This is a genomic window from Streptomyces sp. NPDC047042, from assembly GCF_040644035.1.
In the GTDB taxonomy this organism is placed as follows: Bacteria; Actinomycetota; Actinomycetes; order Streptomycetales; family Streptomycetaceae; genus Streptomyces.
Map to the genome: position 1 here is coordinate 57672 of NZ_JBEYVP010000027.1, position 57335 is coordinate 115006.

Below are 57335 nucleotides of genomic sequence, written 5' to 3' on the forward strand. Positions count from 1 at the left end.
AGAAGTAAGACACATGGGCAAGATCCTTATTCGTGGTGCGCGGGTGCTCGGTGGCGAGCCGCAGGATGTGCTCGTCGACGGGGAGACCATCGCCGCTGTCGGTGCCGGGCTGTCCGCCGAGGGGGCCGAGGTCGTCGAGGCCGACGGGAAGGTGCTGCTGCCGGGACTCGTCGACCTGCACACGCATCTGCGGGAGCCGGGGCGCGAGGACTCCGAGACCGTGCTGACTGGGACCCGGGCGGCGGCCAGCGGCGGCTACACGGCCGTGTTCGCCATGGCCAACACCTTCCCGGTCGCCGACACCGCCGGTGTGGTCGAGCAGGTCTACCGGCTGGGCCAGGAGCACGGCTACTGCGACGTCCAGCCCATCGGCGCCGTCACCGTCGGCCTGGAGGGCAAGAAGCTCGCCGAGCTGGGCGCCATGCACGAGTCGGCCGCCGGTGTCACCGTCTTCTCCGACGACGGCAAGTGCGTCGACGACGCCGTGATCATGCGGCGCGCCCTGGAGTACGTGAAGGCCTTCGGCGGGGTCGTCGCCCAGCACGCGCAGGAGCCGAGGCTGACCGAGGGCGCCCAGATGAACGAGGGCGTCGTGTCGGCCGAGCTGGGGCTCGGAGGGTGGCCCGCCGTCGCCGAGGAGTCGGTCATCGCGCGCGATGTGCTGCTCGCCGAGCACGTCGGCTCCCGCGTCCACATCTGCCATCTGTCGACCGCCGGGTCCGTCGAGATCGTCCGCTGGGCCAAGTCCCGGGGCATCGACGTCACCGCCGAGGTGACCCCGCACCACCTCCTCCTCACCGACGAGCTGGTCCGGACGTACAACCCGGTCTACAAGGTGAACCCGCCGCTGCGCACCCAGCGCGACGTGCTGGCCCTGCGCGAGGCGCTCGCCGACGGCACGATCGACATCGTCGCCACCGACCACGCCCCGCACCCGCACGAGGACAAGGACTGCGAGTGGGCCGCCGCCGCCATGGGGATGGTCGGCCTGGAGACCGCGTTGTCAGTGGTCCAGGAGACGATGGTGGACACCGGACTCCTGGACTGGGCGACCGTCGCCGACCGCATGTCCTTCGCCCCCGCGCGCATCGGACGGGCGACGGGCCACGGCCGCCCCGTCTCGGCAGGTGAGCCCGCCAACCTCACCCTCGTCGACACGGCATACCGTGGGTCGGTGGACCCCGCGGGCTTCGCCTCCCGCAGCCGCAACACCCCGTACGAGGGGCGTGAGCTGCCGGGCCGTGTCACGCACACGTGGCTCCGGGGCAAGGCCACGCTCGTCGACGGGAAGCTCGCGTGACATCACTGCCGCATTTGACGTACGTCGCCGCCGAACAGAAGTCGGCGGAGGTGACCGACTGGGCCGCCCGGGTGGGCTGGCTGGTCGGGCTCGCGCTCTTCGTCGCGCTCATCTACTGGCTGATGCGCGAGGGCTGGAAGTGGCGCGGCACGCTCCAGGGCGACCTGCCCGAGCTCCCCGTCGCGCCGGACGAGCCCGGCGAGGCGAGACTGACTGTGCTGTCGATGAGCGGCCGTTACCACGGCTCCACGACCGCGGGCCAGTGGCTCGACCGCATCGTGGCGCACGGCCTCGGCACCCGCAGCCGGGTCGAGCTGACACTGACGGACGCGGGACTGGACGTCGTACGCCCCGGCGCGACCGACTTCTACGTCCCCCTGGAGGCGCTGCGCGAGGCCCGGCTCGACAAGGGCATCGCCGGCAAGGTCCTCACCGAGGGCGGTCTGCTGGTCGTGACCTGGGAGCACGGCGGCAGGCTGCTCGACTCCGGGTTCCGCTCCGACCGCGCGGCCGAGCACGGCGAGTGGGTCCGGACCCTGAACCAGATGATCAACAAGACGACGGAAACGGAAGGCGCACGATGACGACCTCCACCCGGGGAGCCAGCAAAACTCCCGCCGTACTCGTCCTGGAGGACGGCCGGATCTTCCGCGGCCGTGCCTACGGGGCCGTGGGGGTGACCTTCGGAGAGGCCGTCTTCTCCACCGGCATGACCGGTTACCAGGAGACCCTCACCGACCCGTCGTACCACCGCCAGGTGGTCGTCATGACCGCCCCGCACGTCGGCAACACCGGCGTCAACGACGAGGACCCCGAGTCGCAGCGCATCTGGGTCGCGGGCTACGTCGTACGCGACCCCGCGCGCGTGCCCTCCAACTGGCGCTCCCGGCGCTCCCTCGACGAGGAACTGCGCGCGCAGGGCGTGGTCGGCATCTCCGGCGTCGACACGCGCGCGTTGACCCGTCATCTGCGCGAGCGCGGCGCCATGCGCGTCGGCATCTTCTCCGGCAACGCGCTGCCCGACGACGGCACCATGCTCGCCGAGGTACGCCAGGCCCCGGAGATGAAGGGCGCCGACCTCTCCGCCGAGGTCGCCACCAAGGAGACGTACGTCGTCCCCGCGATCGGTGAGAAGAAGTTCACCGTCGCCGCCGTCGACCTCGGCATCAAGGGCATGACCCCGCACCGGATGGCCGAGCGCGGCATCGAGGTGCATGTGCTGCCCGCCACGGCGACCGCGGAGGACGTGTACGCGGTCAACCCCGACGGGGTGTTCTTCTCCAACGGGCCCGGCGACCCGGCCACCGCCGACCACCCCGTCTCCGTCATGCGGGCGGTCCTGGAGCGCGGCACGCCGCTCTTCGGGATCTGCTTCGGCAACCAGATCCTGGGCCGGGCGCTCGGCTTCGGCACGTACAAGCTGAAGTACGGTCACCGGGGCATCAACCAGCCCGTCCAGGACCGTACGACCGGCAAGGTCGAGGTGACCGCCCACAACCACGGCTTCGCCGTGGACGCGCCGCTCGACAAGGTCTCCGACACCCCCTACGGGCGCGCCGAGGTCTCGCACGTCTGTCTGAACGACCAGGTCGTGGAAGGGCTCCAGCTGCTCGACCGGCCCGCGTTCAGCGTCCAGTACCACCCCGAGGCCGCGGCGGGTCCGCACGACGCCGCCTACCTGTTCGACCGCTTCACCGCACTGATGGAGGGCCAGCGTGCCTAAGCGCACCGATATCCAGTCCGTCCTGGTCATCGGCTCCGGCCCGATCGTCATCGGCCAGGCCGCCGAGTTCGACTACTCGGGCACCCAGGCGTGCCGCATCCTGCGCGCCGAGGGCCTCAGGGTCATCCTCGTCAACTCCAACCCGGCGACGATCATGACCGACCCGGAGATCGCCGACGCGACCTACGTCGAGCCGATCACCCCCGAGTTCGTCGAGAAGATCATCGCCAAGGAGCGGCCGGACGCGCTCCTGCCCACCCTGGGCGGCCAGACGGCCCTGAACACCGCGATCTCCATGCACGAGCAGGGTGTCCTGGAGAAGTACGGGGTCGAGCTGATCGGCGCCAACGTCGAGGCGATCAACAAGGGCGAGGACCGCGACCTCTTCAAGGGCGTCGTCGAGGCCGTCCGCGCGAAGATCGGGCACGGCGAGTCCGCCCGTTCGGTCATCTGCCACTCCATGGACGACGTGCTCGCCGGCGTCGAGACGCTCGGCGGCTACCCCGTCGTCGTCCGCCCCTCCTTCACCATGGGCGGCGCCGGTTCCGGCTTCGCGCACGACGAGGAGGAGCTGCGCCGCATCGCCGGCCAGGGCCTGACCCTGTCGCCGACCACCGAGGTGCTTCTGGAGGAGTCCATCCTCGGCTGGAAGGAGTACGAGCTGGAGCTGATGCGCGACAAGCACGACAACGTGGTGGTCGTCTGCTCCATCGAGAACTTCGACCCCATGGGCGTGCACACCGGCGACTCGATCACCGTCGCGCCCTCGATGACGCTGACCGACCGCGAGTACCAGCGCCTGCGTGACATCGGCATCGCGATCATCCGCGAGGTCGGGGTCGACACCGGCGGCTGCAACATCCAGTTCGCGATCAACCCGGACGACGGCCGGATCATCGTCATCGAGATGAACCCGCGCGTGTCGCGCTCCTCGGCGCTCGCGTCGAAGGCGACCGGCTTCCCGATCGCCAAGATCGCCGCCAAGCTGGCCGTCGGGTACACCCTCGACGAGATTCCGAACGACATCACCGAGAAGACCCCGGCCTCCTTCGAACCGACGCTCGACTACGTCGTCGTGAAGGCCCCCCGGTTCGCGTTCGAGAAGTTCCCGTCGGCCGACTCCACCCTCACCACGACCATGAAGTCCGTCGGCGAGGCCATGGCCATCGGCCGCAACTTCACCGAGGCCCTGCAGAAGGCGCTGCGGTCGCTGGAGAAGAAGGGCAGCCAGTTCACCTTCGTCGGCGAGCCCGGCGACAAGGCGGAGCTGCTGGCCGAGGCCGTACGGCCGACCGACGGACGCATCAACTCCGTCATGCAGGCCATCCGCGCGGGCGCCACCCCTGAGGAGGTCTTCGAGGCCACGAAGATCGACCCGTGGTTCGTCGACCAGCTGTTCCTGATCAAGGAGATCGCGGACGAGCTGGCCGAGGCCGAGCGCCTGGACCCGGAGCTCCTGGCCGAGGCCAAGCGGCACGGCTTCTCCGACCAGCAGATCGCCGAGATCAGGGGCCTGCGCGAGGACGTCGTGCGCGAGGTGCGGCACGCGCTGGGCGTGCGCCCGGTGTACAAGACGGTCGACACGTGCGCCGCCGAGTTCGCGGCGAAGACGCCGTACTTCTACTCCTCCTACGACGAGGAGAGCGAGGTCGCGCCCCGCGAGAAGCCGGCCGTCATCATCCTCGGCTCCGGCCCCAACCGCATCGGCCAGGGCATCGAGTTCGACTACTCCTGTGTCCACGCCTCCTTCGCCCTGAGCGACGCCGGCTACGAGACCGTGATGGTCAACTGCAACCCGGAGACCGTCTCCACGGACTACGACACCTCCGACCGCCTGTACTTCGAGCCGCTGACCCTCGAGGACGTCCTGGAGATCGTCCACGCGGAGTCGCTGGCCGGCCCGATCGCGGGCGTCATCGTGCAGCTCGGCGGCCAGACCCCGCTGGGCCTCGCGCAGGCCCTCAAGGACAACGGCGTACCGGTCGTGGGCACCTCGCCCGAGGCCATCCACGCCGCCGAGGACCGGGGCGCCTTCGGCCGCGTCCTCGCGGAGGCCGGCCTCCCGGCCCCCAAGCACGGCACGGCGACCACCTTCGCCGAGGCCAAGGCCATCGCCGACGAGATCGGCTACCCGGTCCTCGTACGGCCGTCGTACGTCCTCGGCGGACGCGGCATGGAGATCGTGTACGACGAGACCCGGCTGTCGTCCTACATCGCCGAGTCGACCGAGATCAGCCCCTCCCGGCCGGTCCTGGTCGACCGCTTCCTCGACGACGCGATCGAGATCGACGTCGACGCCCTGTACGACGGCGAGGAGCTGTACCTCGGTGGCGTCATGGAGCACATCGAGGAGGCCGGTATCCACTCCGGCGACTCGGCCTGCGCGCTGCCCCCGATCACCCTGGGCGGCTTCGACATCAAGCGGCTGCGGACCTCCACGGAGGCCATCGCGCGCGGGGTCGGAGTCCGGGGCCTGATCAACATCCAGTTCGCGCTGGCCGGCGACATCCTCTACGTCCTCGAGGCCAACCCGCGCGCGTCCCGCACGGTCCCCTTCACCTCGAAGGCGACCGCGGTGCCCCTGGCGAAGGCCGCGGCCCGGATCTCGCTCGGCGCCACCGTCGCCGAACTGCGGGCCGAGGGACTGCTCCCGGCGCACGGCGACGGCGGTGAACTGCCGCTGGACGCGCCGATCTCCGTCAAGGAGGCCGTCATGCCCTGGAACCGCTTCCGGGACACCTCGGGGCGGGGCGTGGACACCGTGCTCGGCCCGGAGATGCGCTCCACCGGCGAGGTCATGGGCATCGACTCCGTCTTCGGCACGGCGTACGCCAAGTCGCAGGCGGGGGCGTACGGGCCGCTGCCGACGAAGGGACGCGCGTTCATCTCGGTCGCCAACCGGGACAAGCGTTCGATGATCTTCCCGGCCCGGGAACTGGTCGCGCACGGCTTCGAACTGTTCGCCACCTCCGGCACGGCCGAGGTCCTCAGGCGCAACGGCCTCAACGCGAAGGTCGTCCGCAAGCAGAACGAGGGCACGGGCCCCAATGGTGAGAAGACCATCGTCCAGCTCATCCACGACGGCGAGGTCGACCTCATCGTCAACACCCCGTACGGCACCGGAGGCCGCCTCGACGGCTACGAGATCCGTACGGCGGCCGTGGCGCGCTCCGTGCCCTGTCTGACGACCGTCCAGGCGCTCGCCGCGGCGGTCCAGGGCATCGACGCCCTCAACCGCGGTGACGTGGGCGTCCGTTCCCTCCAGGAACACGCCGAACATCTGACCGCGGCCCGCGACTAGCAAGCCTTCAGGGGGACACCGGAAACGGTGTCCCCCTCTTTATGAGGCCTCGTCGTGAGGCCGTCTCGAGGACACCACCATGTACAAACTGTTCTTCCGTCTCGTCTTCACACGGATGGACCCCGAAGAGGCCCACCACCTCGCCTTCCGCTGGATCCGCCTCGCCGTCCGCGTCCCCGTCCTGCGGACCTTCGTCGCCGCCGCGCTCGCGCCCCGCTACGAGGAGCTGCGCACCGAGGCGTTCGGGCTGCGGATGCACGGACCCTTCGGGCTCGCGGCCGGCTTCGACAAGAACGCCGTCGCGATCGACGGGATGTCGATGCTCGGCTTCGACCACGTCGAGATCGGCACGGTCACCGGAGAGCCGCAGCCCGGCAACCCCAGGAAGCGGCTGTTCCGCCTTGTGCCGGACCGGGCGCTCATCAACCGCATGGGATTCAACAACGAGGGTTCGCTGGCCGTGGCGGCCCGCCTGGCGAGCCGGGAGGCGGTCTTCAGGACCGTCGTCGGCGTCAACATCGGCAAGACCAAGGTCGTCCCCGAGGACGAGGCCGTCGCCGACTACGTGAAATCGACCGAGCGGCTCGCCGAATACGCCGACTACCTCGTCGTCAACGTCAGCTCGCCCAACACGCCCGGCCTGCGCAACCTCCAGGCCACCGAGGCGCTGCGCCCGCTGCTGACCGCCGTCCGCGAGGCCGCCGACCGTACGGTGACCTCGCGCCGTGTCCCGCTGCTGGTCAAGATCGCGCCCGACCTCGCCGACGAGGACGTGGACGCCGTCGCCGACCTCGCCGTCGAGCTCGGCCTGGACGGGATCATCGCCACGAACACCACCATCGCGCGCGAGGGGCTCGGCCTGACCTCCGAACCCACTCTGGTGAAGGAGACCGGCGGCCTCTCCGGCGCACCTCTCAAGGCACGCTCCCTGGAGGTGCTGCGCCGCCTCTACGCGCGCGTGGGCGATCGGATCACCCTGGTGGGCGTCGGCGGCATCGAGAACGCCGAGGACGCCTGGCAGCGCATCCTGGCCGGCGCCACCCTCGTACAGGGCTACAGCGCCTTCGTCTACGAGGGCCCCTTCTGGGGACGCGGCATCCACAAGGGCCTCGCCGCCCGCCTCCGTACGAGCCCGTACGCCACCCTCGCCGACGCCGTCGGCGCCGACGTGAGGAAGACCGCATGACAGTCCTGGAACCCTTCGGTGCCCGGCTGCGCCGCGCCATGGACGAGCGCGGCCCCCTCTGCGTCGGCATCGACCCGCACGCCTCGCTGCTCCTCGACTGGGGGCTGAACGACGACGTCGCCGGCCTCGAGCGGTTCAGCCGCACCGTCGTCGAGGCGCTGGCCGGACGGGTCGCGGTGATGAAGCCGCAGAGCGCGTTCTTCGAGCGCTTCGGCTCGCGCGGGGTCGCCGTACTGGAGACAACGGTCCAGGAGGCGCGGGACGCCGGCACGCTGGTGGTGATGGACGCCAAGCGAGGCGACATCGGCTCCACCATGGCCGCGTACGCGGCCGCCTTCCTCGAGAAGGGCGCCCCGCTGTTCTCGGACGCGCTCACCGTCTCGCCCTACCTCGGCTACGGCTCGCTGCAGCCGGCGGTCGACCTCGCGCGGGAGAGCGGCGCGGGCCTGTTCGTGCTGGCGCTGACCTCGAACCCCGAGGGCGGTCAGGTGCAGCACGCGGTTCGCGAGGACGGGCTGAACGTCGGCGCGACCATGCTGGCGTACCTCGCCGCGGAGAACGCGGGGGAGCGGCCCATGGGGTCCTTCGGGGCAGTCGTCGGGGCCACGCTCGGTGACCTCTCGTCCTACGACCTCGACATCAACGGACCTCTCCTGGCACCCGGCGTCGGCGCCCAGGGGGCGACCCCGGCCGACCTTCCCGGGGTGTTCGGGGCGGCGCTGCGCAACGTGGTTCCGAACGTCAGCCGAGGTGTTCTGCGTCACGGTCCCGATCTCGTCGCGCTTCGGGACGCATCGGACCGCTTCGCGGACGAGATCCGGGCCGCCGTGGCCGCCACCTGAGGATTCACGTCGATCGGTGCAGTCCTCCGATGAGTGACTTCAGGACGCCTTGAGACTGAATACATTCTCAAATCCAGGGCAATATGACCGAAATATCCGACCTGGCAAAGGCTGACCAGGACTTTTCCGCTGTTCTCGCTGACTCTGGCGGACTTGGCCGCTAGTCTCCGACGAGAGTCAACGAGCGAGCACGTTGTTCGTAGCTCACCAGGTGAGGGGTTACTGGCTTCCTCACCGGTCCGTATCCGACAGTTCGACATCCGAGGTGACGTAGGCGTGGCTCTTCCGCCCCTTACCCCTGAACAGCGCGCAGCCGCGCTCGAAAAGGCCGCCGCGGCTCGCCGGGAGCGGGCCGAGGTCAAGAATCGACTCAAGCACTCCGGCGCCTCCCTTCACGAGGTCATCAAGCAGGGCCAGGAGAACGACGTCATCGGCAAGATGAAGGTCTCCGCCCTGCTCGAATCGCTTCCGGGCGTGGGCAAGGTCCGCGCCAAGCAGATCATGGAGCGACTCGGTATCTCCGAGAGCCGCCGGGTGCGTGGCCTCGGTTCCAACCAGATCGCCTCCCTGGAGCGCGAGTTCGGCAGCACCGGCTCCTGAGTCCTGGCACCCCGGGATTCCTGGAATAATCGCCGTATGGCTGCAACATTCCGGGGGACGACCCCCGAGCCCCCGGACGTACGTCCGCGGCTGACCGTGCTCTCCGGCCCTTCGGGCGTCGGCAAGAGCACGGTCGTCGTCCATATGCGCAAGGAACACCCCGAGGTCTGGCTCTCGGTGTCGGCGACGACCCGCAAGCCGCGCCCCGGTGAACAGCACGGCGTCCACTACTTCTTCGTCACCGACGAGGAGATGGACAAGCTGATCGCCAACGGCGAACTCCTCGAGTGGGCCGAGTTCGCCGGCAACCGCTACGGCACGCCGCGTGCGGCGGTGCTGGAGCGACTGGAGTCCGGCGAGCCGGTCCTCCTGGAGATCGACCTCCAGGGCGCCCGGCAGGTCCGCGAGTCCATGTCGGACGCCCTGCTGGTGTTCCTGGCTCCCCCGTCCTGGGACGAGCTGGTGCGCAGACTGACCGGGCGGGGCACCGAACCGCCCGAGGTGATCGAACGCCGCCTGGACGCGGCCAAGATCGAACTGGCCGCCGAGCCCGAGTTCGACGAGACCCTGGTCAACACCTCCGTCGAGGACGTGGCGCGCGAGCTGCTAGCCTTGATGGAAGTTGTGTGATCGTTTCGATCCCATCCCACCTTTCGGAAGGCAGAGCGTGTCCTCTTCCATCACCGCGCCCGAGGGCATCATCAACCCTCCGATCGACGAGCTCCTCGAGGCCACCGACTCGAAGTACAGCCTGGTGATCTACGCGGCCAAGCGTGCCCGCCAGATCAACGCGTACTACTCGCAGCTCGGCGAGGGCCTCCTCGAGTACGTCGGTCCGCTCGTCGACACCCACGTCCACGAGAAGCCGCTCTCGATCGCGCTGCGCGAGATCAACGCGGGTCTGCTGACGTCCGAGGCCGTTGAGGGCCCCGCGCAGTAGTATTTTCAACTTTTGGTGCACTTATCCACAGGCCCGGCAGCCCGACTGTCGGGCCTGTGGTGTGTCATGGACGAGTACCGAGTCAGGTGCCGAGTCGGGTACCGAGTCAGATGTCGAGTCGCGTAGCGAGTCAGGGGAGGCCCGGTGGGCAAGCCGAAGGTCGTACTGGGGGTCAGTGGCGGCATCGCCGCGTACAAGGCCTGCGAGCTGCTGCGGAGACTGACGGAGTCGGGCCATGACGTCCGCGTGGTCCCCACGGCCTCGGCGCTGCACTTCGTCGGCGCCGCGACCTGGTCGGCGCTCTCCGGCCAGCCCGTCTCCACGGAGGTCTGGGACGACGTCGAGGAGGTCCCGCACGTCCGCATCGGCCAGCAGGCGGACCTGGTCGTCGTCGCCCCAGCGACGGCCGACATGCTCGCCAAAGCCGCCCACGGCCTCGCCGACGACCTGCTCACCAACACCCTCCTCACCGCCCGGTGTCCCGTCGTCTTCGCCCCCGCCATGCACACGGAGATGTGGGAGCACCCGGCCACCCAGGAGAACGTGGCGACACTGCGCCGCCGCGGCGCCCTCGTCATCGAACCGGCCGTCGGACGCCTCACCGGCGTCGACACCGGCAAGGGGCGCCTGCCCGACCCGGCCGAGATCTTCGAGGTCTGCCGCCGGGTGCTCGCCAGGGGAGTACAGGCACCCGACCTGGTCGGCCGGCATGTCGTCGTCAGCGCGGGCGGCACCCGTGAACCCCTCGACCCGGTCCGCTTCCTCGGCAACCGCTCCTCCGGCAAGCAGGGGTACGCGCTCGCCCGGACGGCCGCCGCGCGAGGTGCCCGGGTCACCCTGATCGCCGCGAACACCGGCCTGCCGGACCCCGCGGGAGTGGACGTCGTGCCGGTGGGGACAGCCGTCCAGCTGCGGGAGGCCGTACTGAAGGCGGCTCCGGACGCCGACGCCGTGGTGATGGCAGCGGCGGTCGCGGACTTCCGCCCGGCGGCCTACGCGGCCGGAAAGATCAAGAAGAAGGACGGTGCGGACCCCGAACCCGTCGTCCTGGTCCGGAATCCGGACATTCTCGCGGAGATTTCGGCCGACCGCGCCCGAGCGGGCCAGGTGGTCGTCGGCTTCGCCGCCGAGACGGACGATGTCCTCGCCAACGGCCGTACGAAGCTGCGCCGCAAGGGGTGCGACCTGCTGGTCGTCAACGAGGTGGGGGAGCGCAGGACCTTCGGTTCCGAGGAGAACGAGGCCGTCGTGCTGGGCGCCGACGGCAGCGAGACCCCGGTGCCGCACGGGCCCAAGGAGGCGCTGGCCGAGATCGTGTGGGACCTGGTTGCCGACCGGTTCGACTGAATGGTTCATTCGCCCCGAGAGATTCCCCGAGAGATTTCTGACACCCCTCCCACCTCGTGCTTTCGGGGCGACCAGCCCCTGGCGTACACCCCTCGTCATTGGGCAGAATGCCCGTGCCGCAGGTCACGGCGCTTCCGAGAGGCGAGACGGAGGGGCCGATGAACGAGCGCGACCGATAAACTGTCCACGGACGACACCGGGCGCAGCTCCCGAGCCGTCCGCCAATGATCAGCCAGCAGCCGCTGCAACCACAGGGAGCGTTGTGTCCCGTCGCCTTTTCACCTCGGAGTCCGTGACCGAAGGTCACCCCGACAAGATCGCTGACCAGATCAGCGACACCATTCTCGACGCGCTTCTGCGCGAAGACCCCACGTCCCGAGTCGCCGTCGAGACGCTGATCACCACCGGCCTGGTCCATGTGGCCGGCGAGGTCACCACCAAGGCCTACGCGCCCATCCCGCAGCTGGTGCGCGACAAGATCCTGGAGATCGGCTACGACTCCTCCAAGAAGGGCTTCGACGGCGCCTCGTGCGGAGTGTCGGTGTCGATCGGTTCGCAGTCGCCGGACATCGCGCAGGGCGTGGACACGGCCTACGAGCAGCGGGTCGAGGGCGATGAGGACGAGCTCGACAAGCAGGGCGCCGGCGACCAGGGCCTGATGTTCGGCTACGCGACGGACGAGACCCCGGAGCTGATGCCGCTCCCGATCCACCTCGCGCACCGTCTCTCGCGCCGGCTGTCCGAGGTCCGCAAGAACGGGACGATCCCGTACCTGCGCCCTGACGGCAAGACCCAGGTCACCATCGAGTACGACGGTGACAAGCCGGTCCGGCTGGACACGGTCGTCGTCTCCTCGCAGCACGCGAGCGACATCGACCTGGACTCCCTCCTCGCTCCCGACATCCGCGAGTTCGTGGTGGAGGCCGAGCTGAAGGCGCTCCTGGACGACGGCATCAAGCTGGAGACCGAGGGCTACCGCCTGCTGGTCAACCCCACCGGCCGCTTCGAGATCGGCGGCCCGATGGGTGACGCGGGTCTGACCGGCCGCAAGATCATCATCGACACGTACGGCGGCATGGCCCGCCACGGTGGCGGCGCCTTCTCGGGCAAGGACCCGTCCAAGGTCGACCGTTCCGCGGCGTACGCGATGCGCTGGGTCGCCAAGAACGTCGTGGCCGCGGGTCTTGCCGCGCGCTGCGAGGTCCAGGTCGCGTACGCGATCGGCAAGGCCGAGCCGGTGGGCCTGTTCGTGGAGACCTTCGGCACGGCCAAGGTCGACGCCGAGAAGATCGAGGCCGCGATCACCACGGTCTTCGACCTCCGCCCGGCCGCGATCATCCGCGACCTCGACCTGCTCCGCCCGATCTACGCCCAGACGGCGGCGTACGGCCACTTCGGCCGTGAGCTGCCCGACTTCACGTGGGAGCGGACGGACCGCGTTGACGCGCTGCGCGCGGCGGTGGGTCTGTAAGGCCCGAGGCCTGCAGCGGACTGTCCGCCTGGCTTTCGGTCGAAGCCCGGTGTCCTCCAAGGGCGCCGGGCTTCGGCATGTCGGGAAATGGCTGGCGGTGCGGCGGCGCGGGTTCCTACTGTGGTGGTCTTCTCCCGGTGCGCGGGCCGCGGTTACTTCGGTGGAGTGCGTCCTTCGGGCGTGCGGTGAATCTGAGAACTCGTGCCGCTGCCGACTTGATCTCGGGAGTGCGGGCACCGCCCGATGTCAGTGGCGTTTGGTAAGAATGCAGGCGTGAGCAGCGAGAACGGGCAGGGGAGCGGCGGGGCCCGAGGGGCCGACGGGACGGCGCCGCCCGAGCAGCTTGCGCTGATCCGGGAGAGCGTGCGGCAGGCCAAGGCGCCGAGGGCCAAGCCCCGGACCTGGCGGGGGGCCGCACTCGCCGAACAACTGCCCGTCGCACGTGTACTTGTCGACAAGGGTGTTCTGCACCTCGACCGGTACTTCGACTATGCCGTGCCCGAGGAACTGGACGCCGACGCGCAGCCCGGGGTGCGGGTGCGGGTCAGGTTCGGGGCCGGGCGGCACCGGGTGCGGGACGGACGCCGTGAGGGCGGGGGGCTCATCGACGGGTTCCTTGTCGCGCGGCTCGCCGAATCCGACTACTCCGGGCCGCTGGCCGCCCTGGCCCAGGTCGTGTCGCCCGAGGTCGTACTGAGCGAGGAACTGCTCTCGCTGGCCCGGGCCGTTGCCGACCGGTACGCGGGAAGCCTCGCCGATGTGCTGCAACTGGCCGTACCGCCGCGCAACGCCCGGGCCGAGAAAGCGGCCTCGCCGGCAGCTCTGCCCGTGGCCGGGGCGCCGGACGCGGGGTCGTGGGGGCGGTACGAGCAGGGGGGCGCGTTTCTCGAGGCGCTCGCTTCCGGGAGTGCGCCGCGCGCGGTGTGGAACGCCCTGCCCGGTCCGGAGTGGAGCGACGAACTGGCACGGGCCGTCGGCGCGACGCTCGCCTCGGGGCGCGGAGCGCTTGTCGTCCTGCCGGACGGACGTGCCGTGGCGCGGGTCGACGCCGCGCTGACCGCCCTTCTCGGGGCGGGGCGGCACGCCGTGCTCACCGCCGACGCCGGGCCCGAGAAACGGTACCGGGAGTGGCTCGCCGTGCGACGGGGGTCCGTACGGGCCGTGATCGGGACCCGGGCCGCCATGTTCGCGCCCGTCCGGGACCTGGGGCTCGTCGCCCTCTGGGACGACGGGGACGACAGCCACAGCGAGCAGCACGCCCCGCAGCCGCATGCCCGGGAAGTGCTGTTGCTGCGTGCCGCGCAGGACAAGTGCGCGTTTCTGCTGGGGAGTTGGAGCTGCACGGTGGAGGCCGCGCAGCTCGTCGAGAGCGGGTGGGCCCGGCCGCTGGTCGCCGGCCGGGAGCAGGTGCGGGCCGCCGCGCCGCTCGTACGGACCGTGGGGGACGGGGATCTCGCCCGGGACGAGGCAGCCCGGGCCGCACGACTGCCGAGCCTCGCCTGGCAGGCGGTGCGCGACGGGCTGAAGCAGGGGCCGGTGCTGGTGCAGGTGCCCCGGCGGGGCTATGTACCGCGGCTGGCCTGCGCCCGATGCCGGGAACCCGCTCGGTGCCGGCACTGCGCCGGGCCCATGGAGGCGCGGGACGCCGGGGCGCCGTGGTGCGCCTGGTGCGGGCGGGAGGAGACCGGCTGGCACTGTCCGGAGTGCGGCGGGTTCCGGCTGCGGGCGCAGGTCGTGGGCGCGCGGCGGACCGCCGAGGAGCTGGGGCGGGCGTTTCCGGCCGTGCCGGTGCGGACGTCCGGCCGCGAGCACGTGCTGGACACGGTGCCCGGGACGCCCGCGCTCGTCGTGAGCACGCCCGGCGCCGAGCCCGTCGCCGAGGGCGGCTACGCGGCCGCCCTGCTGCTCGACGGCTGGGCCATGCTCGGGCGCCCCGACCTGCGGGCCGGGGAGGACGCGTTGCGCCGGTGGATGGCGGCCGCGGCGCTGGTCCGGGGACAGGGCGCGTCACGGGGGACGGTCGTCGTGGTCGCCGAGCCCACCCTGCGGCCGGTGCAGGCGCTGGTGCGGTGGGACCCCGTCGGGCATGCCGTCCGGGAGCTGGCGGAGCGTGCCGAGCTGGGGTTTCCGCCGGTGTCCAGAATGGCGTCCGTGGCCGGAGGCGCGGGGGCTGTCGCCGGGTTCCTCGCCGGGGCCGAACTGCCGGGCGACGCCGAGGTGCTGGGGCCGGTGCCGCTGCCGGTCACGGCGCCGGGCCGACCCCGGCGGACGGGGGCGCCGCCGCCCGGTGAGCAGTGGGAACGGGCGCTGATCAGGGTGCCGCCGGGAAGCGGCGCCGCACTCGCCGCCGCGCTGAAGTCGGCACAGGCCGCACGGATGGCCCGGGCGGGGCGTGGTGGTGAGGAGCCCGTGTGGGTGCGGATCGATCCGCCTGACATCGGGTGAGGGATGAGTGCAGGGCGGGGTTCCGCGCTGGGCGGGGCTCGGTGGGCGGCTGGGCCTGCAAGAAAAGAGGGTGGGCTTCGGGGCCGGTGGTCCGGTGGGGCCCTCGGTCGTCGGCTGGGGCAGTCGGTCGAGTGGGGTTGCTCTGGGCTTGAGGCCGGGCGGATGGGGGTGGCCCGGGGCCTGTGGCACGTCGAGGGTGGACTTGCTCGGTGGGGTTTGCCGTCGGGCCCGCCCGGGCCCGGCCCGGGACAGAGCAGGGCGGGGATGCCGGGCCGGGACTGATCAGAGATGCGGGAGGCGTACTGGGCCTCGGGCGTGACGGGACACAGGTGGACGTCATGCCCCGGCGGCAGCCGGGGGTCCGTATGACTCTGCCCTCCCGGTGGGGGCCGGGAGGGCAGAGGGTGGGGTGGGTGTTGGCTTGAGGGTGGGTCAGCCGTTGCGGGGGCCGGGGAAAGCCGTGGGCCTCACTTCTTCGCGGAGGGTCGGGCTGCCTGCCGTCGGCTGAGTCGGCATGGAGCGGGCCGCGGGGACCGTGGGCATGGCGGTGCCGACGCCGCTGACCGTGCCCACGCCGACCGTGCGGGTGGTCGCCGTCTCCGTGGCGCGCTCGGCGTCGGCCGCGGCCTGGGCGGCGGCGCGACGGGCCCCGTAACGGCGGTGCACGGCCTGCTTGGTGACCCCGAGGGCGGAGCCCACCGCGTCCCACGAGAAACCGAGTGAGCGGTCGAAGTCCACAGCGGCCGTGACCAGCGTTTCGACGCTGTCCCGCAGTTCCTGTGCGAGGCGGACGGTCGGTGCGGGCGCCCGGCCGTAGACGACGAAGCCCGTGGAGGGGCCGGAGCGGCGCGGGCGGTAGACGTTGCCCAACTGGGCGGTGAGGGTGCGCAGTGCGTCCACCTGCCGGCGGACCCGCTCGATGTCCCGCACCAGCAAGTGCAGGCTGGCCCGAGCCTGGGCGTCGTGGGTTGCGTGGTCGGCCATGAACAAGCCTCTCGAACCGGCGTTGAAAAGGATCGGGCCGCGCGATGTGCGGCCCATCTGGTCAACCCTTGTGGTCAACTCTTTCTTGACCAACGCGTTTTTGCGTGTGTGGTCACGGTGCGGGGGCGTAGGGGCATGTGCGTACGCCCCCTGGAGTGCGGTCATAGACTGGTGCGCTGCCCGCAGAATCCCGTCCGAGAGGCCCACGCCCACCCATGAGGCTTGTCTTCGCTGGTACCCCTGAGGTCGCCGTTCCCGCTCTGGATGCCCTGATCGGGTCGGGACGGCATGACGTGGTCGCCGTCGTCACACGGCCCGACGCGCCTGCCGGGCGGGGACGCAGGCTGGTCGCCAGTCCCGTGGCCCAGCGGGCCGAGGAGGCCGGGATCGAGGTGCTGAAGCCCAGGAGGCCCCGGGACGAGGAGTTCCTCGCGCGCCTCAGGGAGATCGGGCCCGACTGCTGTCCCGTGGTCGCGTACGGGGCCCTGCTGCCTCGCGTCGCCCTCGACATCCCCGTCCACGGCTGGGTCAACCTGCACTTCTCGCTGCTGCCCGCCTGGCGTGGCGCCGCGCCCGTGCAGCACTCCGTCATGGCCGGCGACGAGATCACCGGGGCGTCCACCTTCCTCATCGAGGAGGGCCTCGACTCGGGCCCCGTCTACGGCACGGTGACCGAGACGATCCGGCCCACCGACACCAGCGGCGACCTGCTGACCCGCCTCGCCTTCGCCGGCTCCGGGCTGCTGGCCGCGACCATGGACGGCATCGAGGACGGCACCCTGAAGGCCGTACCGCAGCCCGCCGAAGGCGTCACCCTCGCGCCGAAGATCACCGTCGAGGACGCCCACGTCGACTGGTCCGTGCCCGCGCTGAGGGCCGACCGGATCGTGCGCGGGTGCACTCCCGCGCCCGGCGCCTGGACGGTGTTCCGGGGCGAGCGGCTCAAGTTGATCCACGTCGCACCCGTGCCCGAGCGCACGGATCTCGCCCCCGGTGTGCTCTCCGTCGGCAAGAACAACGTGTACGTCGGCACCGGCTCGTACGCCGTCGAGCTGCTCTGGGTGCAGGCACAGGGCAAGAAGCCGATGCGTGCCGCCGACTGGGCGCGGGGCGTGCGGATCGCCGACGGTGAGGTGCTCGGCGCCTGAGCCGTCGCTCTCGCGGCCCGTATCCGCGGCGGCACCGCGAGGTCCGGGCCGGACCGGCACGACGTACGCTGGAAACCGCACCCCTTTTCCCATATCCGGAGCACCTTTTTCGTGAGCGAGCAGCCCCGTCGGCCCCAGAAGCCCGGCAAGCCCTACCGTCGGCCCCAGAAGGACCCCGTCCGCATCCTCGCCTTCGAGGCGCTGCGAGCCGTGGACGAGCGGGACGCGTACGCCAACCTGGTGCTGCCGCCGCTGCTTCGGGCGGCCCGCGCGAAGGGCGACTTCGACGGGCGGGACGCGGCTCTCGCGACCGAGCTGGTGTACGGGACGCTGCGCAGGCAGGGGACGTATGACGCGGTCATCGGTGAGTGCGTCGACCGGCCGCTGCGCGAGGTCGATCCGCCGGTGCTCGATGTCCTGAGCCTCGGTGTGCATCAGCTGCTCGGGACGCGGATCCCCACGCACGCCGCCGTGTCCGCCTCGGTCGAGCTGGCCCGGGTCGTGCTCGGGGACGGGCGGGCCAAGTTCGTGAACGCCGTGCTGCGCAAGGTCGCCCAGCACGATCTCGACGGCTGGATCGAGCGGGTCGCGCCGCCCTACGACGAGGACCCCGAAGACCATCTCGCCGTTGTGCACTCGCATCCCCGGTGGGTCGTCTCCGCGCTGTGGGACTCGTTGGGCGGTGGCCGCGCGGGGATCGAGGAACTGCTCGCCGCCGACAACGAGCGGCCCGAGGTCACCCTGGTCGCCCGGCCCGGACGGTCCACCACCGACGAACTGCTCCGCGAGGAGTCGGCCGTGCCGGGGCGCTGGTCGCCGTACGCCGTGCGGCTCGCCGAGGGCGGGGAACCCGGGGCCATCGACGCCGTACGGGACGGGCGGGCGGGTGTGCAGGACGAGGGCAGTCAGCTCGTCGCCCTCGCCCTGGCCAACGCTCCGATCGACGGGCCCGACAAGGCCTGGCTCGACGGGTGCGCAGGGCCCGGCGGCAAGGCCGCGCTGCTCGCCGCCCTGGCCGCCGAACGCGGGGCCGTGCTGCTCGCGTCCGAGAAGCAGCCGCACCGGGCCGGGCTGGTCGCCAGGGCGCTGGACGGCAACCCGGGGCCGTACCAGGTCGTCGTCGGGGACGGGACCCGGCCGCCGTGGCGGGCCGGCAGCTTCGACCGGGTGCTGATGGACGTGCCGTGCACCGGACTCGGCGCCCTGCGCCGACGGCCCGAGGCGCGCTGGCGGCGACGTCCCGAGGACCTGGACGGCTTCGCGCCGCTCCAGCGCGCGCTGCTGGCCACCGCGCTGGAGTCGGTCCGTGTCGGCGGGATCGTCGGCTACGCCACCTGCTCGCCGCACCTCGCGGAGACCAGGGCGGTCGTCGGCGACCTGCTCAAGCAGCACCCGGACACCGAACTCGTCGACGCCCGGCCGCTGCTGGAGGGCGTCACCGACCTCGGCGACGGTCCCGACGTACAGCTGTGGCCGCACTTGCACGGGACCGACGCCATGTATCTGGCCCTCATCCGACGGACCGGTTGACCTTCGAGGCGGCGGCGGCCGGCTCCGGAGCCGTGGTTCCGCCGTCCTCCCGGGCGAGGCGGTGCGGCCACCAGACCTTCGGGCCCACGTCCAGGAACAGGGCCGGGACCAGCACCGACCGGACCACCAGGGTGTCCAGGACCACGCCCAGGGCCACCGCGAACCCGATCTCCGCGAACGCCACCATGGGCAGCGTCCCCAGGGCCGCGAACGTGCCGGCCAGGACCAGGCCCGCCGAGGTGATGACCGCGCCGGTCGTCGACAAGCCCGTCACCACGCCCGTGCGGGTGCCCTGGCGGGCCGCCTCCTCGCGGATACGGGTGGTCAGGAAGATGTTGTAGTCGATGCCGAGCGCCACCAGGAACACGAAGACGAACAGCGGGAAGTCCGTCGACTCACCCGCGTAGTCGAACAGGTGGCGGAAGGCGAGGGCGCTGATGCCCAGGGCCGCCGCGAAGGACAGCACCACCGTGCCGATCAGCAGCAGCGGGGCGATCAGCGCGCGCAGCAGGGCGCAGAGGATCAGCAGGACCACTCCCAGGACCAGCGGGATGATCAGCAGATTGTCGTGCGTGGTCGCCCTGTCCATGTCCAGCAGGGCCGCCGTACCGCCACCCACCTGGGCGTCCGCGTCCGGCACCGCGTGCACGGCGTCCCTGACCCGCTCCACGGTCTGCTTGGCGGCCTCGCTGTCCGCGGGGGCGGTCATCGTGGCCTCGAACAGCGCCTTGCCCTCGAAGGAGGGTTTCGTGCCCGGTGGCACGGCGAGGGAGGTCGGCACCACACCGCGCGTCCCGGCCACCGCCCGTCGGACCTCCTGGGCCTCGGCCTGGTCGCTGATGACGACGAGCGGATCACCGCTGCCCGCCGGGAAGTACCGCGCGGACACCTCCTGGCCGACGATCGAGTCCGGTTTGTCGGTGAAGGCGTCGGCGTTGCTCAGCCCCTCGGCGCGCAGCTGCATCAGGCCGAACGAGCAGGCGATCAGGGCGGCCGCCGTGATGCCCCAGATCATGCGCGGACGGACCGAGATACGCCGTCCCATCCGGGCCCACAGACCGCGCTCCGTCGGGTCGGGCGAACCGTTGTGCGGGATCACCGGCCAGAAGATCCAGCGGCCGCAGATCACCAGCAGAGCGGGGAAGAGCGTCATCATGGCCAGCAGGGCCACCGCCACCCCGATCGCCGCCACCGGTCCCAGACCGCTTGTGGAGTTCATCTCGGCGGCCAGCAGGACCAGCATGCTGAGGACGACCGTCGCGCCGGACGCGATGACGGCGGGACCGGCGCGGTGCAGGGCCAGCGCCATCGCCTCGTGGCGGTCCTCGTGCCGGCGCAGCTCCTCCCGGTAGCGGGCGACCAGCAGCAGGGCGTAGTCCGTCCCCGCTCCGAACACCAGCACGGTGAGAATGCCGGCGCTCTGGCCGTTCACCGTCAGGCCCGCGTGTTCGGCGAGGAAGTAGATCAGCGCCTGAGCGGTGAAGAGGGCCACGACGACCCCCAGCAGGGGCACCACCAGCAGGGTGGGGCTGCGATAGGTGAGCAGCAGCATGACGACGACCACGCCCATCGCGGCGAGCAGAAGCGTCGAGTCGATGCCGTTGAAGGCCTCCGAGAAGTCCGCCGACGTACCCCCGGGACCCGTGATGTGCACGGTCAGCCCCGCCGCACCGGTAGTGGCGGCGGCCCGGATGGAGTCGACGGCGGGCGCGATCCGCTCCCAGCCCTTCTCGTCCATCGTGATGGGTACGAGGATCTGCGCGGCCCGCGGATCGGCGGCACGGTCGTACACCGGCCCCCGGGTCTCCGCACCCCGGATGCCGTGGTCCCGCAGCTTCCTGAGCTGCGCGGCGTCCTCACTGATCCGCCCCCGGTCCGCCGCGGTGAGCCCGCCCTCACGCGCGTACACGACGATCGCGGGAATCTGCTCGGGCCTGAAGTCCTCGGACAGATGGAGAACCTGGGTCGACTCCGCGGACCCAGGCAGCCACGAGGCCGCGTCATTGTCCTGGGCATCGGCGAGCTTCTGGGCAAAGGGCGCAGTCAGAAACAGCACCACCAGCCACAACACCAACACCAGCCACTTGGCCCGCCGCCCACAAACGAGATAGCCAATCCCACGGTTCCCGCTCATACCGACCTCGAGTGGTATTGGTAAGGGGCGCGGGGAACTGCGCGAACAACCACAACGCACCCGCGGACTACACACAACCCATCCCACAACGGACCCGCCCGCACAACCCCCGGAGGGCATGGCAGGCTTGGGGCATGGCCGCGCAGATCAACCCCAGTATCCTGTCCGCCGACTTCGCCCGACTCGCCGAGGAGGCGAAGGCGGTCGAAGGGGCCGACTGGCTTCACGTCGACGTGATGGACAACCATTTCGTACCGAACCTCACCCTCGGTGTGCCGGTCGTAGAGTCCCTCGCACGGGCGACGGAGACCCCGCTGGACTGTCACCTGATGATCGAGGACCCCGATCGATGGGCGCCGCAGTACGTGGAAGCGGGTGCCGGTTCCGTCACCTTCCATGTGGAGGCCGCCGCCGCTCCCGTGCGGCTCGCCCGCGAGATCCGGGCGAAGGGCGCCCGGGCCTCCATGGCCCTCAAGCCCGCGACCCCGATCGAGCCGTACGAGGACCTGCTGCCCGAACTCGACATGTTGCTGATCATGACGGTCGAGCCGGGTTTCGGCGGCCAGGCGTTTCTCGACATCATGCTCCCGAAGATTCGCCGCACCCGCGAGTTGATCAGCAAGCACGGCCTTGAGCTGTGGCTTCAGGTCGACGGGGGAGTGGCCGCCGCCACCATCGAGCGCTGCGCCGAGGCCGGCGCGGACGTTTTTGTCGCCGGCTCGGCGGTGTACGGCGCCGCGGACCCGGCCGAGGCGGTACGCGCACTGCGCACCCAGGCCGACGCGGCGACCGCCGGTGCGAGCTGGGCGTGCGACCACTGAGCCAAGGGAACGTGAACGACGTACTTCTGGGCAGATCAAGCACTCGGGATCTGACAGGATGAACGGCGAATCCAGAATGTGAACAGCAGCGAGTGAAGAGCAGTGAGGAGATCGCCGTGTCGGGTATGTCGGCGGGCCGGTCAGCCATGCGGATGGGACCCGCTGAGCTGGTGCAGGCGGCGGCCATGGCCCGCCGCTTCTACCTCGAGGGCAAGTCCAAGATCCAGATCGCCGAGGAGTTCGGCGTCAGCCGCTTCAAGGTGGCCCGGGTGCTGGAAACCGCTCTCGAACGGGATCTGGTGCGGATCGAGATCCGTGTCCCGGCCGAACTGGACGCCGAGCGCTCGGACGCGCTGCGGGCCCGGTACGGCCTCAGGCACGCGGTCGTGGTCGAGTCCCCGGCAGAGGCGGAGGAGTCGCCCGATCCCGAGAACCTCGGTGAGGTGGCCGCCGATCTGCTCGGCGAACTGGTGAACGAAGGGGATGTGCTGGGCCTCGCCTGGGGCCGCTCCACCATCCACATGGCGGCGGCCCTCGACCGGCTGCCGCCCTGCACGGTGGTCCAGCTGACGGGCGTGTACGACGCCGGAACCGCCGAGCGCGGCTCCGTCGAGGCGGTTCGTCGCGCCGCGCAGGTGTCCGGCGGCGACGCCCACCCCATCTACGCCCCGATGCTGCTGCCCGACGCGGCCACCGCCGCAGCGCTGCGCAGCCAGACCGGGATCGCGCGGGCCTTCGAGTACTTCGACAAGGTCACGGTCGCCTGTGTCTCCATCGGCTCCTGGGAGGCCGGCATCTCGACGGTGCACGACATGCTCAGCGACGAGGAACGCGGTCACTACGCGTCCCTCGGAGTCGCCGCCGAGATGTCCGCGCACCTCTTCGACGCGGAGGGGCGCCGGGTCGGCCGGGACCTCGGGGAGCGGTGCATCACCGTCAAGGCGGACCAGCTCCGCCGGGTCCCCGAGGTCGTCGCGATCGCGGGCGGGCAGCGCAAGGCGCCGGCGATCGACGCGGTGCTGCGATCCGGGCTGGTCACCAGCCTGGTGACGGACACCTCGGCAGCGGACTATCTGCTGACGGCGGGTACGACCCCGAAGCCGGCGCTCAACAGGGCGGACCCGGACGGGATCTGACGGCCTGACAGCCGATGGCCCGGTCGATGGCAGGGTCGATGGCCTGACGGAATGTGAGAGTGCGGGCGATGCCCGGGTCCGCCCAGGGCCCGGGCATCGCTCTGTTCGGCGGGGGCGGCTCTCCTCAGTCGTCCTCGCCGCCCTCCGGGTCCACGTGCGGCAGCACCCGGTCCAGCCATGCGGGTGTCCACCAGGCATGCGCGCCCAGCAGCGTCATGACCGCCGGCACCAGCAGCAGCCGTACGACCGTCGCGTCGATGAGGACGCTCACGGCGAGCCCCAGACCGAGCATCTTCACCACCACGTTGTCGCTGACGACGAACGCGGCGAAGACGCTCACCATGATCAGGGCCGCGCAGGTGATCACCCGGGCGGTGATCTCCAGCGCGTGGGCCACGGACGCCCGCGCGTCGCCCGTACGCAGCCAGGCCTCGTGGACGCGGGAGAGCAGGAAGATCTCGTAGTCCATGCTGAGCCCGAAGATGATCGCGAACATCATCATCGGCACATAGCTCTCGATGGGCACCTTGCCCTCCACCCCGAGCGCGGGCCCGCCCCAGCCCCACTGGAAGACGGCCACGACGACGCCGTACGAGGCCGCGATCGACAGGACGTTGAGCACGGCCGCCTTCAGCGCCACCAGCAGGCCCCGGAAGACCGCCAGGATGATCAGGAAGGCGAGTGCGACGACCACGCCGATGATCAGCGGGAGGCGGCTCGCGACGATGTCGCGGAAGTCGACCTGGGCGGCGGTCGTGCCGGTCACATAGCCGTGGGCCGCCGTCTTGGAGACGGCGTCGGGCAGGGTGTCGTCGACCAGGCGGTTCGTCAGGTCGGTGGTCGTCTCGCTCTGCGGCGCCTCCTTGGAGTAGACCGTGCCGACCAGGACGTCCCCGTCCTTCGTCGCGGTGAGCGGGGTGACGGTGGCGGCGCCCGGTACGTCCGTCAGCGCCTTCGACGCCTGCGAGGCGAGGGCCGAGCGCTGGTCGGAGGGCACCTTCGACTGGTCGATGACGACGGTCAGCGGGCCGTTGGAGCCGGGCCCGAACGACTGCGCCATGATGTCGTACGCCCGCCGGTCCGTGAACGACTTCGGATCGGCGCCGTCCCCGATGTGACCGAGCTGGATGGACAGCAGCGGGATCGCCAGCACCAGCACGGTCACCACCCCGCCGGCCAGGAACCACCAGGGGCGCCGCTCGACGCGCTGCGCGTAGCGGTGCCAGGTGCCGTGTTCCGCGGCGTCGGCGCCGGCGCCGGCCGTGGTCTCGGCGATCGGGCGGCGCACCCGGTAACGGTCGATACGGCGGCCGATGAGCCCCAGCAGCGCGGGTACCAGGGTCAGGGCGCCCACGACCGCGGAGACCACCGTCACGGCGGCGGCCACGCCCAGCTTGCCGATGAAGCCGACCCCGGAGACGAACAGCCCGGCCAGCGCGACGATCACCGTGCACCCGGAGACCAGGACCGCGCGCCCGCTGGTGGCGGTGGCGCGGCCGGCGGCTCGTACCGGATCGTCGCCGTTCATCAGGTTCTGCCGGTGCCGGGTGATGAGGAACAGCGCGTAGTCGATGCCCACGCCGAGGCCGATCATGGTGGCCAGCGTGGGGGACACCGTGCCGAAGGTGAACGCCGTCGCGAGCAGCCCGAGGCAGGCCAGCCCGCCGATCACGCTGATCAGCGCGGTCAGCAGGGGGATGCCGGCGGCGAGCACGCTGCCGAAGCCGACCAGCAGGACGACGATCGCCACGGCGAACCCGATCAGCTCGCTGACCCGGTCGTCGGCGTCGGGCCGGGCCAGCTCGCCCAGCGGCCCGCCGTACTCGACCTGCACGCCGGCCGACCGCAGCGGCTTCACCGAGTCGTCGACGCCGTGGAGGTAGTCGTCGCCGAGGGTGGAGGGCTGGACGTCGAAGCGGACGGTGATGTAGCCGGTCTTCGCGTCGCCGGACAACGGTCCGACCGACTGTGTGCCCGTGGGCTGTGATCCCGGCGGCGGCAGCGGATTCTGCACGGACAGGACGTGCGGGAGTTTCTGCAGGTCGGAGACCGTCTGGGACAGCTGGGTGGACAGGTCGGTCAGTGGTTTGGCCGAGTCCCGCAGCACGATCTGGCTGCCGTACCCGCCGGCCGCCGGATCGTGCTTCTTCAGGACGTCCAGGCCCTGCTGCGACTGGACTCCGGGCAGGGAGAAGTTGTCCGAGTACTCGCCGCCGAAGGAATGGTTGAGCGCCTGGAGCGCGGCGAGCGCGATCAGCCAGGCCACGATGACGATCACGAAGTGCCGGGCGCACCACTCGCCCAGTCGGCGCAGTCTCCCACGCCGGTCCTTGCGTCCCCCCGCTGCTGGTGCTGGCATTGCTGTCTGTGATGACATGCGCGGCTCCCGCCGGAGACTGGCCGATCATCCTCATTGAACGACTCGCCGATCAACATGTCCTGTTGGGAGGCCGCCACCCGGTCCTCGTTGTCATGGGGCGGGCGGTGGGATCTACTACGACGATGATCACTTCGACTTCTCGCGACTCCTCACGGCGGTACTGAGATGACCGACCACCCGCTCGCACCGGTGTTCGCGGGCCGCACGCCCGCCGGTGTTCTGTCCTGGCCCGCCGACCTGCCGGCGGAGCGCGCGCTCGAAGCCGCCCGCGATGCCGGCTGGGAGGCCGCCGACCTCGACCTCACCGATGTCTCCGACAGGGCGGGGCTGATGACGGCCTGTGCCACCGTGATGCGGTTCCCGGACTACTTCGGGGCGAACTGGGACGCCCTGGCGGACTGTCTCGGCGACCTGGGCGGGTGGCCCGCGAGCCGTGGCCGGCTCCTCCTCGTCCGCAACTGGCAGGAGTACGCGGCGGCCCGGCCCGAGGAGTGGAACACGCTCCAGGAGATCTTCGCCGACGCGGCCGCGAGCTGGCGGGAGACGGACACCGGGCTCGCGGTGGTGATGGTGCTCGCCGCAGCTCCGTAGCGGTGTGCGCCGGGCGCGGCCGGTCGGAGGATGGCACGAGCCGGCCGGCGGGCCGTCTGGACGATCCGACCAGGCGGTTTCAGGTCACCGGCATGGGACAATGAGGTACGTGCTCTTCCCCCTGGCTGTCCTGTCCGGGGGCCACCTCTGATCGACCGGGATGTGCAGCACGTGCGTTTCCTCAACGACATCCAGCCCCCGTACGACCTGACGTACGACGACGTCTTCATGGTCCCCAGCCGTTCCTCCGTCGGCTCCCGGCAGGGCGTGGACCTCAGCTCCCCGGACGGCACGGGTACGACGATCCCGCTGGTCGTCGCCAATATGACCGCCATCGCGGGCCGCCGGATGGCCGAGACGGTCGCGCGGCGCGGCGGGCTCGTCGTGATCCCGCAGGACATCCCGATCGAGGTCGTCACCGACGTCATCTCCTGGGTGAAGAGCCGTCATCTCGTCCTCGACACACCGATCGTGCTCGCGCCCCACCAGACCGTCGCCGACGCCCTGGCCCTGCTGCCCAAGCGGGCGCACAACGCGGGTGTCGTCGTCGACGCCGAGCACCGGCCGGTCGGTGTGGTCACCGACGCCGACCTGTCCGGGGTGGACCGCTTCACTCAGCTCTCCGAGGTCATGTCGAAGGACCTCCTGCTCTTCGACGCCGACATCGACCCGCGCGAGGCCTTCAACCGTCTCGACGGCGCCAACCGCCGGTACGCGCCCGCCGTCGACGCCGACGGCAGGCTCGCCGGCATCCTCACCCGCAAGGGCGCGCTGCGTGCAACCCTCTACACGCCGGCCACGGATGCGAACGGCCGGCTGCGGATCGCCGCCGCCGTCGGCATCAACGGCGATGTGGCCGGAAAGGCGCAGCAACTGCTCGACGCGGGCGTCGACACGCTCGTCATCGACACCGCGCACGGCCACCAGGAGTCGATGCTCAGCGCCATCAAGCTGGTCCGTGACCTCGACCCGCACGTTCCGATCGCCGCCGGCAACATCGTCGCCGCCGAGGGCGTCAGGGACCTGATCGAGGCGGGCGCCGACATCATCAAGGTCGGCGTCGGACCGGGCGCCATGTGCACCACCCGCATGATGACGGGCGTGGGCCGGCCGCAGTTCTCGGCGGTCCTGGAGTGCGCGGCCGAGGCGAAGAAGTACGGCAAGCACGTGTGGGCGGACGGCGGGGTACGCCACCCCCGCGACGTCGCGATGGCGCTGGCCGCCGGTGCGTCCAACGTCATGGTCGGCTCCTGGTTCGCGGGGACGTACGAGTCCCCGGGCGACCTTCAGCAGGACGCCTCCGGGCACCTCTACAAGGAGTCGTTCGGCATGGCGTCGGCGCGTGCGGTGCGCAACCGTACGTCGGAGGAATCGGCGTACGACCGGGCCCGCAAGGCGCTGTTCGAGGAGGGCATCTCGACCTCCCGGATGTTCCTCGACCCGGCCCGGCCGGGCGTCGAGGACCTGATCGACTCGATCATCGCGGGCGTCCGTTCCTCCTGCACCTACGCCGGGGCCAACTCCATCGAGGAGTTCGCCCAGAAGGCCGTCGTCGGTGTCCAGAGCGCGGCCGGGTACGCGGAGGGCAAGCCGCTCCACGCCAGCTGGAGCTGACGCGGCGTGCTGAACGATCTCGACGAACGGATTGTGCACGCCCTCGCCGAGGACGCGCGTCGTTCCTACGCGGACATCGGGCAGTTGGTCGGACTGTCCGCGCCCGCCGTGAAGCGACGCGTGGACCGGCTGCGGGAGAGCGGGGCGATCACCGGGTTCACCGTGCGGGTGGATCCGGCGGCGCTGGGGTGGGAGACGGAGGGGTTCGTCGAGATCTACTGCCGGCGCAACACCTCGCCGGAGACGATACGGCGAGGGCTGGAGCGGTATCAGGAGGTGGTGGCGGCGTCCACCGTCACCGGGGAGGCGGATGCGGTGGTGCAGGTTTTCGCCTCTGATATGCGGCACTTCGAGCGGGTGCTTGAGCGGATCGCCGGGGAGCCGTTCGTTGAGCGGACCAAGTCGGTGCTGGTGCTGTCTCCGTTGTTGCGGCGGTTTTCTTCCGGGTCGCCTACGTAGGGGGCGCTGCGGATACGTTTGCGAGTGCGGGTTCGTTGTGGCTGGTCGCGCAGTTCCCCGCGCCCCTTTATCGCCCCGCTGGTTTTCTTGACAGGGCGTTGTTGGCGATCGAGTTGTGGATGCTGAAGCTCACCGCGTCGCCTCTGTAGCGGTCGTCGGACCACTCGACCGGGCGGCCCTCCCTCGTGGTTGTCACGCGGCGGACGCGTAGCAGGGGGCTGGTGCGGCGGATTTCCAGGAGTTCGGCGTCCTGGGCGCCGGCCGCCACCGCGTCGATGACGTGTTCGCCGTATGCGAAGACCAACCCGGTGTCCTCGAAGAGGCGTTGGGTGACCGAGGGGCAGTCCGGCTCGATGGGTTCCACGGCCGGGGCGATCCAGTCGGCGTAGACCGTGCGTTCCAGGAGGACCGGTTCGCCGTCCAGGCCGCGTACCCGCAGGACGTGCAACACCTTTGTCTTCTCGCGGAGTTGGAGACGGATCGCGTCCTCCGTCGTCGCCCGGCGGTACTCCTGGTGCACCACCTGGCCCGTCGCCTCGCGGCCCATCGCGCGCGCCCACTGGGCGAAGCTGCGCAGTTCCTCGAAGGTCTGGCTGCGGCGGCTGGCCAGGACCACCCGGCGGGCGCCCTGACGGGAGCCGATGAGTCCCTCGGCCGTCAGGGCCGCCACCGCCTGGCGGATCGTGCCGCGTGCCACGCCGTAGTGGCTCGCGAGCTCCGTCTCCGGAGGCAGACGGCTGCCGACGGTGTACTGCTCGCGGTCGATCGCCCGGCGCAGCTCGTCGGCGATCTCCTCGTGTCGCGCCGTCATGCTTCCCCTCTGGGTTCGTCGCTGTGCACAGCGTGACCAGCCTAATCGACGTCCGTGAACTGTCCCTGCCCAGCGGAAAAGTGCAGGGAATCGGGGGTCAGTGTTTCGCCAGTGTTTACGGGCGTGATACCAGCGGAAGTCCTACTGAAGCCAACTTGTTCAGACAAGTTCTCCGCACTACCTCAACCCTCGTGCGCACCCCTGGAGAGACCGTGATCGTGACCCTGCCGAGAACAGCCGTCCGCGGCGGCGCCCTCGCCGTCGTCGCCGCGCTCGCCCTGAGCGCCTGCGGCGCGGCCCCCGACGACACGTCGACCACCGCGAACGGCAAGAGCGCGGCCACCGCGACCTCGGCCGCCGACTTCGGCGGCATGGACAAGCTGGTCGCCGCGGCCAAGAAGGAGGGCACGCTGCACGCCATCGCGCTGCCCCGCGACTGGGCCAACTACGGTGCCCTGATCGACGGTTTCCAGAAGAAGTACGGCATCAAGATCGAGGTCGAGAACCCGGACGGGGCAAGCCAGGACGAGATCAACGCCGTCACGTCCCGCAAGGGGCAGGACCGGGCGCCCGACGTCCTCGACCTCGGCAGCTCGTTCGCGCTGAGCGCCGCCCAGCAGGGGCTGCTCGCGCCGTACAAGGTCGCCTCCTTCGCCGACATACCCGAGGGGCAGAAGGACCCGGAGGGCCGGTGGTTCAACGACTACGGCGGCTACATCTCCATCGGGTGCGACGCCAAGCGCGTGAAGACCTGCCCCACCACCTTCGCCGACCTGCTGAAGCCCCAGTACAAGGGCCAGGTCGCCCTCAACGGCAATCCCACCAAGTCCGGTTCGGCCTTCGCCGGCGTCTGGGCGGCCTCGCTCGCCAGCGGCGGCTCCTTCGACGACATCCAGCCCGGCCTCGACTTCTTCGCCAAGCTGAAGAAGAACGGCAACTACACGCCCGTCGAGTCGACCCCGGCCACCGTCGAGAAGGGCGAGACGCCGATCAGCATCGACTGGGACTACCTCAACGCCGGTTACGCCGACGAGTTCAAGTCCAAGGGCGTCGACTGGACGGTGACCGTCCCCAGCGACGGTGAGTTCTCCCAGTACTACTCCCAGGCCGTCAACAAGGACGCCCCGCACCCGGCCGCCGCCCGGCTGTGGCAGGAGTACCTCTACAGCGCCGAGGGCCAGAACCTGTGGCTGAAGGGGTACGCCCGCCCGGCTCTGATGCCCGCCATGGAGAAGGCCGGCACGCTCGACACGGCCGCCGCCGCCAAGCTGCCCAAGGTCTCCGGCACGCCGTCCTTCCCGACCGAGGCTCAGCAGGCCAAGGCCAAGACCGTGCTGGCCCAGGGCTGGGGCAAGGCCGTCTCCGGATGACCGCCACCCTCACCCGGGTCGACGTGACGCCCGCCGCTTCCGTGAAGCGGCGGCGTCGCGCCCCCGGCTGGCTCGCCGTACTGCCGCTGCTCGCCTTCGTGGCGGTCGCCTTCGGAGTGCCCGCCCTGGCCATGCTCAACGGTGCCTTCACCGTCAAGAACCAGACCACCGGCGCCACTTCGTACACCACTGCCAACCTCACCGACTCCCTCCAGGGCGCGTATCTCACCGCCCTGCTCGGCAGCGTCAAGCTGTCCGCCGTGTCGGCGTTCATCGCGACCGTCCTCGGACTGCCGCTCGCCCAGGCCGTGGTGACCTCCCGCTTCCGCGCGCTGCGCGAGGCCGTCCTCACCGCCTCCGGGGTCCTCGCCAACTTCGGCGGGGTGCCGCTGGCCTTCGCCTTCGTCGCCACCCTCGGCAACTCCGGTGTGCTCACCAGGCATCTGGGGCTCACCGACAAGGGCTGGAGCCTCTACAGCTTCTGGGGACTGGTGATCGTCTACCTCTACTTCCTGATCCCGCTGATGGTCCTCACGATCACCCCCGCGCTCGACGGACTCAGGTCCCAGTGGCGCGAGGCCGCCCGGAACAACGGCGCCACGAACCTCCAGTACTGGCAGCACGTCGCCCTGCCGGTGCTGCTGCCCTCGCTGCTCGGCGGGTTCGTGCTGCTCTTCGGCAGCGCCTTCGCCGCGTACGCCACCGCCGCTGCCATGGTGGGCAGTTCGATCCCGCTGGTCACCCTTCAGATCGCCGACGCCATCTCCGGCAACGTGCTCGTCGGCCAGGAGAACGTGGCGCTCGCCCTCAGCCTCGACATGGTCCTGATCGCGGGCCTCGTCATGGCCGTCTACCTGCCCCTGCAACGGAGGAGCGCGCGATGGCTCGCCTGAACGCGTGGCGCTGGCTCGTCCTCGGCGGCGCCGCGCTGTACTTCCTCGTCCCGCTCGCCGCCTCCGTGATCTTCACGGTCGACGTGCCCGGCGAAGGCGTCACCTTCGACGCGTACAGCCAGATCGTCGGCGCCGACGGCTTCCTCCCCGGTCTGACGCTCTCCCTCGAACTGGCCGCCGCCACCATCGCCGTGGTCCTGCTCCTGATGGTCCCCGCGATGGTCGCCCTGAGGCTCGGCGCACCCCGGCTGCGGCCGGTCGTCGAGGTGATCTGCTCGCTGCCGCTGGTCGTCCCGCCGATCGCGTTCGTCGCCGGGATCTCGACCGTCCTCAAGTGGGGCCCCGAACACCTCTCCCGTACGCCCCTGTTCCAGACCTTCGTCGCCATCCAGAACCCGGACTTCCCCGTAGTCCTCGTCCTCGCGTACGTCGTGATGGCGCTGCCCTTCGTCCATCGGTCGCTGGACGCCGGACTGCGCGCGATCGACGTCCGCACGCTGGTGGAGGCCGCCCGCAGCTGCGGTGCGAGCCCGGTCCAGGCGCTGGTGACGGCCGTGCTGCCCAACCTGCGCGGGGCGCTGCTCAACGCCTCCTTCCTCACGCTGGCCCTGGTGCTCGGCGAGTTCACGGTGGCCCAGCTGCTCGGCTTCCAGCCGTTCGCCGTGTGGATCTACAGCGTCGGCGGTTCGCAGGCCCAGCTGTCCGTCGCCGTGTCCGTGCTCAGCCTGCTCGTCACCTGGGCCCTCCTCCTCGCGCTCGCCGGGCTCGGCGGGCGTTCCCGAACCGCCGCCGCCAAGGGATGAACCACATGACGCTCGACAAGGCAGCCACTGTCGAATTCCGGGGACTGCGCCGGGAGTTCGGCCCGACCGTCGCCCTCGACGGACTCGACCTCGATGTGCGGCCGGGGGAGCTGCTCGCGCTGCTCGGCCCGTCCGGCTGCGGCAAGACCACCGCCCTGCGCATGCTCGCCGGGTTCGAACACCCCGACTCCGGCGAGGTGTTGGTCGACGGCGCGGACGTCACCCAGGTGCCGGCCCACCGCCGGGACGCCGGCATGGTCTTCCAGTCGTACAGCCTCTTCCCGCACCTCAGCGCCCTCGACAACGTGGCCTTCGGACTGCGGATGCGCAAGGTCCGTACGTCCGAACGTCGCGCCAGAGCTGCCGAGTTGCTCGACCTCGTGGGCCTCGCCGACAAGGGCGAGCAGTTTCCGCACCAGCTCTCCGGCGGCCAACAGCAGCGCGTCGCACTCGCCCGCGCACTCGCCCTGCGCCCACGCGTACTGCTCCTCGATGAACCGCTGTCGGCGCTCGACGCCAAGGTACGGCTGACGCTCCGCGAGGAGATACGCCGCCTGCAGCAGGAACTCGGCATCACCACCCTGTTCGTGACGCACGATCAGGAAGAGGCCCTGTCCATGGCCGACCGGGTCGCCGTGATGCGCTCCGGGCGGCTCGAACAGTGCGCCGCCCCCGCCGAGTTGTACGGCAGGCCCGCCACCGCGTTCGTCGCCGAGTTCGTCGGCACGATGAGCCGGATCCCGGGGCGCCTGTCCGGTGGCTCGGTCGAGGTGCTCGGGCAGCGGCTCCCGGTCGACGGCGGGGCGCCGGACGCCGTCGAGGTCGACGTGCTGGTGCGGCCCGAGGCGGTCCGGGTCGTGGCCGAGGATGCCGGTGACGCCCGCGTCGTCGCCACGGCGTTCCTCGGCGCGGTCACCCGGATCACCGTGCGACTCGGCGACGGCACCGAGGTGAAGGCCGACCTGCCCGCGCACGAGGCCGCCACGCTGGGCGCGGGAGCCGCCGTGCACGTGTCGCTGCCGGAGCGGCCGGTGCTGGTGGCCGAGCGCGCGAACCGTCCGTGACGTGAATCCGTGAGAGAGAGAAACGTGTCCCCCCACAACCCCCACAGCTCCGACGCCCGCCATGTACCCCAACTCCCGCTCCAGGCAGTCCTGTTCGACATGGACGGCACGCTCGTCGACACCGAGCGGCTGTGGTGGGAGGCGGTGGAGCAGGTCGCCGGGAGGCCGCTGACCGAGGCGGACCAGCCGGAGGTGCTCGGCAGGCCCGTCGAGCACACCGCCGACTGGCTCGCCGCCGCCACGGGCGCCGAGGCCGGGCGCCTCGCCGCCGAACTGCACCGGGAGTTCGCGGACCGCGTCCGTACCGGCATCGTGCCCCGCCCGGGCGCCCTCGCCCTGCTCGACGCGCTCGCCGAGGCCGCCGTCCCCACCGCCCTGGTGACCGCCTCTCCCCGGGCCGTCGCCGACACGGTCCTCGAGGCGCTGGGCGTCTCCCGCTTCGCGGTGTCCGTCACCGCCGACGACACCGAACACACCAAGCCCGCCCCTGACCCCTACCTCGCCGCCTGCCACGCCCTGGGCGTCGACCCCGCCGCCTGTGTGGCCGTCGAGGACACGGAGACCGGCGTCGCCTCGGCGGAGGCGGCCGGGTGCGCGGTCCTCGCCGTGCCCTCGCTCGCCCCGATCGAGCCGGCGCCCGGCCGCACGGTCCTGCCCACCCTGGCCGGCGTCACCGTGGGGACTCTCGCCGCCATGGTCACCCCCGAGCAGCAGCTCCGGGTGATGACCTGGAACCTGTGGCTGGGCGGCACGAAGATCGACGATCACCGAGCGAAGCAGCTCGAGGTGATCGCCGAGACGGGCGCGGACGTCGTCGGCCTTCAGGAGACCGAGGGCACCTCCGCACGGGAACTGGCCGAGGCGCTCGGCTGGCACCACCACCAGGCGGGCCCGAACCTGGGCGTCATCAGCCGGTATCCGATCACCGCGCGCCACGGTGACCCGGACGTCGGCTTCTACGGGGCGACCGGGGTACGCGTCCGGCTGGACGCGGGGCAGGAGGTCGACGTCTGGAGCGCGCACCTCGACTGCGCGCCGTACGGGCCCTACGAGGTCCACTTCAGCGGGCTTGCGGCGGGGGAGGTGATCGCGAAGGAGGCGGGGCGGCTGGAGCGGATGCGGGAGATTCTGCGGCGGATCGGCGACTCCGGCGCGTGCGACTCCGGCGTCCCGGTCGTGCTCGTCGGGGACTTCAACACGCCGTCGCATCTGGACTGGCCGGGGGTGGAGTGGCCGGTGACGAAGGTGGCGGAGGAGGCGGGGCTGCGGGACTCGTACCGGGAGGTGCATCCGGATGCGGGCCTTGAGCCCGGTCATACGTGGTCGCCGGTTCATGTCGAGCATGAGGACGGGAGCGGGAGGGTGGAGCCGCAGGATCGGATCGACTTCGTGTTGTGTGGGGGGAGGGGGCTGCGGGTGCTGGATTCTCGGGTGGTGGTGAGCGGGGTGGCTCGTGTGTGGCCCGAGGTGGCCGGCAATGCCTGGCCCTCGGACCATGCGGCGGTACTGACGACGTTCGGGGTGCGCTAGAGGGTTTTTCGCCCCCGCCGCCCCTACCCGTCCCATCCCTGGGGGCTGCCGCCCCCAGACCCCCGCTTTCGCGCTGACGCGCTCGTCCTCAAACGCCGGACGGGCTGAATGATCAAGCCCCGGCCGGCATCATTCAGCCCCTCCGGCGTTTGAGGAGCGGGGGTTCGGGGGCAGCGCCCCCGAGAAGGATGGGACGGGTAGGGGCGGCGGGGGCGAAGAAACAACGAATCGCCGCCCCGGCGGCATCCCGCGCAACGATTCGTTCGCTGGTGCGCAACGGCTGCTCCTTGTCGTCCTGCCCCGCACCGCCGTACCGTCTATCTGGCCCCCAACCCCCCTCAAGCCCCTGCAAGGACCCCGCATGCGCACCGCCCTCCTCCAGAGCTCCGGCCGCCCCGGATCGCTCCTCGGGAATCTCAAGGTGCTCGACGAGGCCGCGGACCGCGCCGCCGCCGCGGGCGCCGAACTGCTGGCCGCGCCGGAGATGTTCCTCACGGGGTACGCGATCGGCGACGGCGTCGGCCGCCTCGCCGAGCCCGCCGACGGCGAGTCCGCCGACGCGGTCGCCGAGATCGCCGCGCGGCACGGCCTGGCCATCGCCTACGGCTACCCGGAGCGGTCCGGCGAGCTGGTCTTCAACTCCGCGCAGCTCATCTCCGCCGGCGGCGACCGTCTCGCCAACTACCGCAAGACCCACCTCTTCGGCCGCTTCGAGCGCGACCACTTCACGCCGGGCGAGCAGCCCGTCGTACAGGCCGAACTGGGCGGTCTGAGGGTCGGCCTGATGATCTGTTACGACGTCGAGTTCCCGGAGAACGTCCGCGCCCACGCCCTCGCCGGCACCGACCTCCTCCTCGTCCCGACGGCGCAGATGCATCCGTTCCAGTTCGTGGCCGAATCCGTCGTACCGGTGCGGGCCTTCGAGAACCAGCTGTACGTCGTCTACGTCAACCGGGTCGGCCAGGAAGGGGAGTTCGAGTTCGTTGGGCTTTCCACGCTCGCCGGCCCCGACGGAGTCGCCCGTACCCGGGCCGGCCGCGGTGAGGAGCTCCTCCTCGCCGACGTCGACCCCGTGCTCCTGGCCGCCTCCCGCGAGGCGAACCCCTATCTCCAGGACCGCCGTCCCGGCCTCTACGGCTCCCTCGGCCGAGTCACCTGAGCCACCCTTTTCCCTTTCCCCCCGCTCACCTCACCTGTTCCGCCCGCAAGGAGTCCGTACCCCATGACGTCCACGGTGCCCACCGCCGTCCAGCACGCCGACGCGCAGCAGCCGCCGATCACCATGTTCGGGCCGGACTTCCCCTACGCGTACGACGACTTCCTCGCCCACCCGGCCGGCCTCGGGCAGATTCCCGCGACCGAGCACGGCACGGAGGTCGCGGTCATCGGCGGCGGGCTGTCGGGGATCGTCGCCGCGTACGAGCTGATGAAGATGGGCCTCAAGCCCGTTGTGTACGAGGCCGACCGGATCGGCGGGCGGCTGCGGACCGTCGGGTTCGACGGCTGCGACCCCTCCCTCACCGCCGAGATGGGCGCGATGCGCTTCCCGCCCTCCTCCACCGCCCTCCAGCACTACATCGACCTGGTGGACCTGGAGACCCGGCCGTTCCCCAATCCCCTTGCCCAGTGCACCCCTTCGACCGTCGTCGACCTCAAGGGCGAGTCGCACTACGCGGAGACGGTCGACGACCTGCCGCAGGTCTACCGCGATGTGGCCGAGGCCTGGAGCAAGTGCCTCGAAGAAGGTGCCGACTTCTCCGACATGAACCGGGCCCTGCGTGAGCGTGACGTCCCGCGCATCCGCGAGATCTGGGCGCGGCTCGTCGAGAAGCTCGACAACCAGACCTTCTACGGCTTCCTCTGCGACTCCGAGGCATTCAAGTCCTTCCGGCACCGCGAGATCTTCGGCCAGGTCGGCTTCGGCACGGGAGGCTGGGACACCGACTTCCCCAACTCGATCCTGGAGATCCTGCGGGTCGTCTACACCGAGGCCGACGACCACCACCGGGGCATCGTGGGCGGCAGCCAGCAGCTGCCGCTGCGGCTCTGGGAACGCGAGCCCGGGAAGATCGTCCACTGGCCGTACGGGACCTCCCTCGCTGCCCTGCACGTGAACGGCGTACCGCGCCCGGCCGTGACGCGTCTGCATCGCACCGCCGGCAACCGGATCACCGTCACGGACGCGGGCGGCGACATCCGTACGTACCCGGCGGCGATCTTCACCGCCCAGTCCTGGATGCTGCTCTCGAAGATCGCCTGCGACGACTCGCTCTTCCCGATCGACCACTGGACCGCCATCGAGCGCACCCACTACATGGAGAGCTCCAAGCTCTTCGTGCCCGTCGACCGGCCCTTCTGGCTCGACAAGGACGAGGTGACCGGGCGGGACGTGATGTCCATGACCCTCACCGACCGTATGACGCGCGGGACTTACCTCCTCGACGACGGTCCGGACCGGCCCGCCGTCATCTGTCTCTCGTACACCTGGTGCGACGACAGCCTCAAGTGGCTGCCGCTGTCCGCGAACGAGCGGATGGAGGTCATGCTGAAGTCGCTCGGCGAGATCTATCCGAAGGTCGACATCCGGAAGCACATCATCGGCAGCCCGGTCACCGTGTCCTGGGAGAACGAGCCCTACTTCATGGGCGCGTTCAAGGCCAACCTGCCCGGTCACTACCGTTACCAGCGGCGCCTGTTCACGCACTTCATGCAGGACCGGCTGCCCGCCGACAAGCGTGGGCTGTTCCTCGCCGGTGACGACATCTCGTGGACCGCGGGCTGGGCCGAGGGCGCCGTCCAGACCGCGCTGAACGCGGTCTGGGGCGTCATGCACCAGTTCGGCGGGACCACCGATCCGACCAACCCCGGCCCCGGTGACGTCTACGACGAGATCGCGCCCGTCGAACTCCCCGAGGACTGAGTGCGGTTCGGGAGCTGAGAGCGATCAGATTCCGGCCGCCCGTGCCGCCTCGTACAACTCGGCGGCCAGGTCCTTGAGTTCGGCCGCGTTCCGCGCGGCGTCGCCGAACTCGAAGAAGAACTCGTCGAGGCCGATCTCGGCGTGGGCGGCGAGGTCCGTCACGATCTGGTCGACGCTGCCCTGGAAGGGCCGGCGGTCGGCGCCGTCGTACGCCTTCGCCGTGTAGGTGAGGTTCACCCGTACCACCGTCTCGATCGGCCTGGTGCGGCCCTTCTCGGCGGCGAAGTCCTTCACCTGCCGCCACTGGGCGGCGAGTTGCTCGGCGCCCGAGGCGATGGGGTGCCAGCCGTCGCCGCGTTCGACGAGACGCGTCAGGGACTTCTTGCTGAAGGCGGGCAGGAGTATCGGGATCGGCCGGGCGGGCTTCGGGCCGACCACGGCCGACGCCATCTTCGTCAGGTGGCCGTCGAAGCTGACCGGGTCCGGGCCCCAGACCGCCCGGCACACATCGAGGACCTCGTCCAGGACCTGGCCGCGCTCGGCGAACGGGGCCACCCCGGCGGCGGCGTACTCGTCGAGGGACCAGCCCGTGCCGAAGCCCGCCACCACGCGGCCGCCGCTCGCCGCGTCCAATGTGCCGAGCATGCGGGCCAGTTGGAAGGGGCCGTGCAGCGGGGCGACCAGCACGCTGGTGCCGAGGCGGGCGCGCTCGGTGGCCGCGACGGCCAGCGTCAGCGTCACCAGCGGCTCGGCGACATTGCGGTAGGTGTCGGGCCAGGGGACGCCCTCCATGCCGTACAGGCCCTGGGTGGCGGGCTCCGGGAACAGTGCGCGTTCGAACACCCAGAGGCTTTCGTAGCCGATCCGTTCGGCCTCGCGTGCCACGTCCGGCACGTCCCGTCCTATGTCGTACTGGCTTGCTTGCGGTAGACCCAGACCCAGCCGGACGGCCATGCTCGTGCTCCTTCGCGAGAGATCTCCTGGAGATCGCAAGAGGTCAAGAGGTGCTGTCGCCGTCGAACGTACAACGTTCATCCAGTTGTGGCGGAGGCCCTGCGCGGGAGTGGCCGGATCAGTCCGGCAGCGGGGTGAGGAGCATGCGGCTCGCGAAGCCGACCGCCGCGTCGAGCCGGTCGGTGAACTCCTCGGCGACATCGGGCAGTCGGCGCAGTGCCCAGAGTGCGCGGGCGGCGGTCCAGGTGGCGGCCCGGGCCCGTTCCATGCTCCACGCGCCGAGCAGGTGGGTGAGCGGATCGGCGATCTGGAGCAGGTCGGGACCCGGCATCAGCTCTTCGCGGAGGCGCTCCTCCAGCGAGACGAGTAGATCGCCCACCTGCTCGAACTCGTCCTCCAGATCGGCCGGTTCGCAGTCGAGCGTACGACAGGAGTCCACCACGGCGAGCGCCAGATCGTGCCCGATGTGCGCATTGATGCCCGCGAGCGCGAACTGCACCGGCCGTACGCCCGGATGACGGCGGAACTGCAGCAGCGGGCGCCAGCACGCGGGCGCGTGGCCGTCCTCGGCGACCCGCAGATACAGCTCGGCGAACCGCACATCCAGGGTGATCGCGGCCTCAGGGTCCGGGAACGCGCCGGCCTCCAGGCGCCGGTCGAAGGCCTCCGTCACCGCGAGGTAGACACGGTTGAAGACCGCCAGCCCGTCGCGCGGCGGCAGTTGGGCGTCCAGCGCGCGCATCCGCGAGACGACACGGTCGACGGGAGTGGTGAACTGTTCCAATTGCACCATGAAGGCAGGGTCCCAGTCCTAGGCTGGCGCACGTGCCGCCGGGCCGGACGCTTACCCAGAACGGGGGAACGCGCCCGCCGCGGCAGAGGAGGGGGAACAGTACGTGTCAGGCTCGCGCGCCCAGCGCCTGGCCGCGCGCCGGGCCGAACGCAGGCGCGCCGCCCGGCGTTCCGTCATGGTCGCCGCCGCCTCGGTGGTGGTCGCCCTCGGCACCGCCACCGGGCTGCTCTCCGCGCTCGACGACAACGGCGGCGCCAAACTCGACGCGGCCGAACTCGAGGTGACCGGCTCACCCCTGCTCGCCCCGCTGCCGGCCGTGTCCCTGTCGCCGGTCTCCCCGCCGCCGAGCGCCGCCAAGTCCCCGTCCCCGTCCGCCCGTACGACGGAGCCGAGAAGGCCGAGCCGTACGCCGACACCCTCGCCCACGAGGACGGAGCCCGCGCCGGAGCCGAAGCGGGCGCCCGTCCCCGTGTCCCCCCGCCTCTACCGCAACCCCGACTCCCAGGTCCTCGACTGGGTCCGCGCCAACCGTGACGATCCGCGCCGCCCTGTCATCGAGGCGGAGATCGCCGACCGTCCGGCGGCGGTCTGGTTCGCCGACTTCTCGCCCTCGACGATCGCCTCCCGGGTCCGCGCGGTCACCGCCGGCGCGGCGGGCGCCGGCCGGGTCCCCGTCCTCGTGCCGTACGCCGTGCCCGACCGCGACTGCGGCGGCGCTTCCCAGGGCGGCGCACCCGACCTCGGCGCGTACGACGGCTGGATCGACGCGTTCGCGGCGGGCCTCGGCTCCGGCGAGGTCATCGTGATCCTGGAGCCGGACGCGGTCGCCCTGTCCGACTGCCTGTCCCCGGCGCGGCGAGCCGCCCGGTTCGCCTCACTGGCCCGCGCGGGCCGCGCCCTCAAGTCCGCCAACCCCAACGCCCGCGTCTACTACGACGCGGGCCACTCCGGCTGGAACCCCCCGGCCAAGCAGGCGGCCCTGCTCCGCCAGGCGGGCGCCGCCTCGGCCGCGTCCTCCGACGGCGTCTTCAGCAACGTCTCCAACTTCCACCGCACCGACGACGAGATCGCCTACGACCGACAGGTCCTCGACGCCCTCGGCGGCCCCGCGAGCCTCGGTGCCGTGATCGACACCAGCCGCAACGGCAACGGCGCCCCACCCGACGGCGAGTGGTGCGACCCGGCCGGCCGGAAACTCGGGCGGGCGCCGACCACGAACACCGGTGAGGCGCGGATCGACGCCTACCTCTGGGTCAAGCTGCCGGGGGAGTCGGACGGCTGCAAGGGCACGCCGGGCACGTTCACCGCGTCGTACGCCTACGACCTGGCGCGTTGAGCGGCCCGGAGGGTGAATCTGAGCGTGCGCTTAGGATGAGGGCGCGCAGGTAGCTGCACCCACCACTCACCCCGTACGCCCCAGGAGTCCCGCCCGTGACCGCCGAAGCCCCGACCGCCCCCGCCGTCCCCGACGGCTCGTACGGGCGTCTGATACCCGTCACCGTCCACTTCGACGACCTCGACTCCCTCGGCATGCTCCACAACGCCCGCTACCCGCTGCTGGTGGAGCGGGCCTGGAACGAGCTGTGGCACGGGTACGGCTTCACCTTCGAGGGCGACTGGGCGGCGGCCGGGGACTTCTGCAACGTGGTCAGGGAACTGGTCATCGGCTACGAGGCACCGGTCGACCGGCCCGGCGCCTACGCCGTGCACCTGTGGCTGGACCGCCTCGGCACCACCGGCCTCACCTACGGCTTCCGGTTCTGCTCGGCCGACGGGGGGACGACGTACGCCCGTGGCACCCGGGTGCTGGTCCGGCTCGACGCGGGGACCCTGCGGCCCACCTCGTGGAGCGACCGGTTCAGGGCCTGCGCTCAGGCACTGCTGCGCTCGGCGGACTGATCTTCGCCCGGTCCCTGTCGGCGGTACGCAGCACCCCCGCGAACCCGGCCAGCCCGCCCGCCAACACCGTGACCAGCCCGAACGACACCACCAGGCTGGTCGCCTGGGCCAGCGTCCCGATCGCGCTCGGCGCGACCAGGCCCGAGGTGTACGTGATGGTGGCGACGCCCGCTATGGCCTGACTGGGGTTGGGGCCGCTGCGGCCCGCCGCCGCGAAGCAGAGCGGGACGACCACGGCGATGCCCAGACCGAGCAGTCCGAAGCCGGTCATCGCCACGGCGGGCTGTTCGGCGACCACGATGAGCACACCGCCGAGCACGGCGAGCACGCCGCCGGCGCGTACCGTGCGCACCGCGCCGAAACGGTTCACCACGGCGTCCCCGATGAGCCGCGCCACCGCCATCGTCAGCATGAAACCGGTCGTGGAAGCCGCCGCCAGACCGTCCGAGGTGCCCAGCTCGTCCCGCAGATAGACCGCCGACCAGTCCAGGCTCGCGCCCTCCGCGAACACCGCGCAGAACCCGATGGCGCCGATCAGCAGCGCGGACCTGGGCGGCAGCGCGAACCTCGGAGGCGGCTCCTCGTCCTCGGTGGGGCGCAGATCCAGTACCCAGTGGCAGGCGGCCAGGCCGAGGACGGTGAGGGTCGCCGCCGCGAGCGCGTGATGGAGGCGCGCGTCCGAACCCAGATGCGCGGCGAGGGTGCCGCCCGCCGCGCCGATCAGAGCGCCCGCACTCCACATGCCGTGCAGGCCGGACATGATCGACTTGCCCAGCCGGTTCTCGATCTCCACCCCCAGCGCGTTCATCGCGACGTCCGCCATGCCCGCGGAGGCGCCGTAGACGAACAGGGCGAGGCAGAGCGTGAGGAGGTTGGGGGCCAGGGACGGCAGGACCAGTGCCAGGGTCCAGAACGCGATCAGCCCGCGCAGCGCCGTACGGGCGCCGAAGCGGTGGCTGACGCGGCCCGCGAGCGGCATCGCCAGGGACGCGCCGAGCGCGGGGAACGCCAGCGCGAGCCCCAGCTGACCCGCGCTGACCGAGGCGTGGTCCTGGATCCACGGCACCCGGGTCGCGAACGAGCCGGTGACGGCGCCGTGCACGGCGAAGACCGCGGCCACGGCGTACCGGGCCCGCTTCACCACGTCTCGTTCGTACAGCACTGCACTCATTCTGCGGGCCCCTCCCCGGGTCTGCTGCTCGCTGGGTCGCGGAGCCTGTGCCGCGCGCCGCCGTAAACTATCAGGAACCCTGCCTGATAGATAGCGGGATATCGGCCGTCCCGCGGCGGGAGCGGCCCCGCCGATCTGGAAGGATCTCGCCATGCCCGCATCCCCGAGCACCGCCCGGGCCATCAACGACCGGCTCGCCCTGCGTCTGCTCCAGCAGGAAGGCCCGTTGGCGGCAGGGCAGTTGAAACAGCTGACCGGCCTGTCCCGCCCCACGGTCGCCGACCTCGTCGAGCGCCTCACCGCCGCCGGACTGATCGCGGTCGTGGGGGAGTCTGGGGAGCAGCGGCGAGGCCCGAACGCGAAGGTGTACGGGATCGTCGCCGGCCTCGCCCACCTGGCCGCCGTCGATGTCCGTACCGAGGGCGTCTCCGTGGCCGTGACCGACGTGGTGGGCGAGGTGCTGGCCGAGGCGTCCGTGCCCATCGGCGACGACACCGGCACCGGCCCCGCCGTGGAACAGGCGGTCGCCCTCGTCGAGCGGGTCGCCAAGGAGGCCGGGGCCGAACAACTGCACACCGTCGGGATCGGTGCCCCCGGTCTGATCGACCCGGCGACCGGTGAGCTCCGGGACACCGGAGGACTGCCCGTGTGGCACCGCAGGCTGGTGTCGGCGGTCCAGGAACGGCTCCCCGACACCCGCGTGATCGTCGAGAACGAGACCAACCTCGCCGCCCTCGCCGAGCAGCGCGAGGGCGCGGCCCGCGACCGGGACACCTTCGTGCTGCTGTGGCTCGGCCACGGCACCGGCGCGGCCGTGGTCCTCGACGGCGCCCTGCGCCGGGGGGCCTCCGGCGGGACCGGCGAGATCGGCTTCCTGCCGGTGCCCGGGACAAGACGGCTCCCCTCGGCCACGGAGTGCGAGGGCGGCTTCCACTCCCTCGCCGCGGCGTCGCCCATCGCCCAACTGGCGGGCGCGCAGGGCCTGGTGGTCACCCCCGAGGCGCACGAGCCCTACGCGGCCACCCTCGTCCGGGCCGCCGTGGCTACGCCCGACGCCCCGGCGCACGCCCGGTTCCTCGACATCGTCGCCGACCGCGTCGTCATCGGTGCCGCGTCCGTCGTCGCCGTCCTGGATCCGGGGTGCGTGGTGCTGGGAGGTGAGGTCGGCCGGGCCGGCGGTGATGTGCTCGCCGCCCGTGTCGAGGAACGGCTCGCCCGTCTGTCCCCCCTCCCGGCGGAGGTGCGCGCGAGCACGCTGGGCGGTGGCGGGGTGTTGCGCGGGGCGTTGCTGACGGCCCGGGAGCGCGCCCAGGAGGTGCTGTTCGGGGGCGCCGCGGCCACCTGAGCGGAAGAGCGGGAGGGCGGGCGAGGGGCCGGCGGCGGGCAAGGGCCGTCGTCACCGCCGCCGGTCCGGCACAGACGCTAGGAGGTCCGGAGCATGACGGTCAATAGGTATGGACCAATCGCATGGCCGGATCGTCCCCCGCTGACCGGGACTTGTGAGCGAGTCCACACAACTCACCCGCATGGAGTACGACCCGGCGTGGCACACTGGCCTTTAACAGAAGCAGCGCACTCCGGGGTCGGTGAAAGTCCGAACCGGCGGTTATAGTCCGCGACCCGTCCGCTTGTTTTTCGGCGGCCGGTTGACCAGGTGGAATTCCTGGACCGACGGTTAAAGTCCGGATGGGAGGCAGTGCGCGGCGGGCGGGCATTCGTGCGCGCCGCCGTACCGCTCGGCCATGGGTCGAGCTCCGTCCGGCGTCGCTCCCGGTGTTCCTGCCCGTTCAGAGCTGTCGTCATCGACAGGCCCCGGAGTCCGTGCCCGAAGAGGCAGGGAGGACCCGGGAAGTGTTCACCGGAATCGTCGAAGAGCTGGGCGAAGTCACGGCCGTCGAAAACCTCGGCGATGCCTCCCGCTTCCGGCTCCGTGGCCCCGTGGTCACCGAAGGCGCCCGCCACGGCGACTCCATCGCCGTCAACGGCGTGTGTCTCACGGTCGTCGAACACGAGGGCGACGAATTCACCGCCGACGTCATGGCGGAGACCCTCGACCGCTCCAGCCTGGGCGTCCTCGCCGTCGGCTCGCGGGTCAACCTCGAACGCCCCATGGCCCTGGGCGCCCGCCTCGGTGGCCACATCGTGCAGGGCCACGTCGACGGCACGGGCACGGTTCTCGAACGCAAGCCGTCCGAGAACTGGGAGATCGTCAAGATCTCACTCCCCGCCGACCTCACCCGCTATGTCGTCGAGAAGGGTTCCATCACCGTCGACGGCATCAGCCTCACCGTCGTCGACGCGGGCCCGGACTACTTCTCCGTCAGCCTCATCCCCACCACCCTCGACCTGACCACGCTCGGCCGCAAGCAGCCCGGCGACCCGGTCAACCTCGAGGTCGACGTCATCGCCAAGTACGTCGAGCGACTGCTCGGCGCGCAGGGGGCACCGGGAGCACTGGACACGCGAGGGGACGCGAAGTGAACTGGCTGAACAAGGAGGCGTTCACGCTCCTCGACCAGCACATCCTCTGGTCGGACATGATCGGCAACGTCCTCGGCCTGATCGCCCTCGCCCTCGGCTGGCGCCGCTCCATCCTGAGCTGGCCCGTGCAGTTCCTGTCCGGCCTCGTCCTCTTCGGCGCCTTCTACGGCCACCTCACCGGCAGCGCCGGCAAGCAGGTCGTCGTCATGCTCGTGGCCGGCTACGGCTGGTGGCAGTGGAACCGGAACAAGGGGCAGGGCAAGGACGGTCACATCACCCCGCGCTTCGCCACCTGGCGCGAACGTGCCGCCATGATCGGCGCCGCCGCCCTCGGCACGGTCGCCGTGGCGCTGCTCTTCAAGGCCTACCCGAGCCTGTCCTGGGACCCTTGGCCCGACGCCTACATCTTCGTCGGCACCATCGTCGCCATGTACGCCCAGGCGCGCGGCATGGTCGAGTTCTGGTTCGCCTGGCTCCTCGTCGACCTCGTCGGCGTCCCCCTCAACTTCGCCAACGGCTACGCCTTCTCCGGCTTCGTCTACGTCATCTACGGCGCGCTCGTCCTGTGGGGCATGCGCGACTGGTGGCTGCGCTCCCGCAAGGAGACGCGGCCCGTCCTGGAAGGAGCGCCCGCATGACCACGGCACCGATCCTGTACAGCACCGACAACATCGAGGACTGGTCCCTCGACCCGATCGAGCAGGCCATCGCGGACATCGCCGCCGGGCGTCCGGTCGTGGTCGTCGACGACGAGGACCGGGAGAACGAGGGCGACCTCGTCATCGCCGCCGAGAAGGCGACCCCCGAGATCGTCGCCTTCATGATGAGCGAGTGCCGTGGGCTCATCTGCGCCCCCATGGAGAGCGACGAGCTCGACAGGCTCCGGCTGCCGCAGATGGTCGACGACAACACCGAGTCGATGAAAACCGCGTTCACAGTCTCGGTCGACGCCTCGGCCGCTCACGGTGTGAGCACCGGTATCTCCGCCTCCGACCGGGCCACCACGCTTCAGCTCCTCGCGGGCGGCGTCGCCGGTGCCGACGACTTCGTCCGCCCCGGCCACATCTTCCCGCTGCGCGCCAGGTCGGGCGGTGTGCTGGTCCGCAACGGCCACACCGAGGCCGCCGTCGACCTCGCCCGCCTCGCGGGGCTGCGGCCGGCCGGCGCCATCGTGGAGATCGCCGGCGAGGACGGCCGTATGCTGCGCCTGCCCGAGCTGATCCCCTTCGCCCGCAAGCACGGTCTGACGATCATCTCCATCGAGGACCTGGTCGCCTACCGCAAGAGCGCCGAACCCACCGTCCGGCGGGAGGCCGAGACCCGGCTCCCCACCGCCTTCGGCACGTTCACGGCGTACGGCTACCGCTCCACCGTCGACGGCGTCGAGCACATCGCCCTCGTCCACGGCGAGATCGGCGCCGACGACGGCGAGGACGTCCTGGTCCGCGTCCACTCCGAATGCCTCACCGGCGACGTCTTCCACTCCCTGCGCTGCGACTGCGGCCCCCAGCTGGAGACCTCCCTCGAACGCATCCGGGACGAGGGCCGGGGAGTCGTCGTCTACCTGCGCGGCCACGAGGGACGCGGCATCGGACTGCTGTCCAAGCTCCGGGCGTACGAGCTTCAGGAGCAGGGCCGCGACACCCTCGACGCCAACCTGGAGCTCGGCCTGCCCGCCGACGCCCGGGACTACGGCGCCGGCGCGCAGATACTCCAGGACCTCGGTGTCCGCAGCGTGCGCCTGATGACGAACAACCCCGACAAGACCGACGCGCTCGTCCGCCACGGCCTCAAGGTCACCGGCCGCGAGCCGATGCCGGTACAGGCGGGCGAGCACAACCTCCGCTACCTGCGCACCAAGCGGGACCGGATGGGACACGACCTGCCCTGGCTGGACACGGCCCCCGTGTCCCCGTGCGGCAACCAGTAACCAGCGATCACAGAGGAGAGACGAGAACGTGAGCGGCAAGGGCGCACCCGAACTGTCCGTACGCAACTGCGCCGACCTGCGGGTCGCGGTCATCGCGGCGCAGTGGCACGAGAAGGTGATGGACGGTCTGGTGGACGGCGCCCTGCGCGCCCTGCACGACCTGGGCATCGACGAGCCGACCCTGCTGAGGGTCCCCGGCAGCTGGGAACTCCCGGTCGTCGCCAAGGTCCTGGCCGGCCGGGGCTACGACGCGATCGTGGCGCTCGGCGTCGTCATCCGGGGTGGCACCCCCCACTTCGAGTACGTGTGCCAGGGCGTCACCCAGGGCCTCACCCAGGTCTCGGTCGACACCGGCGTCCCCGTCGGCATGGGCATGCTGACCTGCGACACGGAGGAACAGGCCCTCGACCGCGCGGGCATCGAGGGCTCCAACGAGGACAAGGGGCACGAGGCGGTGACGGCAGCGGTGGCGACCGCGGCCACCCTCCGCTCAGTATCTGAACCGTGGAGGTAGGGCGGCCGGCACAACGCGTAAAGTGAACGTCACCATGTCCAATAAGACGTTCGAGGAGCTCTTCACCGAGCTCCAGCACAAGGCCGCCACGGGCGACCCCGCCACTTCCCGCACCGCAGAACTGGTCGGCAAGGGCGTCCATGCCATCGGCAAGAAGGTCGTAGAAGAGGCCGCCGAGGTATGGATGGCCGCCGAGTACGAGGGGAAGGAAGCAGCCGCCGAGGAGATCTCGCAGCTGCTCTACCACGTCCAGGTGATGATGGTCGCCCGCGGAATCTCGCTGGACGACGTGTACGCCCACCTGTAGGTCCCGCCCCGCCCGCACCACCCTCACGTCCCGCACACCACACACAAAGGAAGCCGACCTCATGCTGCGCATCGCCGTCCCCAACAAGGGTTCCCTGTCAGGCCCCGCGTCGGCGATGCTGCATGAGGCCGGCTACCAGCAGCGCCGCGAGTCCAAGGAGCTGCGGATCGTCGACCCGGAGAACGAGGTCGAGTTCTTCTACCTCCGCCCCCGCGACATCGCGATCTACGTCTCCTCCGGCCGCCTCGACATCGGCATCACCGGCCGCGACCTGCTCATCGACTCCGGCGCCAACGCCGAGGAGATCCTTCCGCTCGGCTTCGCCCGCTCCACCTTCCGCTTCGCCGGCAAGCCCGGCACCGCGACCGGTATCGAGGACCTGGCCGGTCTGACCGTCGCCACCTCCTACGAGGGGATCGTGGCCAAGCACCTCGCCGACCACGGCGTGGACGCCTCCGTCGTCCACCTCGACGGCGCCGTCGAGACTGCGATCGAGCTCGGTGTCGCCGAGGTCATCGCGGACGTCGTCGAGACGGGCACCTCACTGCGCAACGCGGGCCTCGAGGTGTTCGGCGAGCCCATCACGAAGTCCGAGGCGATCGTCATCCGCCGCGTCGGAGCGGAGGCGGACGAGACTGCTGAGTCGAAGGTTCAGCAGTTCCTGCGCCGCCTCCAGGGCGTCCTCGTCGCCCGGACGTACGTGATGATGGACTACGACTGCCGCGTGGAGCAGCTGGAGAAGGCCGTCGCCCTGACCCCGGGTCTGGAGTCGCCGACCGTCTCGCCGCTGCACAACGAGGGCTGGGTCGCCGTCCGCGCGATGGTCCCGTCCAAGGAGGCCCAGCGGATCATGGACGACCTGTACGACCTCGGCGCGCGCGCCATCCTGACCACGGCCATCCACGCCTGCCGCCTCTGAGACACCGGAAGCGACTGGGACACGGGAAGCGACCGACACCGTGAGCGACAGGGACCGTACGCCGATGCAGGACCAGCCCACCGCACCCGTTCCGCCGGCGCTGCCCGCGCTGCCCGTCACCTTCCGGCCGGGCCGGACCCGGGCCGTGCTGGGCACCGCGAGCGTCGCGATCTTCGTCGTCATCACGACGATCGCGCTGCTCCTGGAGAAGCTCAGCCCGGGGGAGCGCCTCAGCTTCGTCTTCACCGGCGCCCTGCTGTCCTCGGTGCTTCTGCTGCTGTCCCGGCCGAAGGTGGTCGCCGACGAGGCCGGGGTCACCGTCGTCAACATCGCGAGCAAACGGCGCCTGGACTGGGCGGAGATCCTCCGGGTGAACCTCCGTCCGGGCGACCCGTGGGTCTTCCTCGACCTCAGCGACGGTACGAGTCTGCCCGCGCTCGGCATCCAGCCCGGCATCGCCAAACAGCGCGCCATCGAGGACGCGCGCACCCTGCGGGCGCTCACCGAGGCGCGGTCCGCGGGCGACCCCGAGCAAGATCAGGGCTGACTCAGGGACGTCCACCCTGCCGCACAGGGCCATGTCTTGATTAATCTGTTGGCGGAGGCGTTTCCACGCGCCTCCGCCACTGATGCTCCCCCCGGTCTTCAGAGGCCCCCTGCTACCCGAGGAGTGACTCCCTCCAGCGATGGACGGATCGTCCTGTAGTACCTGCGCCGCCCCCTTCCGACATATCGAGGCGGCGGCATCATGACCACCCCCTTGCTGCTCCTCGGAGCCGCATTCCTGCTGATCCTGGCCAACGGCTTCTTCGTCGCCGCCGAGTTCGGCCTTGTCACGGTCGAGCGTCCGGACGCCGAGAAGGCCGCCGCCGAGGGAGACAGACGAGCCCGCACGGTCGTCGACTCCCTCAAGGAGCTGTCCTTCCAGCTCTCCGGCACCCAGCTCGGGATCACCATCACCTCCCTCGTCGTGGGCATGCTCGCCGAGCCGGCGCTCGCCGAGCTGCTGCACGGCCCGTTCACCGCGATCGGCATCCCCGAGGGCGCCGCCTCCGGTGTCGCCGTCGTCGTCGGCATGCTGCTGGCGGCCGCTGTGCAGATGGTGATCGGCGAACTCGTGCCCAAGAACTGGGCGGTCTCCAAGCCGATGCAGGTCGCCCGCTTCGTGGCCGGCCCGCAGCACGCCTTCTCCCGGCTCTTCCGCCCGGTGATCGCCGGGCTCAACGCCGTGGCCAACCGGCTGGTCCGCGCCCTGGGCGTGGAACCCGCCGAGGAGCTGGCCTCGGCCCGCACCCCCGGCGAACTGGTCTCCCTGGCCCGGCACTCGGCACAGGCCGGCGCGCTGGAACAGGACACCGCGGACCTCTTCGTCCGGACGCTGTCGCTGGGCGAGCTGACCGCGCAGCACATCATGACCCCGCGCGTGCGGGTCAGCGCGCTGCAGTCGTCGGCCACCGCCGAGGACGTCGTCAACCTGACCAGGGCCACCGGTCTGTCCCGCTTCCCGGTCTACCGGGAGCGGATCGACGAGATCGTCGGCATGGTCCACCTCAAGGACGCCCTCGCGGTGCCCGCGGCCGACCGGCTGCGCACCCCCGCGGGCCGGATCGCCAAGCCGCCGCTGCTGGTCCCGGAGACGCTCCCCGTGCAGCCACTGCTCGAACTGCTGCGCAGCCAGCAGCCCATCGCCGTCGTCGTCGACGAGTACGGCGGTACGGCGGGCGTGGTCACCCTGGAGGACATCGTCGAGGAACTCGTCGGCGAGGTCCACGACGAGCACGACGACGTGCTCAACGAACCGACCGAACTCGCCGCCGCCCCGGCCGAGGACGGCCACCCCGCCTGGGACGCCGACGGCAGCTGCCGCGTCGACATCCTCCAGCGCATAGGCCTCGACGTGCCCGAGGGCCCGTACGAGACGGTCGCCGGCCTCGTCGCCGACCTGCTGGGCCGTATCCCGGTCCCCGGCGACCGGGCCGAGCTGCCGGGCTGGCGCCTCTCGGTCCGCCAGGTCGGCCACTACCGCGCCGAACGGGTACGGCTGATCAGGATCCCGGACAGCACAGAGAACAGCGCGGACACCGGCACGGACACCGGCACCGGCACCGGCACCGGCGCTGACAGCGCCGACGGCGCGAAGACGGCGGATCTCGCGGTGGAGGCGGCCCGATGAGCGTGCTCCAACTCCTCTTCGCCCTCCTCCTCGTGCTCGCCAACGGCTTCTTCGTGGGCGCCGAGTTCGCCCTCGTGTCCGTCCGCCGCAGCCAGATCGAACCGCTCGGCACCGCGCGGGCCCGCCAGGTGCTGTACGGCCTGGAACGGCTCCCGCAGATGATGGCCGCCGCCCAGTTCGGCATCACCGTCTGCTCGCTGACCCTGGGCGCGGTCGCCGAACCGACCGTGGCCCACCTGCTGGAACCGGTCTTCGAGGCGGCCCACCTGCCCGAGGGCATGATCCACCCGCTGGGCTATGTCATCGCCCTCGCACTGGTGGTCTTCCTCCATCTGGTCATCGGGGAGATGCTCCCGAAGAACCTGGCGATGGCGGCGCCCGAGAAGACGGCGCTGTGGCTGAGCCCGGGCCTGGTGGCCTTCGCCCGCCTGTGCGGGCCGGTCACGGTGGGGCTCGGTGCGTGCGCCCGGCTCGTCCTGAAGCTCTTCCGCGTCGAGCCCAAGGACGAGGTCGAGGCGGTCTTCACCAGCGAACAGCTCAACCGCCTGGTGGAGGACGCCGGCCAGGCCGGACTGCTCGACCCCGGCGAGCAGGAACGACTCGAGGACGCGCTGGAACTGGGCTCCCGCCCGGTCACCGACGTCCTCCTCGACCGCGAGTCCCTGGTGACGGTGGGTCCTTCGGTCACCCCGGGGCAGGTGGTCGCCCTCACCGCCCGCACGGGTTACTCCCGTTTCCCGGTGGTCGCGGACAACGGCGCCTTCATGGGCTACCTGCACGTGAAGGACGTACTGGACCTGGAGGACTCCGAACGGGCGGTGCCGCAGCACATCTGGCGCTCCATGACGACGCTGCGCTCCGAACTCCCGCTGGACGACGCGCTGACGGTGATGCGCCGGGCGGCGACGCATCTCGCCCAGGTGGCGGACGGCTCGGGTCGGGTGATCGGCCTGGTGGCGATGGAGGACGTGCTGGAACTGCTGGTGGGCGAGGTACGGGACCCGGCACACCGCCAGGTACCTCCGGTGGTTCAGGTGGGGGAACCTCGGGCGGAGGTGCAGTCGGAGGTGTTGGCGAGCTGATGCGTTGTGGGCGCGGGGGGTTCGCCTTCGACTGCGGCCCCGGTGGGGGCTGGTCGCGCAGTTCCCCGCGCCCCTGAAGACTCCGTCCGTCCCGATCCGCTTGGCTGCCGGCCGGTGGGGGCTGGTCGCGCAGTTCCCCGCGCCCCTGAAAGACCCGGCCGTCCCGGCCGCCCAGTCTGCGGGCATGCGTGCCGCCTGGGGCGGCACGGGTGGGCGCAGGCGGCGCCCCGTTGGCGCCGGGCTGCGCGAACCCGCCCCCTACCTGCGCTCACCTCCGCTCACAGGGCTGACGGGTCCTGGGGGCCCCGGCCCGACAGGACCTCGCCGTAGGCCTGCATCAGGTCCGGCAGGCGTAGTGTCGACAAGTCGTCGCGGGTCAGCATCCCGGGATACACCGACAGCCGCAGATCCCGGTACGCACAGCTCTTCTCGTACAACGTCCGCAGGAACCGCCCGTTGCCCAGCTCGTCGATCCACCCCTGGTCCACCACATGCCCGGCGATCGAGCGCAGCTCGTCCAGCGCCTCCTCGTCCCACACGTCCCCGTTCTCGGCGGCCAGCACCTCGCCGATCGAGGTGAGTTCGAGCGGCCGGTACGAGGGGAAGTCGACGCGGGTCGTGAAGCGGGACGACAGCCCGGGGTTGGCGGCGAGGAGCCGGTCCATGCCCTCCGGGTAGCCGGCCAGGATCACCACCAGGTGGTCCCGGTTGTCCTCGGCCCGCTTCAACAGCACCTGAAGGGCCTCGTCGCCGTACGCGTCGCCCTTGCCGTAACCGGAGTTGGAGAGCGAGTACGCTTCGTCGACGAACAGGACGCCCCCTATCGCCGAGTCGATCAGCTCGTTGGCCTTCACCGCCGTCTGGCCCAGATACTCGCCGACCAGGTCGGCCCGCTGCGCCTCCACCAGATGGTCGCCGCCGAGCAGCCCCAGCGCGTAGAACACCCGGCCGAGGATGCGTGCCACCGTCGTCTTGCCCGTGCCCGACGGGCCGGAGAAGACGAAGTGCCGCTTCGGCGGCTGGACCGGCAGCCCCTGCCCCGCCCGCAGCCGCGCCATGTTCAACTGGGCGGAGAGCGCCTTCACCTGGCGTTTGACCGGCTCCAGGCCCACCATGCGCTCCAGCTCGGCCAGCGCCTCCTCGAGCAGCCCGGGATCGGTCGGGCCGGTCGGCGGCGGCTGGACCGGGAGCGCCGCCTTCTCGCGCACCGAGTCGCTCGCGGACGGCAACGGGACCCCGGTCGCCGGGAGTTCGGGCTCCGAGAGCTTCAGATCGCGGCCCTCGCCGCCGAACAGGGGGTCGATGCCGTCCGGGCTCTCCAGCAGTTCCTGTCCGATCCCGGAGAGGGTGATCGCCGCGAGGTCGGCCGCCTCGTCGTACCCGTCGCCCTCGGAGATCGCGGCGAGCCGCGCCGAGGTGTCCATGAACGCGGCGTCCACGCGATGCACCGCCCGGTACAGGGGCAGCGCCGCCGCCGAGCGGCCCGTGCCCTCATGGGCCCGCGCCAGCCAGTACCGCAGTTCCTTGCGCTGCGGCTGCTCGCTGCGACAGCGCATCAGCGCCGCCGACAGCAGCGGCTCCGCCTGCCCGTACATCTCCAGGCGCACCCGGGCCATGCCGCCGAACAGACCCGCCTCGATGCCCAGCATCGCGTCGTTGATCAACGGGTCGGTGTTGCGGACCAGTTGCTCCCAGTCCTTGACGAGATAGGCGCGGCACGCGTGCAGGAACCGGACCTGCGGGTCCGTGTCCACCGGCGGCAGACCGGCCAACGCCCGGTCCAGTTCCGGCACATGGCGACCGTCCAGCCAGTGCGAGGCGTGCGCGAGCAGCAGATCGCGCGGGCTTTCCAGTACGGGCTGCACCCACCAGCCCAGCCAGTACCAGGAGTTGAGTGTCCGGCGATGGCGGGCGCGCTGCTCCCCGAAGCGCTCCCGGTGCCGGAACATCCGTAGCAGCGCGGTCGTCGTGTCGACGCGCAGCGCGTGCAGTCCGAGCCAGCCGTCGGCCATCCCGGGATCCATCCGCACCGCGGTGCGGAACTCCTCCTCCGCCTGCGGATAGGCGCCCATCGTGTAGGCGTCCACACCTCGCAGCCAGGCGAGGTCGGCCGGGGCCTCGGGGCCCTGCGTGCCGAAGTCCATCACGTCCCCCACAAACCGTGCCCCCGATTTGCCTCTCCGACGGGCCGGTGCCCGTCGGCAGCTTGGTCGAACCGCTGTGCCGCGGACGGGAGTTGCAACGGTGCGCAGAGCAGCCGTCCGAGTCGCACCGAGGGCATCGTACCTGCGCCGGAGGTGCCCGCAGGAGGGTGCCGCACAGGCCGTTTGACGAGGTGGGAGCATATGGGGCGCACACGGCGCGGTCACCCAGGGTGAACGAATGGCCCCTCGCGGCGGCCGGAAACCGGAATGCGGGCAGAACGAAGCCCCCGATCACGGGGGAACAACCGGGGGCTTCGCGACTGCGGGCGGCTCCGAATGGCCGCACATTGAGAACGTAAGTCCTGTACGGCTCACCGGTCAAGCCGAGTTGAGGCACTCGGACAAGTTGCGTGACAAGGGGCTTCACAAGTTCACCACACAGCGGATGGCCCGTCACCCTGAGTGAGATCCTGGTCTGATCCAACGGTCCCGTCGGGCCCCGGCAGCACCTGGTACCCCTCGTCGCACTGCCGTACCAGCAGGTCGGCGAACGGACGCGAGGGGTCCGCGGCGAAGTGCCGTCGTTCCGCGGCGACCCACCCGGCCCAGAACTCGCTCTGTTCCGCCCCGTCCCGCGACCGTCCTCGCGCCCAGGCCTCCTCGTCGGGCAGCTCCATCCACAACAGCCGCGCCAGGAACGGCCGTAGCGCGCGCCGCCCGGCTCCGACCCCCTCCACCAGCACCACCGGGGCGGCCGGCAGTGTCCTGGGCGGTCCGAAGCGCCGGGAGGTCCAGTCGTAGGGGGCGTAGGAGGCGTTCTCGCCGCGCCGAAGCGGTTCGATCACCTGGTTGGCCAGACGGGGTGTCCACGCGAACAGTTCGTCGTGGCTGGCGATGTCGTCGAGGTGCAGTACGGGTGCCCCGCCGAGGGCGGTGGCCAGCCGTCCGGCGAACGTGGTCTTCCCGGACCCCGCGTGGCCGTCGACGGCGATCAGGCGGACGGGGCCGCAGGACGGCGGCAGTCGGCGCAGGGTGCGAGCGAGGTCGTGGATGACGGTTCCCGGGGGCGCTGGAATTCGGACATATTGCCGGGATCATTCTAGGGACCGCCTGCGCGCCTGGCGCCCGCGTCCCAGGTCACGCCAATGGTCGAGACCAATATTCTGGGCGCGACGCGGCCCGAAGTGCTGGCATGAGCCGGTCACCGGCGGCCATAGTTGGCGAACGTCCGTGCACTGTCCCGCCCGTCCAGGACACCAGGGGGTCCCTCGCCATGAGCAGAGTCGAAGAGCCGTCCCGCAGAACCGTCCTCGCCGCGGCGGTCGTCGCCGCCGTCGCGGGCGGCGCGGGCCCGGCCACCGCCGACACCCCGGCGGCGACCGGCCGCGAGGTGGCCGCGGATACCGCTCGCCATGTCGACAACCGCGCGTGGGCCGCGTACACGGACTGGTGTGCCGGCACGGCCCAGGGCACCCGTGCCGTCGCCGGTGTGCGGCCCGGGCTGGTGATCGGTGTTCCGGCCGGCACGGTCGACTACACCGATCCGCACACCGGTACGACGGCGGCCTGGGAGTACGCGACCTGGACGTCCCCGGTGCACCGCCTCTCGGTGCCCTCCACCGAGGTCATCGCCTCCTGGAACGCGCGCACCCCGGCCGGCACCTGGCTCCAGGTCGAACTGACCGGCACGTACTCCGACGGCACCGCCGCCCCCTGGTACGTGATGGGCCGCTGGGCCTCCGGCGACCAGGACATCAGGCGGACCTCCGTCGACGACCAGACCGACGGCAAGAGCACCGTCTGGACAGACACCTTCGCCATCGACGACCCGGCCACGGGCCTGCGCCTGGTCTCGTACCGGCTGCGGCTGACCCTCCACCGCAAGCCGGGCACCACGGCCACCCCCACGGTCTGGCGGCTCGGCGCGATGGGCTCCGACGTCCCGGACCGCTTCACCGTCCCCGCCTCGGCACCCGGCCCGGCCGGGGAACTGATCGTCCCCCGGTACTCGCAGGAGATCCACACCGGCCAGTACCCCGAGTACGACAACGGCGGCGAGGCCTGGTGCAGCCCCACCTCCTCGCAGATGATCGTCGAATACTGGGGCCGGAAGCCCACGGCGCAGCAGCTGGCCTGGGTCGACCCGGCCTACGCCGACCCACAGGTGTGCCACGCGGCCCGCTTCACCTACGACTTCCAGTACGGCGGCTGCGGCAACTGGCCCTTCAACGCGGCCTACGCGGCGACCTACCCGGACCTCCAGGGCGTGGTCACCCGCCTTGAGTCGCTCAGCCAGCTGGAGACGCTGATCGCGGCCGGCATCCCGGCCATAACGTCCCAGTCGTTCCTCAAGACCGAGCTGACCGGGGCCGGTTACGGCACCTCCGGCCATCTGATGACCGTGATCGGCTTCACCGCCGACGGCGACGTGATCGCCAACGACCCCTTCTCGGCGACCAACGAGGCCGTGCGACGGGTCTACGCGAGGCGCGAGTGGGAGAACATCTGGTTGCGGACCAAGCGCTACAACGCGGCCGGCAAGGTCGTGTCCGGCACCGGCGGCGTCTGCTACCTGTACTTCCCGGCACGGCCGACCGCCGCCCAGCTCGCGGCCCTCGCTGCGGTGGGCGTGCGCTGAGCCGAAGAGAACCCCAAGACGTGTGCGCGGCCCCCGGGAGACCGGGGGCCGTCCGTTTTCAGGGCGATGTGACCAACGTCTCCGGCGTGAAAGCCCCGATGAATGGCAAGGTGGACAGAACGGTGGGGGGGAGTCCATCGCACATCGACCACAGCGAGATGCCATGACCGCGAGCACTGCCGCAGCCCCCGCGCGCACCCGTACCGGCGGCCCCCGAGAGGACGGCCCGAAGATCTTTGAGCACGTCATGGGCTGGACGTTCGTGATGGTGCTCGCCATGTTCGTCGTCCAGCTGGGCCTGCTCTGACCCGGTGCGACTGCCGCGAACCGGGCTCCGTCCCTGTCGATAAGAGTCGAACGTGCAGGTGGCTCCGGTCTGCCATACTTCGGATGTCCCGCCCGCAGTTGGAGACCAGGGCCCCAAATTGAACAGTAGTAGACAGCCTGCCGCCGAACGCCCGCGGGCGCGCAACACCGACCGCTCCCTGGCGCGTCGCGCCGAACTCATCGCCATCGGTCGGAAGCTGTTCGCCGACAGGTCGTACGACGCCCTGTCGATGGACGACATCGCACGTCAGGCGCAGGTCGCCAAGGGGCTCATCTACTACTACTTCCAGTCGAAGCGCGGCTACTACCTCGCCATCGTCGAGGACTCGGTCGCCGACCTGGTCAGCTTCGCGTCCAGCGGTCTCACCCACGCCCCCGTGGACCGGGTGCACCGCACCATGGACGCCTACCTGCGCTTCGCCGAGCACAACCAGGCCGCCTACCGCACGATCGTCAGCGGCGGCGTCGGCTTCGACGCCGAGGTGCAGGCCATCCGGGACGGGGTGCGCGAGGTGATCGTCGCGACCATCGCCGAGGGCGCCTACGGCAGAGGGGACATCGGCCCGCTGGCCCGCATGGGGCTGTTCGGCTGGGTGTGCAGCGTGGAGGGCGCCACCCTCGACTGGATCGACCGCCCCGTACTCTCCCGCGACATCATGC

The 57335-nt window shown here is 71.0% G+C and carries 51 protein-coding genes and 1 riboswitch (2 of these 52 cut by a window edge); of the genes, 42 read left to right on the top strand and 9 right to left on the bottom strand.

Features of this window, described 5'->3' with window-relative positions:
* From ABZ855_RS29455 to ABZ855_RS29515, 13 genes are all read left to right on the top strand, one after another.
* Positions 1-8: the final stretch of an aspartate carbamoyltransferase catalytic subunit gene (locus ABZ855_RS29455; RefSeq protein WP_055526200.1), read on the top strand. The gene continues 970 nt to the left of window position 1, outside the view; 8 of the gene's 978 nt are visible here — the last part of the coding sequence; its start codon lies beyond the left edge, outside the window; it ends in the stop codon at positions 6-8.
* A 5-nt stretch (positions 9-13) separates the two neighbouring features.
* On the top strand, positions 14-1300 hold the full coding sequence (locus ABZ855_RS29460; RefSeq protein WP_360811917.1) for a dihydroorotase: 1287 nt from the start codon (positions 14-16) through the stop codon (positions 1298-1300).
* Positions 1297-1884: a hypothetical protein gene (locus ABZ855_RS29465; RefSeq protein WP_360811919.1), complete on the top strand. Its 588-nt coding sequence runs from the start codon at positions 1297-1299 to the stop codon at positions 1882-1884. The genes ABZ855_RS29460 and ABZ855_RS29465 overlap by 4 nt, the downstream gene beginning before the upstream one ends.
* The gene (gene carA / locus ABZ855_RS29470) at positions 1881-3023 is read left to right on the top strand and encodes a glutamine-hydrolyzing carbamoyl-phosphate synthase small subunit (protein WP_360811921.1); all 1143 of its coding nucleotides are present in this window, start codon (positions 1881-1883) and stop codon (positions 3021-3023) included. Before ABZ855_RS29465 ends, carA begins: the two co-directional genes overlap by 4 nt.
* Positions 3016-6324 carry a carbamoyl-phosphate synthase large subunit gene (carB, locus tag ABZ855_RS29475; RefSeq protein WP_360811923.1) on the top strand — a complete coding sequence of 1103 codons (3309 nt, stop codon included), beginning with the start codon at positions 3016-3018 and terminating at the stop codon, positions 6322-6324. Before carA ends, carB begins: the two co-directional genes overlap by 8 nt.
* A 79-nt stretch (positions 6325-6403) precedes the next feature.
* On the top strand, positions 6404-7510 hold the full coding sequence (locus ABZ855_RS29480) for a quinone-dependent dihydroorotate dehydrogenase (RefSeq protein WP_360811925.1): 1107 nt from the start codon (positions 6404-6406) through the stop codon (positions 7508-7510).
* Complete coding sequence (gene pyrF, locus ABZ855_RS29485; RefSeq protein ID WP_360811927.1) at positions 7507-8352, top strand: orotidine-5'-phosphate decarboxylase; 846 nt, start codon at positions 7507-7509, stop codon at positions 8350-8352. Before ABZ855_RS29480 ends, pyrF begins: the two co-directional genes overlap by 4 nt.
* A gap of 276 nt (positions 8353-8628) precedes the next feature.
* Positions 8629-8952, top strand: coding sequence for an integration host factor (locus tag ABZ855_RS29490; RefSeq protein WP_003977346.1), 324 nt, complete (start codon positions 8629-8631; stop codon positions 8950-8952).
* Positions 8953-8988: 36 nt separating this feature from the next.
* A complete protein-coding gene (gmk, locus tag ABZ855_RS29495) occupies positions 8989-9582 on the top strand; it encodes a guanylate kinase (protein ID WP_360811929.1) in 594 nt (197 codons plus the stop codon).
* 37 nt (positions 9583-9619) lie between these two features.
* The gene (gene rpoZ, locus ABZ855_RS29500; RefSeq protein WP_003982715.1) at positions 9620-9892 is read left to right on the top strand and encodes a DNA-directed RNA polymerase subunit omega; all 273 of its coding nucleotides are present in this window, start codon (positions 9620-9622) and stop codon (positions 9890-9892) included.
* A gap of 144 nt (positions 9893-10036) precedes the next feature.
* Positions 10037-11239 (top strand): bifunctional phosphopantothenoylcysteine decarboxylase/phosphopantothenate--cysteine ligase CoaBC, encoded by a 1203-nt coding sequence (gene coaBC, locus ABZ855_RS29505; protein WP_360811931.1) that lies wholly within the window; start codon positions 10037-10039, stop codon positions 11237-11239.
* A gap of 262 nt (positions 11240-11501) precedes the next feature.
* Positions 11502-12710 carry a methionine adenosyltransferase gene (gene metK / locus ABZ855_RS29510; protein WP_319208248.1) on the top strand — a complete coding sequence of 403 codons (1209 nt, stop codon included), beginning with the start codon at positions 11502-11504 and terminating at the stop codon, positions 12708-12710.
* A gap of 273 nt (positions 12711-12983) precedes the next feature.
* Complete coding sequence (locus ABZ855_RS29515) at positions 12984-15155, top strand: primosomal protein N' (RefSeq protein WP_360811933.1); 2172 nt, start codon at positions 12984-12986, stop codon at positions 15153-15155.
* A gap of 432 nt (positions 15156-15587) precedes the next feature.
* Here the strand turns inward: ABZ855_RS29515 and ABZ855_RS29520 are convergent, their stop codons facing one another.
* Positions 15588-16139, bottom strand: a complete 552-nt coding sequence (locus ABZ855_RS29520) for a hypothetical protein (protein ID WP_360811935.1) — start codon at positions 16137-16139, stop codon at positions 15588-15590.
* Between the two features lie 215 nt (positions 16140-16354).
* Here ABZ855_RS29520 and fmt point away from each other — a divergent pair, with 215 nt between their 5' ends.
* Positions 16355-17287, top strand: a complete 933-nt coding sequence (fmt, locus tag ABZ855_RS29525; protein WP_360811937.1) for a methionyl-tRNA formyltransferase — start codon at positions 16355-16357, stop codon at positions 17285-17287.
* 111 nt (positions 17288-17398) lie between these two features.
* Entirely contained in the window at positions 17399-18817 is a 1419-nt protein-coding gene (locus ABZ855_RS29530; RefSeq protein ID WP_360811938.1) for a transcription antitermination factor NusB, read from the top strand.
* On the opposite strand, the gene ABZ855_RS29535 is transcribed toward ABZ855_RS29530, so the two are convergent.
* Entirely contained in the window at positions 18798-20951 is a 2154-nt protein-coding gene (locus ABZ855_RS29535; RefSeq protein WP_360811940.1) for an MMPL family transporter, read from the bottom strand. The genes ABZ855_RS29530 and ABZ855_RS29535 overlap by 20 nt on opposite strands.
* A gap of 134 nt (positions 20952-21085) precedes the next feature.
* Here ABZ855_RS29535 and rpe point away from each other — a divergent pair, with 134 nt between their 5' ends.
* On the top strand, positions 21086-21772 hold the full coding sequence (gene rpe, locus ABZ855_RS29540) for a ribulose-phosphate 3-epimerase (protein WP_360811942.1): 687 nt from the start codon (positions 21086-21088) through the stop codon (positions 21770-21772).
* A 92-nt stretch (positions 21773-21864) separates the two neighbouring features.
* A complete protein-coding gene (locus tag ABZ855_RS29545; RefSeq protein ID WP_360811944.1) occupies positions 21865-22908 on the top strand; it encodes a sugar-binding domain-containing protein in 1044 nt (347 codons plus the stop codon).
* Between the two features lie 124 nt (positions 22909-23032).
* Here the strand turns inward: ABZ855_RS29545 and ABZ855_RS29550 are convergent, their stop codons facing one another.
* Positions 23033-25267, bottom strand: coding sequence for an MMPL family transporter (locus ABZ855_RS29550; protein ID WP_360811946.1), 2235 nt, complete (start codon positions 25265-25267; stop codon positions 23033-23035).
* Positions 25268-25453: 186 nt separating this feature from the next.
* Between ABZ855_RS29550 and ABZ855_RS29555 the strand changes: the two genes are divergently transcribed.
* From ABZ855_RS29555 to ABZ855_RS29565, 3 genes are all read left to right on the top strand, one after another.
* A complete protein-coding gene (locus ABZ855_RS29555) occupies positions 25454-25879 on the top strand; it encodes a barstar family protein (protein ID WP_360811948.1) in 426 nt (141 codons plus the stop codon).
* Between the two features lie 171 nt (positions 25880-26050).
* Positions 26051-27493: a GuaB1 family IMP dehydrogenase-related protein gene (locus ABZ855_RS29560; protein WP_360812077.1), complete on the top strand. Its 1443-nt coding sequence runs from the start codon at positions 26051-26053 to the stop codon at positions 27491-27493.
* A 6-nt stretch (positions 27494-27499) separates the two neighbouring features.
* Positions 27500-27952: an Lrp/AsnC family transcriptional regulator gene (locus ABZ855_RS29565; RefSeq protein WP_053740341.1), complete on the top strand. Its 453-nt coding sequence runs from the start codon at positions 27500-27502 to the stop codon at positions 27950-27952.
* Positions 27953-28019: 67 nt separating this feature from the next.
* Here the strand turns inward: ABZ855_RS29565 and ABZ855_RS29570 are convergent, their stop codons facing one another.
* Complete coding sequence (locus tag ABZ855_RS29570) at positions 28020-28763, bottom strand: GntR family transcriptional regulator (protein WP_360811950.1); 744 nt, start codon at positions 28761-28763, stop codon at positions 28020-28022.
* Positions 28764-28975: 212 nt separating this feature from the next.
* Between ABZ855_RS29570 and ABZ855_RS29575 the strand changes: the two genes are divergently transcribed.
* The 7 genes from ABZ855_RS29575 (at position 28976) to ABZ855_RS29605 (ending at position 37343) form a co-directional block, all read left to right on the top strand.
* Positions 28976-30133 carry an extracellular solute-binding protein gene (locus ABZ855_RS29575; RefSeq protein ID WP_360812079.1) on the top strand — a complete coding sequence of 386 codons (1158 nt, stop codon included), beginning with the start codon at positions 28976-28978 and terminating at the stop codon, positions 30131-30133.
* The gene (locus ABZ855_RS29580; protein ID WP_360811952.1) at positions 30130-31026 is read left to right on the top strand and encodes an ABC transporter permease subunit; all 897 of its coding nucleotides are present in this window, start codon (positions 30130-30132) and stop codon (positions 31024-31026) included. Before ABZ855_RS29575 ends, ABZ855_RS29580 begins: the two co-directional genes overlap by 4 nt.
* The gene (locus tag ABZ855_RS29585) at positions 31014-31829 is read left to right on the top strand and encodes an ABC transporter permease subunit (RefSeq protein WP_360811954.1); all 816 of its coding nucleotides are present in this window, start codon (positions 31014-31016) and stop codon (positions 31827-31829) included. The genes ABZ855_RS29580 and ABZ855_RS29585 overlap by 13 nt, the downstream gene beginning before the upstream one ends.
* 5 nt (positions 31830-31834) lie before the next feature.
* Positions 31835-32893, top strand: coding sequence for an ABC transporter ATP-binding protein (locus ABZ855_RS29590; protein WP_360811956.1), 1059 nt, complete (start codon positions 31835-31837; stop codon positions 32891-32893).
* A gap of 24 nt (positions 32894-32917) precedes the next feature.
* The gene (locus ABZ855_RS29595; RefSeq protein ID WP_360811958.1) at positions 32918-34423 is read left to right on the top strand and encodes an HAD-IA family hydrolase; all 1506 of its coding nucleotides are present in this window, start codon (positions 32918-32920) and stop codon (positions 34421-34423) included.
* A gap of 361 nt (positions 34424-34784) precedes the next feature.
* The gene (locus ABZ855_RS29600) at positions 34785-35582 is read left to right on the top strand and encodes a carbon-nitrogen hydrolase family protein (RefSeq protein WP_360811960.1); all 798 of its coding nucleotides are present in this window, start codon (positions 34785-34787) and stop codon (positions 35580-35582) included.
* 63 nt (positions 35583-35645) lie between these two features.
* Positions 35646-37343: an NAD(P)/FAD-dependent oxidoreductase gene (locus ABZ855_RS29605; RefSeq protein ID WP_360811962.1), complete on the top strand. Its 1698-nt coding sequence runs from the start codon at positions 35646-35648 to the stop codon at positions 37341-37343.
* Between the two features lie 24 nt (positions 37344-37367).
* Here ABZ855_RS29605 and ABZ855_RS29610 read toward each other — a convergent pair whose 3' ends face one another.
* Positions 37368-38297 carry an LLM class F420-dependent oxidoreductase gene (locus ABZ855_RS29610; RefSeq protein WP_360811964.1) on the bottom strand — a complete coding sequence of 310 codons (930 nt, stop codon included), beginning with the start codon at positions 38295-38297 and terminating at the stop codon, positions 37368-37370.
* A 118-nt stretch (positions 38298-38415) separates the two neighbouring features.
* On the bottom strand, positions 38416-39090 hold the full coding sequence (locus ABZ855_RS29615; protein ID WP_360811966.1) for a DUF5995 family protein: 675 nt from the start codon (positions 39088-39090) through the stop codon (positions 38416-38418).
* Between the two features lie 175 nt (positions 39091-39265).
* On the opposite strand from ABZ855_RS29615, the gene ABZ855_RS29620 reads away from it, so the two are divergent.
* On the top strand, positions 39266-40426 hold the full coding sequence (locus ABZ855_RS29620) for a glycoside hydrolase family 6 protein (RefSeq protein ID WP_360812081.1): 1161 nt from the start codon (positions 39266-39268) through the stop codon (positions 40424-40426).
* 95 nt (positions 40427-40521) lie between these two features.
* Positions 40522-40989 carry a thioesterase family protein gene (locus ABZ855_RS29625; protein WP_360811968.1) on the top strand — a complete coding sequence of 156 codons (468 nt, stop codon included), beginning with the start codon at positions 40522-40524 and terminating at the stop codon, positions 40987-40989.
* On the opposite strand, the gene ABZ855_RS29630 is transcribed toward ABZ855_RS29625, so the two are convergent.
* On the bottom strand, positions 40949-42160 hold the full coding sequence (locus ABZ855_RS29630) for an MFS transporter (protein WP_360811970.1): 1212 nt from the start codon (positions 42158-42160) through the stop codon (positions 40949-40951). The two genes, ABZ855_RS29625 and ABZ855_RS29630, sit on opposite strands and share 41 nt — an antisense overlap.
* Before the next feature lie 151 nt (positions 42161-42311).
* On the opposite strand from ABZ855_RS29630, the gene ABZ855_RS29635 reads away from it, so the two are divergent.
* The 10 genes from ABZ855_RS29635 to ABZ855_RS29680 all read left to right on the top strand — a co-directional run bounded on the left by ABZ855_RS29635 (position 42312) and on the right by ABZ855_RS29680 (position 51566).
* On the top strand, positions 42312-43505 hold the full coding sequence (locus ABZ855_RS29635; RefSeq protein WP_360811972.1) for an ROK family transcriptional regulator: 1194 nt from the start codon (positions 42312-42314) through the stop codon (positions 43503-43505).
* A gap of 223 nt (positions 43506-43728) precedes the next feature.
* Positions 43729-43864, top strand: a riboswitch (FMN riboswitch).
* 147 nt (positions 43865-44011) lie between these two features.
* The gene (locus tag ABZ855_RS29640) at positions 44012-44641 is read left to right on the top strand and encodes a riboflavin synthase (protein WP_360811974.1); all 630 of its coding nucleotides are present in this window, start codon (positions 44012-44014) and stop codon (positions 44639-44641) included.
* Complete coding sequence (gene pnuC / locus ABZ855_RS29645) at positions 44638-45279, top strand: nicotinamide riboside transporter PnuC (RefSeq protein ID WP_360811976.1); 642 nt, start codon at positions 44638-44640, stop codon at positions 45277-45279. The genes ABZ855_RS29640 and pnuC overlap by 4 nt, the downstream gene beginning before the upstream one ends.
* The gene (locus tag ABZ855_RS29650; protein ID WP_360811978.1) at positions 45276-46571 is read left to right on the top strand and encodes a bifunctional 3,4-dihydroxy-2-butanone-4-phosphate synthase/GTP cyclohydrolase II; all 1296 of its coding nucleotides are present in this window, start codon (positions 45276-45278) and stop codon (positions 46569-46571) included. Before pnuC ends, ABZ855_RS29650 begins: the two co-directional genes overlap by 4 nt.
* Positions 46572-46599: 28 nt before the next feature.
* Positions 46600-47085, top strand: coding sequence for a 6,7-dimethyl-8-ribityllumazine synthase (gene ribH, locus ABZ855_RS29655; protein WP_360811980.1), 486 nt, complete (start codon positions 46600-46602; stop codon positions 47083-47085).
* 34 nt (positions 47086-47119) lie between these two features.
* A complete protein-coding gene (locus ABZ855_RS29660; protein ID WP_006378313.1) occupies positions 47120-47392 on the top strand; it encodes a phosphoribosyl-ATP diphosphatase in 273 nt (90 codons plus the stop codon).
* Positions 47393-47453: 61 nt separating this feature from the next.
* On the top strand, positions 47454-48311 hold the full coding sequence (gene hisG, locus ABZ855_RS29665; RefSeq protein ID WP_360811982.1) for an ATP phosphoribosyltransferase: 858 nt from the start codon (positions 47454-47456) through the stop codon (positions 48309-48311).
* A 64-nt stretch (positions 48312-48375) separates the two neighbouring features.
* Positions 48376-48858 carry a PH domain-containing protein gene (locus ABZ855_RS29670; protein ID WP_319208453.1) on the top strand — a complete coding sequence of 161 codons (483 nt, stop codon included), beginning with the start codon at positions 48376-48378 and terminating at the stop codon, positions 48856-48858.
* 201 nt (positions 48859-49059) lie between these two features.
* Positions 49060-50484: a hemolysin family protein gene (locus tag ABZ855_RS29675; protein WP_360811984.1), complete on the top strand. Its 1425-nt coding sequence runs from the start codon at positions 49060-49062 to the stop codon at positions 50482-50484.
* A complete protein-coding gene (locus ABZ855_RS29680) occupies positions 50481-51566 on the top strand; it encodes a hemolysin family protein (RefSeq protein WP_360811986.1) in 1086 nt (361 codons plus the stop codon). Before ABZ855_RS29675 ends, ABZ855_RS29680 begins: the two co-directional genes overlap by 4 nt.
* A 278-nt stretch (positions 51567-51844) precedes the next feature.
* On the opposite strand, the gene ABZ855_RS29685 is transcribed toward ABZ855_RS29680, so the two are convergent.
* Positions 51845-53710 carry an AAA family ATPase gene (locus tag ABZ855_RS29685; protein ID WP_360811988.1) on the bottom strand — a complete coding sequence of 622 codons (1866 nt, stop codon included), beginning with the start codon at positions 53708-53710 and terminating at the stop codon, positions 51845-51847.
* Positions 53711-54141: 431 nt separating this feature from the next.
* Positions 54142-54762, bottom strand: coding sequence for a hypothetical protein (locus ABZ855_RS29690; protein ID WP_360812083.1), 621 nt, complete (start codon positions 54760-54762; stop codon positions 54142-54144).
* Positions 54763-54983: 221 nt separating this feature from the next.
* Here ABZ855_RS29690 and ABZ855_RS29695 point away from each other — a divergent pair, with 221 nt between their 5' ends.
* The 3 genes from ABZ855_RS29695 to ABZ855_RS29705 all read left to right on the top strand — a co-directional run.
* On the top strand, positions 54984-56348 hold the full coding sequence (locus tag ABZ855_RS29695) for a peptidase C39 family protein (RefSeq protein ID WP_360811990.1): 1365 nt from the start codon (positions 54984-54986) through the stop codon (positions 56346-56348).
* Positions 56349-56511: 163 nt separating this feature from the next.
* On the top strand, positions 56512-56655 hold the full coding sequence (locus ABZ855_RS29700) for an SCO1431 family membrane protein (RefSeq protein ID WP_360811992.1): 144 nt from the start codon (positions 56512-56514) through the stop codon (positions 56653-56655).
* A 118-nt stretch (positions 56656-56773) separates the two neighbouring features.
* Positions 56774-57335: the 5' portion of a TetR/AcrR family transcriptional regulator gene (locus tag ABZ855_RS29705; protein ID WP_360811993.1), read on the top strand. It continues 98 nt past the right edge of the window; the window shows 562 of its 660 coding nt (coding positions 1-562); it begins with the start codon at positions 56774-56776; the stop codon falls past the right edge of the window.

Bases quoted from the DNA above. Each gene is read 5' to 3' on its own strand.
- ABZ855_RS29460 (WP_360811917.1), top strand. From the start codon at position 14: ATGGGCAAGATCCTTATTCGTGGTGCGCGGGTGCTCGGTGGCGAGCCG.
- carA (WP_360811921.1), top strand. From the start codon at position 1,881: ATGACGACCTCCACCCGGGGAGCCAGCAAAACTCCCGCCGTACTCGTC.
- ABZ855_RS29480 (WP_360811925.1), top strand. From the start codon at position 6,404: ATGTACAAACTGTTCTTCCGTCTCGTCTTCACACGGATGGACCCCGAA.
- pyrF (WP_360811927.1), top strand. From the start codon at position 7,507: ATGACAGTCCTGGAACCCTTCGGTGCCCGGCTGCGCCGCGCCATGGAC.
- gmk (WP_360811929.1), top strand. From the start codon at position 8,989: ATGGCTGCAACATTCCGGGGGACGACCCCCGAGCCCCCGGACGTACGT.
- ABZ855_RS29520 (WP_360811935.1), bottom strand. From the start codon at position 16,139: ATGGCCGACCACGCAACCCACGACGCCCAGGCTCGGGCCAGCCTGCAC.
- fmt (WP_360811937.1), top strand. From the start codon at position 16,355: ATGAGGCTTGTCTTCGCTGGTACCCCTGAGGTCGCCGTTCCCGCTCTG.
- ABZ855_RS29535 (WP_360811940.1), bottom strand. From the start codon at position 20,951: ATGAGCGGGAACCGTGGGATTGGCTATCTCGTTTGTGGGCGGCGGGCC.
- rpe (WP_360811942.1), top strand. From the start codon at position 21,086: ATGGCCGCGCAGATCAACCCCAGTATCCTGTCCGCCGACTTCGCCCGA.
- ABZ855_RS29550 (WP_360811946.1), bottom strand. From the start codon at position 25,267: ATGCCAGCACCAGCAGCGGGGGGACGCAAGGACCGGCGTGGGAGACTG.
- ABZ855_RS29555 (WP_360811948.1), top strand. From the start codon at position 25,454: ATGACCGACCACCCGCTCGCACCGGTGTTCGCGGGCCGCACGCCCGCC.
- ABZ855_RS29570 (WP_360811950.1), bottom strand. From the start codon at position 28,763: ATGACGGCGCGACACGAGGAGATCGCCGACGAGCTGCGCCGGGCGATC.
- ABZ855_RS29580 (WP_360811952.1), top strand. From the start codon at position 30,130: ATGACCGCCACCCTCACCCGGGTCGACGTGACGCCCGCCGCTTCCGTG.
- ABZ855_RS29585 (WP_360811954.1), top strand. From the start codon at position 31,014: ATGGCTCGCCTGAACGCGTGGCGCTGGCTCGTCCTCGGCGGCGCCGCG.
- ABZ855_RS29590 (WP_360811956.1), top strand. From the start codon at position 31,835: ATGACGCTCGACAAGGCAGCCACTGTCGAATTCCGGGGACTGCGCCGG.
- ABZ855_RS29600 (WP_360811960.1), top strand. From the start codon at position 34,785: ATGCGCACCGCCCTCCTCCAGAGCTCCGGCCGCCCCGGATCGCTCCTC.
- ABZ855_RS29605 (WP_360811962.1), top strand. From the start codon at position 35,646: ATGACGTCCACGGTGCCCACCGCCGTCCAGCACGCCGACGCGCAGCAG.
- ABZ855_RS29610 (WP_360811964.1), bottom strand. From the start codon at position 38,297: ATGGCCGTCCGGCTGGGTCTGGGTCTACCGCAAGCAAGCCAGTACGAC.
- ABZ855_RS29615 (WP_360811966.1), bottom strand. From the start codon at position 39,090: ATGGTGCAATTGGAACAGTTCACCACTCCCGTCGACCGTGTCGTCTCG.
- ABZ855_RS29620 (WP_360812081.1), top strand. From the start codon at position 39,266: ATGGTCGCCGCCGCCTCGGTGGTGGTCGCCCTCGGCACCGCCACCGGG.
- ABZ855_RS29630 (WP_360811970.1), bottom strand. From the start codon at position 42,160: ATGAGTGCAGTGCTGTACGAACGAGACGTGGTGAAGCGGGCCCGGTAC.
- ABZ855_RS29635 (WP_360811972.1), top strand. From the start codon at position 42,312: ATGCCCGCATCCCCGAGCACCGCCCGGGCCATCAACGACCGGCTCGCC.
- ABZ855_RS29650 (WP_360811978.1), top strand. From the start codon at position 45,276: ATGACCACGGCACCGATCCTGTACAGCACCGACAACATCGAGGACTGG.
- ABZ855_RS29660 (WP_006378313.1), top strand. From the start codon at position 47,120: ATGTCCAATAAGACGTTCGAGGAGCTCTTCACCGAGCTCCAGCACAAG.
- hisG (WP_360811982.1), top strand. From the start codon at position 47,454: ATGCTGCGCATCGCCGTCCCCAACAAGGGTTCCCTGTCAGGCCCCGCG.
- ABZ855_RS29670 (WP_319208453.1), top strand. From the start codon at position 48,376: ATGCAGGACCAGCCCACCGCACCCGTTCCGCCGGCGCTGCCCGCGCTG.
- ABZ855_RS29675 (WP_360811984.1), top strand. From the start codon at position 49,060: ATGACCACCCCCTTGCTGCTCCTCGGAGCCGCATTCCTGCTGATCCTG.
- ABZ855_RS29680 (WP_360811986.1), top strand. From the start codon at position 50,481: ATGAGCGTGCTCCAACTCCTCTTCGCCCTCCTCCTCGTGCTCGCCAAC.
- ABZ855_RS29685 (WP_360811988.1), bottom strand. From the start codon at position 53,710: ATGGACTTCGGCACGCAGGGCCCCGAGGCCCCGGCCGACCTCGCCTGG.
- ABZ855_RS29695 (WP_360811990.1), top strand. From the start codon at position 54,984: ATGAGCAGAGTCGAAGAGCCGTCCCGCAGAACCGTCCTCGCCGCGGCG.
- ABZ855_RS29700 (WP_360811992.1), top strand. From the start codon at position 56,512: ATGACCGCGAGCACTGCCGCAGCCCCCGCGCGCACCCGTACCGGCGGC.